Origin of the sequence: Aeromonas sp. SG16, from assembly GCF_024436135.1 — a bacterium.
In the GTDB taxonomy this organism is placed as follows: domain Bacteria; phylum Pseudomonadota; class Gammaproteobacteria; order Enterobacterales; family Aeromonadaceae; genus Aeromonas; species Aeromonas jandaei.
In genome coordinates, this window is sequence record NZ_JANFNW010000001.1 from 341,061 (window position 1) to 398,731 (window position 57,671).

General features: G+C 59.6%; 44 protein-coding genes, 3 tRNA genes, 1 pseudogene and 1 riboswitch (2 of these 49 cut by a window edge). Of the genes and pseudogenes, 32 read left to right on the forward strand and 16 right to left on the reverse strand.

Features of this window, described 5'->3' with window-relative positions; genetic code table 11:
• Positions 1–83: the beginning of an LTA synthase family protein gene (locus NOM67_RS01620; RefSeq protein WP_255933309.1), read on the reverse strand. Its footprint begins 2,173 nt before the window's first position; 83 of the gene's 2,256 nt are visible here — the first part of the coding sequence; its start codon is at positions 81–83; its stop codon lies beyond the left edge, outside the window.
• Between the two features lie 255 nt (positions 84–338).
• Here NOM67_RS01620 and NOM67_RS01625 point away from each other — a divergent pair, with 255 nt between their 5' ends.
• The gene (locus NOM67_RS01625) at positions 339–1,424 is read left to right on the forward strand and encodes a hypothetical protein (protein ID WP_255933311.1); all 1,086 of its coding nucleotides are present in this window, start codon (positions 339–341) and stop codon (positions 1,422–1,424) included.
• Positions 1,425–1,504: 80 nt separating this feature from the next.
• Here the strand turns inward: NOM67_RS01625 and lysC are convergent, their stop codons facing one another.
• Both lysC and argA read right to left on the reverse strand, forming a co-directional pair.
• A complete protein-coding gene (gene lysC / locus NOM67_RS01630) occupies positions 1,505–2,857 on the reverse strand; it encodes a lysine-sensitive aspartokinase 3 (protein WP_255933313.1) in 1,353 nt (450 codons plus the stop codon).
• A gap of 90 nt (positions 2,858–2,947) precedes the next feature.
• Positions 2,948–3,171, reverse strand: a riboswitch (Lysine riboswitch).
• Positions 3,172–3,278: 107 nt separating this feature from the next.
• Positions 3,279–4,607: an amino-acid N-acetyltransferase gene (argA, locus tag NOM67_RS01635; protein ID WP_033115951.1), complete on the reverse strand. Its 1,329-nt coding sequence runs from the start codon at positions 4,605–4,607 to the stop codon at positions 3,279–3,281.
• A gap of 276 nt (positions 4,608–4,883) precedes the next feature.
• On the opposite strand from argA, the gene msrA reads away from it, so the two are divergent.
• Positions 4,884–5,516, forward strand: coding sequence for a peptide-methionine (S)-S-oxide reductase MsrA (gene msrA / locus NOM67_RS01640; RefSeq protein ID WP_041209411.1), 633 nt, complete (start codon positions 4,884–4,886; stop codon positions 5,514–5,516).
• 245 nt (positions 5,517–5,761) lie between these two features.
• On the opposite strand, the gene NOM67_RS01645 is transcribed toward msrA, so the two are convergent.
• Genes NOM67_RS01645 through NOM67_RS01655 form a run of 3 tightly spaced genes read right to left on the reverse strand, consistent with a single transcriptional unit; the run spans position 5,762 to position 7,014 of the window.
• Positions 5,762–6,100, reverse strand: a complete 339-nt coding sequence (locus tag NOM67_RS01645) for a DUF3802 family protein (RefSeq protein WP_033115949.1) — start codon at positions 6,098–6,100, stop codon at positions 5,762–5,764.
• A 57-nt stretch (positions 6,101–6,157) separates the two neighbouring features.
• On the reverse strand, positions 6,158–6,634 hold the full coding sequence (locus tag NOM67_RS01650; protein ID WP_255933321.1) for a GNAT family N-acetyltransferase: 477 nt from the start codon (positions 6,632–6,634) through the stop codon (positions 6,158–6,160).
• The gene (locus NOM67_RS01655; protein ID WP_255933323.1) at positions 6,631–7,014 is read right to left on the reverse strand and encodes an MmcQ/YjbR family DNA-binding protein; all 384 of its coding nucleotides are present in this window, start codon (positions 7,012–7,014) and stop codon (positions 6,631–6,633) included. Before NOM67_RS01655 ends, NOM67_RS01650 begins: the two co-directional genes overlap by 4 nt.
• 112 nt (positions 7,015–7,126) lie before the next feature.
• Here NOM67_RS01655 and NOM67_RS01660 point away from each other — a divergent pair, with 112 nt between their 5' ends.
• From NOM67_RS01660 to NOM67_RS01680, 4 genes are all read left to right on the forward strand, one after another.
• Positions 7,127–7,918, forward strand: a complete 792-nt coding sequence (locus NOM67_RS01660) for an alpha/beta fold hydrolase (RefSeq protein ID WP_201959572.1) — start codon at positions 7,127–7,129, stop codon at positions 7,916–7,918.
• 273 nt (positions 7,919–8,191) lie between these two features.
• Positions 8,192–8,716, forward strand: a complete 525-nt coding sequence (locus tag NOM67_RS01665; RefSeq protein ID WP_071911397.1) for a PAS domain-containing protein — start codon at positions 8,192–8,194, stop codon at positions 8,714–8,716.
• An 11-nt stretch (positions 8,717–8,727) separates the two neighbouring features.
• Complete coding sequence (locus tag NOM67_RS21720; protein ID WP_156851994.1) at positions 8,728–10,203, forward strand: methyl-accepting chemotaxis protein; 1,476 nt, start codon at positions 8,728–8,730, stop codon at positions 10,201–10,203.
• A gap of 215 nt (positions 10,204–10,418) precedes the next feature.
• Positions 10,419–10,886: a DUF4357 domain-containing protein gene (locus tag NOM67_RS01680; RefSeq protein ID WP_033115146.1), complete on the forward strand. Its 468-nt coding sequence runs from the start codon at positions 10,419–10,421 to the stop codon at positions 10,884–10,886.
• A gap of 107 nt (positions 10,887–10,993) precedes the next feature.
• Here the strand turns inward: NOM67_RS01680 and NOM67_RS01685 are convergent, their stop codons facing one another.
• From NOM67_RS01685 to NOM67_RS01730, 10 genes are all read right to left on the reverse strand, one after another.
• Positions 10,994–12,205 (reverse strand): Bcr/CflA family multidrug efflux MFS transporter, encoded by a 1,212-nt coding sequence (locus NOM67_RS01685; protein ID WP_255933331.1) that lies wholly within the window; start codon positions 12,203–12,205, stop codon positions 10,994–10,996.
• Positions 12,206–12,275: 70 nt separating this feature from the next.
• Positions 12,276–13,541 (reverse strand): hypothetical protein, encoded by a 1,266-nt coding sequence (locus tag NOM67_RS01690; protein ID WP_255935097.1) that lies wholly within the window; start codon positions 13,539–13,541, stop codon positions 12,276–12,278.
• A gap of 200 nt (positions 13,542–13,741) precedes the next feature.
• Positions 13,742–14,302, reverse strand: a complete 561-nt coding sequence (locus NOM67_RS01695) for a hypothetical protein (protein ID WP_127006612.1) — start codon at positions 14,300–14,302, stop codon at positions 13,742–13,744.
• 34 nt (positions 14,303–14,336) lie between these two features.
• Positions 14,337–15,761 (reverse strand): NAD(P)/FAD-dependent oxidoreductase, encoded by a 1,425-nt coding sequence (locus NOM67_RS01700; RefSeq protein WP_255933337.1) that lies wholly within the window; start codon positions 15,759–15,761, stop codon positions 14,337–14,339.
• Between the two features lie 102 nt (positions 15,762–15,863).
• Positions 15,864–16,703, reverse strand: coding sequence for an FTR1 family protein (locus tag NOM67_RS01705; protein WP_156851990.1), 840 nt, complete (start codon positions 16,701–16,703; stop codon positions 15,864–15,866).
• Entirely contained in the window at positions 16,703–19,693 is a 2,991-nt protein-coding gene (locus NOM67_RS01710; RefSeq protein WP_198037912.1) for a YncE family protein, read from the reverse strand. Before NOM67_RS01710 ends, NOM67_RS01705 begins: the two co-directional genes overlap by 1 nt.
• 4 nt (positions 19,694–19,697) lie before the next feature.
• Positions 19,698–20,147 carry a hypothetical protein gene (locus tag NOM67_RS01715; protein ID WP_156851989.1) on the reverse strand — a complete coding sequence of 150 codons (450 nt, stop codon included), beginning with the start codon at positions 20,145–20,147 and terminating at the stop codon, positions 19,698–19,700.
• Between the two features lie 127 nt (positions 20,148–20,274).
• Positions 20,275–20,760, reverse strand: a complete 486-nt coding sequence (locus NOM67_RS01720; RefSeq protein WP_033115154.1) for a YqhA family protein — start codon at positions 20,758–20,760, stop codon at positions 20,275–20,277.
• Between the two features lie 274 nt (positions 20,761–21,034).
• Positions 21,035–21,110, reverse strand: a tRNA-Asn gene (locus NOM67_RS01725).
• Between the two features lie 2 nt (positions 21,111–21,112).
• Positions 21,113–21,188: transfer RNA gene (locus tag NOM67_RS01730), tRNA-Asn, on the reverse strand.
• Positions 21,189–21,673: 485 nt separating this feature from the next.
• Here NOM67_RS01730 and dauA point away from each other — a divergent pair.
• The 26 genes and pseudogenes from dauA to recR form a co-directional block, all read left to right on the forward strand.
• Positions 21,674–23,410, forward strand: a complete 1,737-nt coding sequence (gene dauA, locus NOM67_RS01735; RefSeq protein WP_255933342.1) for a C4-dicarboxylic acid transporter DauA — start codon at positions 21,674–21,676, stop codon at positions 23,408–23,410.
• Positions 23,411–23,593: 183 nt separating this feature from the next.
• Positions 23,594–23,681: transfer RNA gene (locus tag NOM67_RS01740), tRNA-Ser, on the forward strand.
• Between the two features lie 591 nt (positions 23,682–24,272).
• Positions 24,273–24,791 carry a type VI secretion system effector Hcp1 gene (hcp1, locus tag NOM67_RS01745; RefSeq protein ID WP_010634242.1) on the forward strand — a complete coding sequence of 173 codons (519 nt, stop codon included), beginning with the start codon at positions 24,273–24,275 and terminating at the stop codon, positions 24,789–24,791.
• 333 nt (positions 24,792–25,124) lie between these two features.
• Positions 25,125–27,065: pseudogene (locus NOM67_RS01750) on the forward strand (type VI secretion system tip protein VgrG); the annotation flags it as partial.
• Between the two features lie 126 nt (positions 27,066–27,191).
• On the forward strand, positions 27,192–28,565 hold the full coding sequence (locus NOM67_RS01755; RefSeq protein ID WP_041210863.1) for a tetratricopeptide repeat protein: 1,374 nt from the start codon (positions 27,192–27,194) through the stop codon (positions 28,563–28,565).
• 690 nt (positions 28,566–29,255) lie between these two features.
• Positions 29,256–29,759, forward strand: a complete 504-nt coding sequence (gene tssB / locus NOM67_RS01760) for a type VI secretion system contractile sheath small subunit (protein ID WP_033114640.1) — start codon at positions 29,256–29,258, stop codon at positions 29,757–29,759.
• Between the two features lie 38 nt (positions 29,760–29,797).
• A complete protein-coding gene (gene tssC, locus NOM67_RS01765; protein ID WP_033114641.1) occupies positions 29,798–31,279 on the forward strand; it encodes a type VI secretion system contractile sheath large subunit in 1,482 nt (493 codons plus the stop codon).
• Positions 31,280–31,285: 6 nt separating this feature from the next.
• On the forward strand, positions 31,286–31,717 hold the full coding sequence (gene tssE / locus NOM67_RS01770; protein WP_041210862.1) for a type VI secretion system baseplate subunit TssE: 432 nt from the start codon (positions 31,286–31,288) through the stop codon (positions 31,715–31,717).
• 3 nt (positions 31,718–31,720) lie between these two features.
• Positions 31,721–33,487 carry a type VI secretion system baseplate subunit TssF gene (tssF, locus tag NOM67_RS01775; RefSeq protein ID WP_255933401.1) on the forward strand — a complete coding sequence of 589 codons (1,767 nt, stop codon included), beginning with the start codon at positions 31,721–31,723 and terminating at the stop codon, positions 33,485–33,487.
• Complete coding sequence (gene tssG / locus NOM67_RS01780) at positions 33,451–34,449, forward strand: type VI secretion system baseplate subunit TssG (protein WP_033114704.1); 999 nt, start codon at positions 33,451–33,453, stop codon at positions 34,447–34,449. Before tssF ends, tssG begins: the two co-directional genes overlap by 37 nt.
• 2 nt (positions 34,450–34,451) lie before the next feature.
• On the forward strand, positions 34,452–35,681 hold the full coding sequence (gene tagH / locus NOM67_RS01785; RefSeq protein WP_216994264.1) for a type VI secretion system-associated FHA domain protein TagH: 1,230 nt from the start codon (positions 34,452–34,454) through the stop codon (positions 35,679–35,681).
• Positions 35,681–36,196 carry a type VI secretion system lipoprotein TssJ gene (gene tssJ / locus NOM67_RS01790; protein ID WP_041210858.1) on the forward strand — a complete coding sequence of 172 codons (516 nt, stop codon included), beginning with the start codon at positions 35,681–35,683 and terminating at the stop codon, positions 36,194–36,196. The genes tagH and tssJ overlap by 1 nt, the downstream gene beginning before the upstream one ends.
• A gap of 2 nt (positions 36,197–36,198) precedes the next feature.
• Positions 36,199–37,533, forward strand: a complete 1,335-nt coding sequence (gene tssK, locus NOM67_RS01795; RefSeq protein WP_041210857.1) for a type VI secretion system baseplate subunit TssK — start codon at positions 36,199–36,201, stop codon at positions 37,531–37,533.
• A 23-nt stretch (positions 37,534–37,556) separates the two neighbouring features.
• Complete coding sequence (gene icmH, locus NOM67_RS01800) at positions 37,557–38,336, forward strand: type IVB secretion system protein IcmH/DotU (protein WP_033114647.1); 780 nt, start codon at positions 37,557–37,559, stop codon at positions 38,334–38,336.
• Positions 38,337–38,355: 19 nt separating this feature from the next.
• Positions 38,356–40,998: a type VI secretion system ATPase TssH gene (gene tssH / locus NOM67_RS01805; RefSeq protein ID WP_255933408.1), complete on the forward strand. Its 2,643-nt coding sequence runs from the start codon at positions 38,356–38,358 to the stop codon at positions 40,996–40,998.
• Positions 40,999–41,000: 2 nt separating this feature from the next.
• Complete coding sequence (locus tag NOM67_RS01810) at positions 41,001–42,539, forward strand: sigma-54-dependent Fis family transcriptional regulator (RefSeq protein WP_255933410.1); 1,539 nt, start codon at positions 41,001–41,003, stop codon at positions 42,537–42,539.
• Entirely contained in the window at positions 42,539–43,144 is a 606-nt protein-coding gene (gene vasI, locus NOM67_RS01815; RefSeq protein ID WP_042032013.1) for a type VI secretion system-associated protein VasI, read from the forward strand. Before NOM67_RS01810 ends, vasI begins: the two co-directional genes overlap by 1 nt.
• Positions 43,145–43,153: 9 nt before the next feature.
• On the forward strand, positions 43,154–44,596 hold the full coding sequence (gene tssA, locus NOM67_RS01820) for a type VI secretion system protein TssA (RefSeq protein ID WP_156852985.1): 1,443 nt from the start codon (positions 43,154–43,156) through the stop codon (positions 44,594–44,596).
• Between the two features lie 42 nt (positions 44,597–44,638).
• Entirely contained in the window at positions 44,639–48,136 is a 3,498-nt protein-coding gene (tssM, locus tag NOM67_RS01825; RefSeq protein ID WP_370689154.1) for a type VI secretion system membrane subunit TssM, read from the forward strand.
• 46 nt (positions 48,137–48,182) lie between these two features.
• On the forward strand, positions 48,183–49,613 hold the full coding sequence (locus NOM67_RS01830; protein ID WP_255933428.1) for a VasL domain-containing protein: 1,431 nt from the start codon (positions 48,183–48,185) through the stop codon (positions 49,611–49,613).
• A 302-nt stretch (positions 49,614–49,915) separates the two neighbouring features.
• On the forward strand, positions 49,916–50,203 hold the full coding sequence (locus NOM67_RS01835; protein ID WP_033114654.1) for a type VI secretion system PAAR protein: 288 nt from the start codon (positions 49,916–49,918) through the stop codon (positions 50,201–50,203).
• A gap of 10 nt (positions 50,204–50,213) precedes the next feature.
• Positions 50,214–52,301, forward strand: a complete 2,088-nt coding sequence (locus NOM67_RS01840; RefSeq protein ID WP_255933432.1) for a type VI secretion system tip protein VgrG — start codon at positions 50,214–50,216, stop codon at positions 52,299–52,301.
• On the forward strand, positions 52,277–53,107 hold the full coding sequence (locus NOM67_RS01845) for a DUF4123 domain-containing protein (protein WP_156852982.1): 831 nt from the start codon (positions 52,277–52,279) through the stop codon (positions 53,105–53,107). The genes NOM67_RS01840 and NOM67_RS01845 overlap by 25 nt, the downstream gene beginning before the upstream one ends.
• The gene (locus NOM67_RS01850) at positions 53,108–56,185 is read left to right on the forward strand and encodes a hypothetical protein (RefSeq protein ID WP_156852981.1); all 3,078 of its coding nucleotides are present in this window, start codon (positions 53,108–53,110) and stop codon (positions 56,183–56,185) included.
• Positions 56,172–57,191, forward strand: coding sequence for a tetratricopeptide repeat protein (locus NOM67_RS01855; protein ID WP_156852980.1), 1,020 nt, complete (start codon positions 56,172–56,174; stop codon positions 57,189–57,191). Before NOM67_RS01850 ends, NOM67_RS01855 begins: the two co-directional genes overlap by 14 nt.
• A gap of 306 nt (positions 57,192–57,497) precedes the next feature.
• Positions 57,498–57,671 carry the 5' end (the start) of a recombination mediator RecR gene (gene recR, locus NOM67_RS01860; RefSeq protein WP_041210366.1) on the forward strand. Its footprint extends 429 nt past the window's final position, so 174 of the gene's 603 nt are visible here — the first part of the coding sequence; it begins with the start codon at positions 57,498–57,500; the stop codon falls past the right edge of the window.

Here is a 57,671-nt window from a genome sequence, read left to right on the forward strand (position 1 = left end):
ACGATGAGCAGGCCACCGAGCAGGGTCAGCAGCAGGCGGGAGAGGCTCAGGGCGCGGCGACGGCCTGAGAAGGGATGATTCATATCAGCTCATCCTTTGAGCAAGTGAGAGAGATGCAGATCATCTGCATACTATTTGACCCGATGGTGCGTGGCCGGTTCATGGATGTCAATTTAATGACCACCTGATGAATTTTTGGTTGCACTTCGGCCCTGCATATTGTGATCCCGATCGAGAGGTTGTCCGGAATATGTGATGAAAGCGTCATCATGAACGTTTGCTGCTGGTCTGCGAGAGAGGTGCTGTTTAGTCTCTCAGTAGCGACAGGAGGTACATGTATGAATCCCAAGGTGATGGCACGGCAAGCCAGATTGCTGCGTATGCTCGAGAGCAAGGAGGAGATCCGGGTCGGGCGCGAACGTGACTGTCCGCTTCCCGTGGCGCAGCTGGTCAAACTCAAGGATTCCCATCCGTCGGTGATCAAGGTCTATCGTCACGGTCTTACCGCCGAGGTGTTTCATCTCAAGATCGATGGCCATCACTGGTGCCTGAAGCGGCGCCGCAACGATTCGCTGGTCGCCAACCTAGATGGCAAGACCGCTTTCCTCACCGAACTGGAGCGGCGTCGCGAAATCGAAGCGCTGCGCGAGTTGCATCCCACCGTGCTCTCCCATGTGGTCTGTACCAGCTTTGGTTCGGCCCGCGCCGGCATTCTGGTCTCGCCCTGGCTGCGGGGTGTGCCGGTGCATCAGCTCAACGAGCGCAATCTGGCGCAGATGCTGGAGGTGCAGGGGGAGCTGGCCCGCTGGGGCTGGTTCGACTGGGATCCGAGCCCGGGCAACCTGCTCGATGACGGCGAACATATCAGCGTGTTCGACTTTGGTTACATGTGGCCCTTTGATCCCCGTTTCGAATACAACTCCAATGGGCTGGTCGACCCGCAATTTCATGTGCCGGAGCGGCTGGAGACCCGCACCCTATCAGGGCTCTGGCTCGATGAGGCCGATCCCTTGCCGCAGTTCCGCTACTGGCGCGAGCTCTGTCTGAAATGGGTGAAACGGGAGATCCACCACCTGATACGGGAAGGCGCCAGCGCACCCGTGCTGGCCCGGTTGCAGAGCCTGCAAGGGGAGTGGAGTGCCGCGCTGGCAAGCGACAAGGCGCTCGCCGCCAACTGGTGGCGAGATATGTATCGCAGCCACCGACTCGATGTGGCCGACGATCTCAGTGGCCGCAGCTGCAGCCCGCTCACCTTGCGTCGTCTCGACTGGCTGGAGCTGGCGGTGACCGACCACTACGAGCAGCTGGTCGACAATCTCTCCAGCGAAGAGCTGGGGCTGGGCCAGAGCGAGCTGCTGGCCAGATTGCAGCGCCAGCGGCGCGAAGTGATGGCGTGCCAGTTGCCGGTGACTACCTGCGCCTGAGCCAACGCCTCAGCGAAACAGAAATGAAAAGGGCGCCTCACAGGTGCCCTTTACATGGTCGTATTTGTCCGCTGTGAGGGTTAGTCCAGCAGCTCCTGATGGAGGCGGTTGACGATCTGGCCCGCTTCGCCCTCTTTGACCAGGAAGCAGAGGTTGTGGGCGCTGGCGCCGTAGCAGATCATCCGGATGTTATGGTCGCGCAGGGCATCGAATACCCGGCTGCCCACCCCGTTGACCTCGCTCATCCGGTTGCCGATGAGCGCCACCAGAGCCAGCTCGTTCTCCACCTCGACTTTGCAGAGCTGACTGAGCTCGGCCAGCACCTTGTCGCTGAGCACAGGTTCGCCATTGCTCTGGCTGCCGGTGTGATCCAGCGTCAATGACACGCTCACCTCCGAGGTGGTGATGAGATCGACCGAGATGCGGTGGCGGGCCAGAATGCCGAACACCTCGGCCAGAAAGCCGTAGGCGTGGAACATGTTGAGGCTGTGCAGGGTGACCAGCACCTGCTGGCGACGCAGGGCCACGGCGCGAAACAGCGGGCTGGTGTCCGTGGTGGAGCGGATCCAGGTTCCCCCTGCCTGCGGCTCCCTGCTTGAGCCGACAAAGACCGGAATATTCTGGCGCACCGCCGGTTGCAAGGTGGCCGGGTGGAGCACCTTGGCGCCGAAGGTGGCCATCTCTGCCGCCTCGACAAAGCTGATTTCGGGAATGGGGCGGGCCCGGGTGACGAGGCGCGGATCCGTGGTGTAGATGCCGGGTACATCGGTCCAGATCTCGATACTGGTGGCATCGAGCGCCTCGGCGAGCAGGGCCGCGCTGTAGTCGGAGCCGCCACGGCCAAGCGTGGTGGTGCGGTCATCGCCATCGGCACCGATAAAGCCCTGGGTGATGACGAGGGTGTCGCCGAGCACCGGGCCCAGCGTCTGCTGGCAGAGATCGCGAGTCGCGTTCAGGTCGACGGTGGCCTTGCCAAAGCGGCTGTCGGTGCGCATCAGCTGGCGTACATCCTGCCAGTGGGCATTGACGCCGCGCTGGCGCAGCAACTCGGTAAAGAGGCGGGTCGACATCAGTTCGCCGCAGGCGATGAGGCGATCAGCCAGTTCGGCATCGGTCTGCTGGCTGGCCTGCTGCGCCATGGTGCGGATCTCGCCGAGCTGATCGTGGATCAGGGCTGTCACCTCGGCGGGGTGGCCAAGGTCGGCCAGAATGGCCTGCTGAATGTCGGCCAACTTGGCCAGCTGGGCTTCGCGGCCCGCGTCGTCCAGCTCGCCCTGAGCCAGTGCCACCAGCAGATTGGTGACGCCGGCGCTGGCGCTCAGCACCACGATGCGGGTGGCGGGATTGGCCAGCACGATATCGGCGCAGTTGTTCATGGCCGCGGCGTTGGCGACACTGGTTCCGCCAAACTTGGCGACATTGATCGGGCTCATTGCTTACTCCTGTCTTAATTTAAAAATCCGGATCCATCGGGCAAAAAAGAGAGGAGGAGGCTGAAAATGGCAGGAATGTGCGAAGCGATCCCGGCCAGAAGCACTCCACCCGCAGAGCCCATCCCGTACCCGCCCTGACAGGGCGCGGTGGGGGATGACCACTACCGATGACAACCCGGGGGATTCAGCCCCCGCAGCCGGCACTGAGGTTTCCAGTCTCCTCAGATGTCTCGGCGCTGCTCCCCCTGACCCAAGTTCACCGGACTCTGGCGTCCTCTCTCGGGCTGCCTGGGCAGCGCTCCTCTTCTGGCTCCACCATGGCGGTGGAGTGCATTTAGAAATACCTTGCGTTGGATTGGACTGTCAATCGAGTTTGTAAAAAAGTTCAAAATGTCAGCTAACTCAACGCAGAATCAATAGGTTACACAATGGTTTTTGACAAAACCTTGGAACGACGCTGCCAGTTGTAGAGGCGCTGGCGCTCAACCGGCAGATCCTCCACCTCCAGCGGTTCAAACCCCCGCTCCCGGAACCAGTGGATGGAGCGGGTGGTGAGCACGAACAGGCGGCGGATCCCGAGCCGTTTGGCCCGCTCGGCCACCTTGGCCACCAGCTGATCCCCCCGGTTGGAGTTGCGATAGTCGGGATGGATGGCGACGCAGGCCATCTCCGCCATCGCCTCTTCCATAAAGCAGTAGAGCGCCGCGCAGCCGATGATGAGGCCATCGCGCTCGATGATGGTGAACTTGTCGATCTCCATCTCCAGCTGCTCGCGGGAGCGGCGTACCAGAATGCCTTCCTCCTCCAGCGGACGAATGAGATCGAGAATGCCGCCGATATCCTCGATGGTAGCGGCGCGGGCCTGCTCGGCGCTTTCCCGCACGATCTGGGTGCCAAGGCCGTCGCGGCTGAACAGCTCCTGCAGCATGGCGCCATCATCCTGATAGCTCACCAGATGGGAGCGGGGCACTCCGCCACGGCAGGAGGCAATCGCCGCGCGCAGATAGCGGGCGGTGCCGGACATCTCTTCTCCCGCCTGCTCCAGCTCCACCAGCAGCTCTTCGGCCTGCTCGGGGAAGAGCTCGGAGATGGCTTCGCCGTGTCTGTCCATCACCCCTTGGGTGCTGCTGAAACAGATAAGCTTGTCCGCCTTGAGGTCGACCGCCACCCGGCGAGCCACCTCTTCCGAGCTCAGGTTAAAGCTCTCGCCGGTGACCGAGCAGCCGATGGGGGAGATGAGCACCAGACTCTTCTGATCGAGCTGGCGGGTGATACCCTCCACGTCGATACGGCGCACCCGACCGCTGTGGCAAAAGTCGATGCCATCATCCACCCCCAGCGGCTGGGCGGTGACGAAGTTGCCGCTCACCACGCTGATCCGTGCCCCCTGCATCGGAGTGTTGGCGAGCCCCATGGAGAGCTGGGCAGTGATGTCGTACTGCAGGCCACCACACACCTGCTTGATGATGGCGAAGCTCTCGTCATCGGTGACCCGGATCCGCTTGTGGTACTGGGCCTCGATGCCGGCGCGGGCCAGCGCTTCATCGTTTTGCGGACGTGAACCAAACACCAGCACCAGCCGTATGCCCAGAGTCTGCAGCAGGGCGATATCGCTGACGATATTGGCAAAGTTGGGGTGGCAGACGGCTTCCCCCCCCATCATCAGCACAAAGGTGGCGCCCCGATGGACATTGACATAGGGAGTAGATTGCCGAAAGGCATTGACCAGACTGGGCTCACGTTCACGCACTTGATATTTCTTCCATAAAAAAACAGCGATTGGCTCAATATATGAAAATAAATTCACAAATCAAGACTAAATATTGATTTGGTTGGGTTTGTTGGCCAACCGGATGCCTTGCCCGGGCGTAACTGGGCAAAGTGGCAGGAGAGGCGCAGGGGAGTGAAGAGGAGAAGAGGAGGAAAGGGACGGGAGGCGCCGGTTGATCCGGTGCCACAAACTGTTATCTTCGATGCTCCTTTTCGTCATCGTGCATTGGCACCGGTTTTTACAAGGAGTGGCTTGATGGAACAGATTATTTCGCCGGCAGAGGCGTTGCCGGGGCGCAGCGAGGCCATGGTGATTGGCCAGCAGCATGCAGTAAATGGCCATCCGACTCAGGGGCCTTGGCCCGAGAACATGGCGATTGCCTGGTTTGGCATGGGCTGCTTCTGGGGTGTGGAGCGCCTGTTCTGGCAGCAGCCCGGGGTTTACTCTACCGCCGCCGGTTATCAGGGGGGCGTCACCCCCAATCCCACCTACAAGGAGGTGTGCAGCGGGCTGACCGGTCATGCCGAGACGGTGCAGGTGGTGTTTGATCCGGCGGTCATCAGCTATGGTGATCTGCTCAAATTGTTCTGGGAACAGCACGATCCGGCGCAGGGGATGCGGCAGGGCGGGGACATTGGTACCCAGTACCGCTCGGTCATCTTCTATGGCGACGAGAGCCAGCAGGTCATCGCCCAGCAGAGTCTGGCTGCCTATCAGCAGGCCATGGCGGCGAGCGGTGACAGCCGGGCCATCACCACCCGCATCCTGCCGCTGGCGCCTTTCTACTATGCCGAGGATTATCACCAGCAATATCTGGAGAAAAACCCGGATGGCTACTGCGGATTGGGTGGCATTGGAGTCTGTTTGCCGCCCAGCCTGAACCGCTGAACAGGTTTGTAGTTGATTCCGTAAAAAAAGTGAAAATAAATGGTCGGAGGAGGGAACTTATTGCGACCAGTCGGGACTAACTAGGTAGCGTCCAGGGATCGGATGCGAAGTCCAGACACATTTCTTGCCTTGATAACCGCCTGATGAATGAACGCACTGGCGGGTTGAAAATGATAGCAAGCAGGGCTGCCCACCAAGGCGGCCCTTTTCATATCTGCTTGTTTTAGCTCGGGAGGGGCGATCGGTCAGGCGATCGCGCTGTCGAAGAGGTTCTTGATAAGATCGATAAACTCGATGAGGAAGGCTTTCTGCTCCGGGGTCGGCTCGCGCAGCCAGACGGCGGAGAGCACCTCTTCCAGATCGGCGACCACGGCGTCCGCCTCCTGCATGATGGTAAAGCGCACCTTGGGTGCCAGCTGGGGGTTCTGCTCGCAGATGGCCATCAGGTTGCTGGCCACCCGGCTACTGACGAGATCCTCGATGGTCTGCTCGCCACCCGCGTTCTGTTGCTGGGCCTCAAACAGTCCCAAACTCTCCACCAGATACTCGATCAGCGAGATATAGCCTTCACTCTCTACCACCATGGTTGCTGCCTCAATACAGTAACAATACGAAAATTAAGCGTATTTTAGTGGCTTGATCTAGCTTGGCAAGCAGCAGTGCAGGCGGTGGCGGGTAAAACTGACTCCGCCGCGCTCCACGCTTTCCACGCCGGTCAAGGTAAAGCCATGCCGTAAAAATAGCTCATAACTGAAGGCGCTGGCCTCGGTTGTGATGGCGCAGATGCCAAGGGCGCGGGCACCTGCCAGCGCCGTGGTGAGCAGCAGATTGCCCAGCCCCTGCCGCTGGTGGGCCGCACCGACGTAGAGCAGGCTGAGGTGGCCATCGGCGCTCAGGGTGACAAAACCGGCAGGCGCGTCACCCAGCATGGCAACCCAGCCATGATGCTCGCGCAGCTGGCTGACAAAGCCGGGATGCCGGGCGCCGAGCGCCCACTTCTCCACCTGCTCCGGGCTGTAGTGCTGGGGGCCGGTATGGCGGATTGCCTGCTCGAACAGGGTGCCCAGCGCTGGAATATGCTGCTCGCCAAGGGGGGCGATCAAGAGGAGAGGCTTCATGCCGAAGCATCCTGATCAGCTGTATTGCGTGTGGGGGCCATGGGCCGTCTGGATTTCGGCAAACCGGCAATGACCCGCTCATAGGAGTGGTGTACCCAGCCTTGCCAGAGATCATCGGGCAAGGTGCTGTTCAGGGTCACAGTGTTCCAGTGTTGCTTGTTCATATGCCAGCCCGGTTTCACCTCGGGGTGAAGCTCGCGCAGCAGCAGCGCCCGCTCGGGTTCGCACTTGAGGTTGATGGTGAGCGGGTCAGCTTGCCAATCCACCAGCGCAAACATCTTGCCGGCGATGCGGTAGACCAGGATCTCCGGGCCAAACGGGGTATCTTCCTGACTGCCCGGCAACGAGAGCAGAAAGTGGCGTAAAGGGGTTAACTCCATGGTCTGGTCTCGCTGTGGGTGATCCGATCAGTGCGGTTGCATATCAATCAGGGGAAGGCATCTGTTACTATGCGCTGCCGAGTATACCCCCCATCACCGAGGGAGCCTATTGATGTTGTATCACAAGACTTTCGAACTGGGTCCCGAGCGGGATTGGGTGGTGTTTGTCCACGGCGCAGGTGGCAGCTCCTCCATCTGGTTCAAGCAGTTGCGCGCCTATCGCGAGCACTTCAATGTGTTGCTGCTGGATTTGCGCGGCCATGGCCAGTCCAACAAGCTGCAACAGGTGATCCAGGGCCACTACAGCTTTCGGGCCGTGACCGAGGATATCGTTCGGCTGCTCGATCATCTCGATATCCGCCGCGCCCACTTTGTCGGCATCTCCCTTGGCACCATCCTTATTCGCCATCTGGCCGAGCTCTGCCCGGAGCGGGTCAAGAGCATGGTGCTGGGGGGCGCCATCCTGCGGCTCGATATCCGCTCGCGGGTGCTGGTGCAGCTGGGCCGACTCGGCCAGCACTTCCTGCCCTATATGTGGCTCTACCGGCTGTTTGCCTTCATCATCATGCCGCGCCAGCACCATCAGGAGTCGCGCAACCTCTTTGTGCGCGAGGCCCGCAAGCTCTGCCAGAAAGAGTTCAAACGCTGGTTCCGCCTCGCCACCGAGGTTAACCCGCTGATGCGTTATTTTCGCGAACGCTCCCTGCCCATTCCGACCCTCTATGTGATGGGGGAGGAGGATCATATGTTTCTGGCACCGGTACGCGAACAGGTGGCCCGCGATGCCAGCTCCTCGCTGGCGGTCATTGAGCAGTGCGGCCATGTCTGCAATGTGGAGCAGCCGGAGCAGTTTAATCGCCGTACGCTGGCGTTTATAAACTCCCTCACCTGCAATCGTCTTTAGGCCGGATCACGGGCTGGCGTGCCAGCCTGTGCAAAATGCTTGTTCCTCCCTGCTTTTATCTTTCCTGATTTGCTCACAATGTGTTGATACTGCACGCGTTCAGCCAACTATCTCTCATGTTGTTGCCCTGTTTGCCGCTATCCATATGGAGATAGCTTATGGCTGCATTGGCAACGGGGTTGCGACCAAGGATTAACCCCACCTTTTATGGTGCATTGCTACCTTCTTGAGAGATATAGTGCTTATCAATAACCAAGGATGGGAATCTGTAACATGGCCCAAAACATCACCCCCACCCAACGCGAGATCACCTTCCATCAGGATGAGTTGATCGTCTCCAAGACCGATCTGGCAGGCCGGATCACCTACTCCAACAAAGTATTCATGCGACTCTGTGATTATTCGGAGGAGGATCTGCTGGGAACGCCTCACAACATCGTGCGCCATCCCGATATGCCCCGCGGTGTTTTTTGGGGGTTGTGGCACACCCTCAAGGAGAATCGCGAGTTCTTTGGCTTTGTCAAAAACATGACCGCCAACGGTGATTTTTACTGGGTGTTGGCCAATGTTCGCCCCGATTTTCGTGACGGCAAGGCGATCGGCTACTTCTCGGTTCGCCGTTGTCCATCCCGCCATGCCATTGCGACCATTGCCCCCGTATATCAGAAAATGTGCGAGCTGGAGCGGGGAATGTCCGGAGATGCTCCCAAGCAATCCTGGGCCTGGCTGGAGCAACACCTAGCATCGCAGGGGACTGATTACGAACGTTTTGTTCTCAATCTGGTGCAGCAGGATTAAGGAGTCGCCCTATGTTGACTGTGCTAACCAAGACCAGCAGTGCCAGTAAAAAACACCTCTTCATCAGTCAGAAATTTTTGCTGATCTGTGCTGTGTTCGGCCTCTCTGTACTGATGTTGGCCATCTTTTCTCTTAGTTCGGTCGGGCCGACCTGGTTCAATCTGGGGATCCCCGGGTTGGCATTGCTCTTTATTGTGCTTGCACTGCGTGAACAACGCAGGCTGGTGGCGATCATGGATCAGATCAACGAAGTGCTGGTGCAGGCCAGTGCCGGTGAGACCCATGTCCGGGTGACCAGAACCAAGGGGCTTGGCGAGCTGGGCAAGATTGCCTGGAACCTCAACAGTTTTCTCGACATCGTCGAAGCAAACATCAAGGATATGGTCTCCTGCTTTGAACATGCCGGTCAGGGACGCTACTACCGCCATGCGTTCAAACAGGGTCTGCCCGGCGAGTTTTCCAAGACAGCCGATAACATCAATCTCTCCCTGCACGCCATTCAGGAGGCGACCGAGCTCTCCCGGCAGGGTAATCTGCTCAACAAACTCCACCAGACCAACAACCAGAACCTGCGCAGCAGTCTGGCTGGGAATCAGGAAGATCTGCTGACCCTCAGCAACAAGATCGAGGACGTACTTGGCAATGCCCAGAGCGGGCTGGATGCATCGCTGCACAGCATGACGGTGGTCGAAGATCTCAGCCAGGAGCTGCTAGGTATCAACCGCGAGATGCAGGATACCGGACGGGCAGCGACCACGCTGGCCGGGGAGAGTGCCCGCATCACCGCTACGGTCAATCTCATCACGGAGATCACCGCCCAGACCAATCTGCTGGCGCTGAACGCTGCCATCGAGGCGGCCAGAGCGGGCGAAGTCGGGCGCGGGTTTGCGGTGGTCGCCGACGAAGTACGGGCTCTTGCCGAACGTACCCGTCAGTCAACCAACGAAATCCGCGATGTGGTCAAGGGGCTGACAACCAGCATCGAACAGATAGTGGGGAGCGTGCTCTCGCTTGGGGAGCGCAGCCAGCGCATCAGTGACAATGTGGACGGTTTTCGTCAAAGCTTCGAGGCAGTGGCTGAGGGAGCAAAATCCAATATCGGTCATCTCCACTTCGCCAGAGGGCTGGCGTTTGCCTCGCTGGTCAAGCTGGATCACATCATCTTTATGCAGCGTGGTTACCACGGGCTGGAGGTTAGGGATAGCGAGAGCGTGGCCAGCCATACCGATTGCCGTTTGGGCCGTTGGTACTATCAGGGTGAAGGCGGCGAGTCGTTTGGCAAGTTGCCGAGTTTCAAACATATCGAGGAGCCCCATAAACAGGTGCACGAGGCTGTCAGCAGAGCGTTGACTGCCGCACGGGGGGACTGGCTCCATGATGACAGGTTGCTGCACACCATTCTGGCCGAGATGGAGAGTGCCGAGCAGGCGAGCAAACAGGTGATGCAGTTGCTCAACCGGATGGTCGAGGAGCAGCTTCAGGCTTGAGCAATGTCGTGCCATTAGCTGCAACTGGCAGTGGGAAAATGGCCAACAGAGAGGAAGCACACTCTGGTAACCGGTTGATGGTCAATGGCTTTCAGCAGAGCGGCGAGAGCGCCAGTTAGTGATCGGTGCAGCAAAAGAGATAAGGATCCTCGCTGGATCCGGCTCGCCTGTGGTGGTTAGAATAGGGGCTTCCATGGGTCACAGGATGAGCAAGGATGTTACACAAGCAAGTCAGTTTTATCATCGATAGCAAGGGGAACAAGCAGGCGGCCGTCGTCCCCATCGAGATCTACAACGAGCTGATGACCCTGCAAAAGGCGCTCTCCGACAATCGTCCCGGGGAGCGTGAGCTCTACCACTTCAACGGCAAGGGTGCCGAGGCCCACGGTTATCCGGTGGGCAAGCGGCAAAATCCGGGCTTTATGGTGCTGGCCGGTTCCACTGCTAATGGCGAGGATGCCGCCTCTTTGCGCGAGGCGGTGATTGAACTGCGGCTGGAGCTGCTGGAGAAGGGCATTCTGGTGCCCCGCAGCGAAGGGGGCTTTCTCTTTACTGCCGATCAGCTGTTCAACAGCCCGAGTCTGGCCGCGAGCCTGGTAGCCGGCAACAACCGAAGCGGTCTGGATGCCTGGCAAAACAGCGCCGGCTATACCCTGAAACAGTCCGGTTTTGGCAAGAAGTGACACATACCGGAGGGGATTGAGGCGAGCCTGATGCGGCATCTCTCCCAAAAAAAGAGCGCCCCCTGTCGCAAGAGAGGGGGCGCTCTTTTTTATATCCAGCAGAGGGATCAGTGTGCCTTGTGGCCGGTGAGCAGCCAGTAGCTGAGGGCTGAACCGACCCCGCAGCAGGCGATGGCGATGGCCATGGGCAGCGGCGAGTGGGGCGGATTGAGGTTGACCAGAATGCCGACCAGGGCGCCGATGCCAAAGCGCAGGGTGCCCGCCAGTGCCGATGCGGTGCCCGCAGATTGCGGGAAGTGGCCCATCAGGCCGGTCATGGCGTTGGCGCCCACCAGACTGATATGGCCGACAAACAGTACCACCGGAATGACGATGCCCCACAGACCGCCGGTCTGGCTCCAGGCGTTGTAGACCAGCAGGGCGCCCGCGCAGGGCAGCACCAGCAGGCCGTATTGCAGCATCCGCTCGGCACCCACCCCTTTCACCAGTCGGCTATTGACGAAGGTGACCACCATCATCAGCAGGATATTGAGGCCAAACAGCCAGCCGTAGTGCTCGGTCGGCACCTTGAAATACTCGATATAGACGTAAGGGGAGCCGCTTAAGAAGGCGAACATGCCGGAGCTGGAGAGGGAGCCGCACAGCACATAGCCCATGGCGCCGCGATGGGAGAGCACCCCCCAGTAGTTCTTGAGGATCTGGCCGATCTTGAGCGGCTGACGGTGCTCCGGTTTCAGGGTCTCCTGAATTTTCCACTGCATCACCAGACAGATCAGCAGGCTGATCCCCACCAGCAGCCAGAAGATCACCCGCCAGTCGGCGTGGGCACTGATATAGCCCCCCACCACAGGGGCCACCAGCGGCGCCAGGGTCATCACCAGAATGACGAATGACATGGCGCGGGAAAACGCATCCTTCTCGAACAGATCGCGCAGCAGGGCATTGACCACCACAGAGCCGGCCGCGCCGCCCGCCGCCTGCAACATCCGATAGGCCAGCAATTCAGGCAGGGAGTCCGCCATGGCACAGCCCACCGAGGCGATGGCAAACATCACCAGCCCCGCCAGGATCACCGGCTTGCGGCCATAGCTGTCGGCCAGCGGGCCGTAGAAGAGCTGGCCGATGGCAAAGCCGCCCAAAAAGGCGCTGATGGTGAGCTGGGCACCGTCGATGCTGGTGGCCAGATCCCGGGCGATGGCCGGAATGGCCGGCAGATACATATCCACCGCCAGCGGGGTCAGACCCGCCAGGGCACCCAGCAGGATAAACAGGAAACGGGGGGAGAGGGCGGCAGCCTGAGCTGTTGGCGATTGGGGCATAGGGTGTCCAGTTGATGCGAAACGTCGGGTTGAAAAGCGCGAAAAAAGCAGTCTATCAGTTTTGTCGCGGCTATGGATCCGGTATGGCGAGCCAGAGTCCGGGCTCGGCGGCAAAGCGTGGGGCAAACCAGTGCTGGCGCACCGCAGTGGGCATTTCGCTCGCGGCGATGGGGCGGCGACTGAGGCGGCAGGCTCCCTGAGAGAGCGCCAGCGCCGCATCCCCCTTGTACCAGCCATCGGTGACGGCCAAGGCTGTGGTTTCCCGCAGCAGTCTCACTCCCCACTGGGTCACCAGCGCCGGGCACGCTGTTTCTGCCAGTTTTGCCGCCTGCACCATGGCGGGCGGACGGGGCAGGGTAAAGGTCACGCCGAGCAGCAGCAATCCGGCCACCGCGACCGGCCACTCGCCACGGCGCGGCAGCCAGCCTGCCAGCAGCACGAGGCCGAGCAGGGTGATAGGGGCCAGATGGCGGGGATTGTCCGGGTTCTGGCCAAACAGGGTCCAGAGCAGCAGGGCGAGCCAGTAGAGTGTCCAGAGTGGGGAGAGGGCGGCAGGGTGGTTTTTTGCTCTTTGCCAAAGCGGCAGTACCAGCAGCGCCCCAACAGCCAAGGGCCAAAGCGGGGTGAGCTGATCGTTGAAGGTGCGCGCCCAGCTCAGCAGCCGATCGCCATGGGCTGCTGCCGTGTTGCCCCACAGGGTAAAGTGGCCGTCGGTAAAGCGGCGCCCCTCGCTGAAGTAGGCCCAGCCATCGGCCTGCCAGACAAACAGCAGGCTGATAAGCCCCACCAGCACGATGGGGAGCACAAATCTGATGCGTGTTCCCTTTTGTGCCATCCCCAGCCAAAGCGGCAGTAACGCCAGCACAAAATAGGAGGGACGCAGCGCCAGCATAAGGCCCAGCAGCATACCCGCCAGTGCAATTCTGCGCTGCTGCAAGGCCAGCAGCGTCCCGAGCCAGGCGGCGAGCGCGGACCCGTCAGAAAGGCCGGAGAGCGCCAGCGTCGGGGTGAGCGGCAGGGCCAGCACCAGCAGCCAGACTGGGGCGAGCAGGCTTGGCCGTTGCCACAATCTCACCGCCAGCAAGGCGGCGAACGGCGCCAGCAAACTGCTACCGAGCAGACTTGCCCACTGCACCGCACGGGCGGGATCGTCCACCAGCAGATTGATGAGCCGCGCCAGCCAGATAAAGGCGGGGTAGCCCGGAAAGTGGGGGGAGAACTCCAGCACGCTAAAGCGCGTCACCCCGTGGGCAAAATTGAGGGCATCGTCGGAATCGAGGGCCACCGGGAAGGCCAGCAGCCAGCCGAGCCAGGCCAGTTGCAGCAGAATGAGCAGCCAAATGGTGGTGGAGCAGGGGGAAGGCCAACGCCGGGCCGTTACCTTACCCCTCATCCCCAGCCCTTCTCCCGCCAGGGGAGAAGGGGGCAAGCCGGCGTCCGGGTGCATTTATCGGCAGGCCGTGCGTAGGGTGGGTAGAGCGCAGCGAAACCCACCGTTTGTCACAGCGAGGTGGCGCAATGATTGGCAGGTTGCCATCAAAGCGGCGCCAGCACTGCCATCAGCGCTTTTTCCGCTGCGGCAAAGGCGGCGGCGTCGGCGGGCTTGGCACCTACCCCGAATACCCCCGGGTTGCCGATGGCATCCAGCACCTTGGCCAGCGCCAGCTCGGCGGCCTTGCGATCCCCTTCATTGAGTGATGGGAGGATCAAGTCGAGGAAGCGCTTGCTCTTGACCACCAGCACCTTGGCGGTCTGGTAGTCGCCAAGATTCTGGTTGGCCCCTTCGAGGCGGCGCTCGATCTCCGCCTTGTAGGCACGATTGAGCAGGGCGGCGGTGGCTGCGGCATCTTGGGCCTTGATGGCGGCGGCCAGCGGCCCTTGCAGCTCCACCTTGTGGTGCTGTTCCAGATAGCTCAGCTCATCGGCAATCTCGCTCAAGGTGGTGCTGGCATCCTTGCCGTCAGTGGCGGCGCCCAGCAGCGCTTCGCGGGCGTCGATCAGTGGCTCCTTGCCGGCGGCGGCGTAGGAGTAAGCCTGCGCCTGCCCGCTCAGGGCCAGCAGCAGGGTGAGGGCGAGTAAACCCGGGCGGATGGTCATCCTGTTCTCCTTACTTATGCCAATGGCGCGGCACTCAGGCCACGCTCTGGGTTTCAATCACGGTATTTTCGTTGCGATGGTTAAAGATGGCATGACGTCTGTCCACCCCGTCGATCACCATGTCGGCAGCCATCATGCCCATCTCCATGGCAGTGTCGGTGAAGATGTAGCGGAATGTCCCCTGACGGCCGGTCATGATGAGGTTTGTGATGGGCATCAGCGCCTTGATCGCTTCGTTGCGACGGGCCTGATATCCCAAATCCATCAGCGGATAGGCGTACTCGCTGCGGGCCTCGAAGGTCTCATCGCCAAGCTTGGTGGTATCGACACCGAGGCTCGCGAGATCGGCGGTAACCCGACCGCGCAGATCAGAGAGCGGCGCCTGCCAGGTGGCATCCCCCGGATTGCAGGGGATCTCCAGCATCACCGAGGTCTGGCCCTGAGGCGCCATAAAGGGGCTGCGGCGGCGCGGCTCCTGCAGACGGGTGGCCAGAATATGGGGGTCGGAGAGGTACTGCCAGGTGTTGTCCGACAGGTTCTCCTGCTTGAGCGGCATATTGACGAAGCGAAGCGACCGGTAGTGCAGATCGCACGGCAAGCCAAGATGCTGGCAGGTGAGCGGCAGCGGCAGGGTGGAGATCACCTGATCAAAGCGTTCGCTCAGCTCAACGTCATCTTGTTTCCAATAAACCCGTTCGATACGGCCATCAGCCTGCTCAAGGCGGGTGATGGTAGCGCCAGTTTTCAGCTCCACCCCTTCGGCTACCAGCCGCTCCCCCAGAGTGGTGAAGATCTGGCCGAAGCCATATTTGGGGTAGCGGTATTTGCGGGCATAGGTGCGCACCGAGATACTGCCGTTGCGTCTTGGCAACAGGCGGCGCGCCACGTCTTTGAGATCGATGAGGCTGATGCGCTGACCGGCCCAGTCGGCGGAGAGCTTGTCCGGATTTATGCCCCACAGCTTGCCGGTGTAGCCCTCGAAGAACTGGCGATAGAGGGTGCGGCCAAAGTGACTCTGGATCCACTCGGCAAAGCTCGCCTTGGCAAAATCATCCGGCTTCTTGCTAAAGGGCAACAGCAGCAAATCTTTTACCGCTCCGGCCATCAGGGCCAGCGGCGCTGTTTTTAGCAGGTTGGGCAGGTTCAGGGGGTAGTCATAGGTGCGCCCGCCAAAGCGGATCACGCTCTTGCGCTCGGCGTGGAGCAGATCGTCCCCCATCAGCTCGTCGATAAAGGCGAGCAGCTCGGGGTTCTTGGTGATAAAGCGGTGGCCGCCGTAGTCAAAGCGATACTCTCCATCGCGCCCCTTGAAGGTCTGGGTGGCGCACATGCCGCCGACCACCGGCTCCTGCTCGAACAGGGTGACTGCAAAACCGGCGCAGCGCAGGCGCCAGGCCGCCATCAAACCGGCGGGGCCGGCACCCAGCACTGCAATGTGTTTCTTGTTGTTATCGCTCATGACGTTTTCCGAAACTGCTTGATAGATAAGGGAACCGCACCAGGGCGCGGCTCCCGAATAGTGTTGTTACCCCGTGGCCTTGTTGCCACAGGGCGTGCGTGCTCAGCCCTTGCTGGATGCGGCGCTCATCTGCGGGCGATAGCTGCGCTGCCAGAGGGTAACGAAGATCGCCAGATAGAGGGCCCAGGTCAGCAGCTGCAAGCCAGCGGGTGAAGCATTGTAGCCAAACAGGGCGCGCAGGAAGGTACCAAATACCCCCTGATCGTCGAGAATGTGGCTGATGTCGAACACCGGCGTGGTCCAGAAGGTGATGATGTCTGCCGCTTGCAACATGTTGACGGCGGACGAGAGCAAGCCTGCGGCGATGATGATGATAAGCAGGCCGGTCCAGCGGAAGAAGGGAGCCAGCGCCACCTTGCGGGTGGAGCGCAGCAGCCCCCACACCAGCGCGATGGCGACCAGCAGCCCCGCCAGCGCGCCCATCAGGCCGGATTGCAGATCCACCCCTTGGCCCGAATAGAGCAGGGCAGAGAAGAAGAGCACGGTTTCAAACCCTTCGCGCATCACCGCCAGGAAGGCGAGCAGCACCAGACCAAACAGGTTGCCGCCATCGATGGCCGCATCGATGCGTGCCGTCATGGCCCCCACCTGGGATTTAGCCTGCTTCTGCATCCAAATCGCCATATAGGTGAGCACCAAGGTGGCGAAGATGAGGATCCCCGCCATCAAGAGGTGGTTGTAGCGCTCGCTCTCGAACTGGCTCACCACCACCTGGAACAGGAAGGCGATGATAAGAGAAGCGATAAGGCCAAGCCCCACCCCCAGATAGATGAACTTGTTGTAGCGGCTCGCCCCCAGCTTGGCGAGGTAGGAGAGGCAGATGCCGACCAGCAGGAAGGCTTCCAGCCCCTCGCGCAGGGTAATCAGAAAACTTGCAAACATCAGGATTGAGGCTCCGTAGCAGGCGTGACGGGGAGAGGCTGCAGGGTAAGTTGCAACCGATTTAGCTGCACTATGGGTGGCTCCGGCAAGCTGGGCTCGGCGGCGCGCACCGCATCATTGACCCACTTGGGGTAGGTGCGGAAATTGAGTTTGATATCGGCCTTGAAGGGCCCCTGGGCTTCTGCGGGTAGCTGCCAGACTTCATCGCGCCAGCCATCGGCCGGAATGCGGGTATCTTCCAGCAATTTGGCGTAGCTCCAGAACTTGAGCCCCACCGGCTTGCCCTCGGCATCACCGAACACTTTTCTGAACAGCCGCGCATCTTCTGGGACAGCGCCATCCACCGGCTGGCCGCTGGCAAGCACTACCTTGCCACTGGCGTCGGTGACGGTCAGCTCCAGCCAGAGTTCACGAAAATCGGCCACTCCGGTGGGCAGGGCATGGCCCGCGCCGGTATTGGCGACCTGCACCACCAGCTGCTGACTATCGGCAGCCTGTTCGATACGGGCGGAGAGGGTAGCGCTGGAGCGCAAGAGCGCCAGACTCTCCTGTTCAAGGTCGGGGTTGCGCAGCCCCACCAGCTGGTGCTGGGCACCGGTAAAGTTGTGGCGATAGAGCCGCGCTTTCATGGTGCCGTTTTCGGTGGACTGGCCAGCCACCGGCGCGCCGCCGTTGCCCGGCTCCGGGTTCATATGGCAGTCGATGCAGGTGCGCCGTTTGGCAAGATCCTCGGCCTTGGCGAAGCTGGATTTTTCCCACTCGTCCCAGGTGTTGACGATATTGGCGCCGGTGCCCGGGGCAAACTCGTTGTGGCACGACTTGCACAGGGCCGCGTCGCGGTAGAAATCCTTTTGATAGGAGGCTTTGTGGGCCGCCGGACGGGCGTTGATCTGCCGCTCGGCCAGCCAGTGCTGGAGGCTGCCGCCCGAGGCATCCTCGAACACATAGCTCTCGCGGTCTTTCAAATTCACGGTAAAGGCGCTGTTGCCGCCCGCATCTTCTACCTTGGTGATGCGATGACAAAGCACGCAGCCGGTCCCTTCCTCAACCACAGGTTCGCCCGCCTTGTGGGCGGCAATCAGCGAGGCGCCACCCTGCTCGAACATGTGGGAACCCTTGGGCAGATCCAGCTGGCCTGTCATCACCTGCTGGGGCATGTGGCAGCCCTGACACCACTGGCCAAACGCTTCGCCCTCGGTTTCACGAGCCAGCGCCTGCACCACCTTGTAGTAGGGATGGGAGTTGCCCATCAACCGGTGGTTGCTCTCGCTCCAATCCCGGAACGCCTGTTGGTGGCAGTTCTGGCAGGAGGCGGAGTTGAGCCACTCTTTCGGGTGAGTGGTCGGTGCCTTGGCGGGATCCGTGCGCGGGGCATCGAGTCGCAGCCAGTTGGCAAGATAGGGGAGGTTGCCATCGGCGGTGACGAAGGCGTGCAGATCTTCCATCATCGCCTTCACTTCCGGTTGGGGCCTCGCGGGGTCAACCGCCTCGGCCCCATCGCGGGTGTCATGGCCCATACCACCCTGGGTCTGCTGGGTCATGCGCAGGTATTCGCCGACAAAATCCCCCGCCACCATGTTGGTGAGGTTGGCGTGGCCGTTGATGGCGTTGTCACCGCTCTGCTGGCGATGGGCCGCCATCAGATAGCGGTTGGTGAAGTTGAACCCGTCCAGATGGCAGGAGTTGCAGCTCATCCAGTTGTCCCCTGCCATGGGGAAGCGGCTATTAGCCGCAGTGTTGCCAAGGTTGAACAGCCGCTCGCCGCGCTGAAGCTGCTCGGGGCGGGGATCTGTCTCTACCAGCTTGGCGAAGTGGGGCGCATCAACCGTGACCCGGGCAAACGGGCCGCTGCCGCCGCTATTGAGGCGGGTGAGATCCTGCCCCATGGCGTTGTGCACCAGAATATGGTCACCGTCGATCAGCAGGTCCCGCGGATTCTGGCCCGGCAGGTGACGCAAGAGCTGGGTCGCCTTGGCGCCCCCCTGAAACTTCTTGCGGCGGTGGCGGTTGTTGTTGGATTTGCCGCTGCGGGAGAGATCAAACACCAGCAGATCTTCCGAGCCCGCCAGGGTCAGATAGACCCGCTTGCCATCGGCGGCGAAGCGCGCAGCGAACGGGTTGGAGACAATCTGGCTGCGGTTGCCGACGCTTGGCAGGTTGATTTGCAAAAAGAGCTGTTTTCTTTCATCGACCCGCTCTTTCTCCTCATCGAGATCGATGATGGAGACGGCCGGAAAGACGGTGCTCTGAAACTGGAAGGGGTGATCAAAGCTCCACAGTACATGAGGCAGCCAGGCCTCGCTGCCATCGGGGGAGAGGGTGATGCCATCGAGCAGGCGCGGCAGGCCCTGGGAGTCGCTCGGCGTGTCGCTGTGGGTCTCGGACAGGGTAATGAGCTTGGGCTTGGGAAGCGAAGCTCCCTTGGCGCCATGGCCAAGCTTGGCGAGATCATAGATGGCGAGCTGGCCGGTCATGGCGTGGGTGAGCAGCAGGCGATCGTCGTTGGTCAATGCCAGCCCGCGGGGCGTCTCGGCGGTTTCTGCATCCAGCTGGAGGTTGCCCGCGGTGTCGTAGGCCTGCAGGCGAGCGGATTCGAACAGCGTTACCCAGAACCACTGCCGTTTGGCATCGAAGATGACCCCGTAGGGGCGATGGCCGGTTGGGATCGCCTTTTCCAGCTCGAGATCATCATCCAGCAGCAGCAGGCGATCACCGCGGTAGTCGGTGATCAGCAGGGTGCCGTCATCGGCGCGGGCCAGCTGGCGCAGATCGCCCCCCAGCTGCACCTCTTTCAGGCGCTTGCCGCTATCGCGCTCAAGCAGGGTGACCGAGCCAGCGCTCAGGTTGGCGGTGACGAGGTGCGGGTTTTGCCCCTCCTCATAAGCGATCATCCCGGCGCCCATCTGCTGGGCCAACGCAAAGGGGCTGGCCAGCAGCAAGATGAGGGCCAGCAGGGGTGACAAAAATGCAGAGAACGATGACTTCAACATGGGATCAGGATCGCCATTTCAAGATGGTCCAGCGCCAGGCGTGGCGCAGCACCAGAGGAGTGAGCAGCAGTGCGCTCAGCCAGTGGGCCCAGCTGGCGAGGTTGCCCATGGCATCGCCCGGAGTGCCGTGCAGCACCAGCAGCAGGCCGCTGGCCAGACAGACCAGCAGCAGGGCTTCGATAATCCGTCCCGTGGTGCGCAAAAAAGGTTTGTTGCTGCGGTTCAACAAGCTGCGATGGGAGAGCCAGAAGGCGCCAAACAGCAGCGGAAACAGGGTGAGCGAGAGCATCAAATGCAAAAACAGATTCCAGCGCGCCAGCGACCAGAGCGGGGTCAGCGGCTCCCACAGCAGCAGGCCGGAGAAGAACATCAGGTAGAGGGAGCCCTCGGCAGCCTGATGGTGATAGGCCAGCCACTGCCAGAATTGTCGGGGGGCGAGGGAAAGGGTTGTCATAACTGCTCCAACACCCGGGCAATCGGCCCGAGGGGAGCAAGTCTATAACGCAGTAAGGGTAATGAAAAGAGTTATCAATTGTATTGCTGATGAATAAAAGCTGAATCTCGCCAGTGAAGATCCACCTCTATTTGTGTTCGGCCATGCGCTCGGTGATCGCATAAATCAGTGCCGCCATCGAGAAGGCGAGAAACACCACTACAGACCACTTCATCTCCACTTCGTTGGTGATGCCATCTTCGAGGAAGGCTTTGAGCACCTCCACCCCGGCAATGGTGACCAGCGAGTTGATGACGATGAGCTTGAGGGAGGCAAAGTTGATCTTGCTGAGCCAGTTGTTGCCAAGCGCTTCGCGCTGCTCCTGGGTCTGGATGAACTGCACGTAGCCGCACACCGCCACCAGGATCAGCATCTGGGCCACCAGCACAAAGTCCACCAGCGTCAGCACGCCGGTGATGAGGTCCATGTAGGGGATCTCGATGATATTGACGCAGAGCGCATAGAGCTGCATGAAGAACTTGACCATCAGCAGGGCGACGCAGAGCAGGATGCAGACGTAGAAGGGGTACATCATCATCTTGCTGCCATTGAGCATGAGATTGAACTGGCGCATAAAAACTCCAAGATAAGGAAACAGGGTGATTATGACGTGAACTGTATCCGAAGACAGCGCTCTGTGTTGATGACGACTGCTTTTATCTGCTTGGTTCGATAATGACAGGGCAGTGTTGAGGGCAGAGCAGCTGTCATGCTCTTTATAGGGATGTAGAGAGTGTTTCCGAGTTCCGCGCATACAGCCAGGAACAAAGCGGCTCTGCTGATAATTAATGCTAAAACCTGCAAGAGAGATACGAAAAAGCCCAGCCAAAAGGCTGGGCTTTGGAATGTGGCTCCCTCGACAGGACTTGAACCTGTGACATACGGATTAACAGTCCGCCGTTCTACCGACTGAACTACGAGGGAATTGGCTCCTCCTACTGGACTTGAACCAGTGACATACGGATTAACAGTCCGCCGTTCTACCGACTGAACTAAGGAGGAATTGCCTGTCTCGTTGAGACGGGGCGAATATTAATGACCAGAAAGACGGGTGTCAACCCGCGAACCGGACGAAAAACAGATTTTCAGACCGTTTGCCCAAAAGTTGCGCTTTGTGGTTTATTTTCAGCACAATCAGTCCCTTGCCCATAACCGTTGATGCCATTCATCGACATGCTACCTTGGGCTCTGTGGCAATCATGCGGCGAACATGTCGGCAACGTGCAAGGGGGCGAAAAGCCATTGTGGTGGCAAACGTGGTGCCTAAAAGGGTTGTCGAGTCGATAAAGTTCGGGGATTTGGCTGGAAATGAGTCAAATGATGCCGGATTGTGGTATTCATTGATCCTGCCCATCGAAATAGTGGCGCTGCTGGAGTAAGGTTACGCAGGATACCATCGCCGCGTCGACAGCTCTGCCGGCCCTTGATGATGATCGGGCGCCGGATCCCTCCGGCCTTTATCTCCCTCTTCTTGGTATTACGTATACATGCACAAGCAAGCCTCTTTAAATAGCGTGAAGCTCGCCATAGCCTTGCGCCAATCCTGTATTGATGAGCCCTATAGCATGGCCCGTTTTGGCCGTGACCTGATCGCCGGTGTGACGGTGGGCATCATCGCCATTCCACTGGCCATGGCGCTCGCCATTGCCAGTGGTGTTCCTCCGCAGCATGGCCTCTATACCGCCATCATCGCCGGTATCGTTATTGCAGTGACCGGCGGTTCCCGCTACTCCATTTCGGGCCCGACCGCTGCCTTCGTGGTGATCCTCTACCCGGTTGCCCAGCAGTTCGGGGTTGGTGGCCTGTTGATGGCGACTCTCATCTCCGGCCTCTTTCTGGTGGCGATGGGGCTGGCCCGTCTCGGCCGCCTTATTGAATACATCCCCCCCTCAGTAACGCTGGGGTTTACCGGTGGTATTGCCATTGTGATCGCCACCTTGCAGATCAAGGATTTCTTCGGCCTGAGCGTTCCTCATATGCCGGAAACCTATCTGGGCAAGGTCGAAGCACTGGCCAGCGCCATGCCCAGCTGGCAGTGGGGGGATACCCTGGTGGGGGTCGCAACGCTGGCCGTGCTGCTGCTGTGGCCGCGCCTCCGGCTGCCGGTTCCGGGTCATCTGCCTGCCGTGCTGGTGGGGGTTGGTCTGGGCTTTGGTCTGCATCAGTTCGGGATTGATGTGGCCACCATCGGCAGCAAATTCAGCTACACACTGGCAGATGGCACGCAAGGGATGGGGATCCCGCCGATTGCGCCGACCCTGGTGATGCCATGGGCACTGCCCGGGCCGGATGGTGCCCCGGTGACCTGGGATCTTGCTGCTATCGAACGTCTGCTGCCCGCCGCTTTCTCCATGGCGATGCTGGGAGCCATCGAGTCGCTGCTCTGCGCCGTGGTGCTGGACGGCATGACAGGCCGCAAGCACAGCTCCAATGCCGAACTGCTGGGGCAGGGGCTTGGCAACATTTTTGCTCCCTTCTTTGGCGGCATCACCGCGACTGCAGCCATCGCCCGCTCGGCGGCCAACGTGCGTGCCGGCGCGACCTCGCCCCTCTCTGGCGTGATCCATGCGCTGGTGGTACTCGCCGCCATTCTGGTGCTGGCACCCTGGCTCTCCTGGCTGCCACTGTCGGCCATGGCTGCGCTGCTGCTCATCGTCGCCTGGAACATGAGTGAGGCGCACAAGGTGGTTGAACTGATCCGTCGTGCTCCCAAAGCCGACGTGCTGGTGCTGCTGGTCTGCCTGTCGCTGACCGTTATCTTCGACATGGTTATCGCTATCACCTTCGGGGTGATCCTCGCCTCCCTGCTCTTTATGCGCGAGATCGCCAAGATGACCAGGCTGCACAATCTGGCCGAGCACAAACGCTATGCCCACGAAGTGCCGGCCGATGCGCTGGTTTACAAGATCAATGGGCCGCTCTTCTTTGCTGCTGCGGAGCGGGTGTTTGCCGAACTGGCCGCCGAGGTGAAAGGGCACCGCATGCTGGTACTGCAAATGGAGGCTGTCTCGATTCTGGATGCTGGTGGCCTCTCCGCTTTCTTGCAGTTTGGCAAGCAGATGGCCGCGGCCGGTATCGAACTGCGCGTCGCCGAGCTGCAGTTCCAGCCGCTCAAGACGCTGGCGCGCGCCAAGGTTCGCCCGCAACCCGGCAAGCTGGAGTTTTACGGCTCGCTGGAAGAGGCGCTCAAAGGAGAACATTTGCACGAAGCGGCGGTAAATTGAATAAAAGGGATACGAAATGGCATGTTTTTGGTCAGTTGGTTCGGATATTGAGCAAACGAACGCAAAAAGTAAAAAATTGCATTGACCACATGCCCTCGTATCCCGTACATTACGCCCCGTTCCAGCGCAACGGCGCAGCGAACGCGGTGTTGGCTGAACACGTTAAACAACATACCAAAATTTGGTGAGGTGTCCGAGTGGCTGAAGGAGCACGCCTGGAAAGTGTGTATACGGCAACGTATCGAGGGTTCGAATCCCTCCCTCACCGCCAAATTGCAAAGCCCTGACGGAAACGTCAGGGCTTTTTGCTTTTCACTGCGCCTGTGATTGGTTTTTACAGTTCTGCTTTGCTTCATTTTCATGCCTATTCAGTTGTGTGCCGTGTTGGTCATTTCTATCCGCTCAGACCATATGGACTGACATGAGACGCTCCCGTCATTTTTCCCTGTTTATTGTTCTTCCCGCCGACAAGATCTCATACATCTAAATCCTGATAGGGGCGGGCAGTACAGTGGCTCGCTGCGAGTCGCCAGCCTGAGACCGTAGTTGAAATAGCCATAAGGCCCACACTGATGGACATCACATCAAGGGATGACGGATATGCGCTGTATCTGGTGCGGCTTGGTAGATATAAGTTCTGCCGTGGGCAAAATGTTGCCTTGTGTGCAGTTTAAAATCTCTTTCATGCAAGTTTGTGTGGTGTGATCTGTTGTCTGAGCAACTAGTTGCGTTGGTGGAGAGGCGTGTAACGAGAGGGTGGTTATAAGTTATTGTTTTTTATGTGAAAAATAAGTGGCATGGTCGCTGCTAATAGTCTGGTCGAGTGCTATCTCATTTAACCAATCTATTTAGGAGCATACACATGCCAACTCCATGTTATATCAGCATCGAAGGTAAAACCCAGGGCAATATCACCGCCGGTGCCTTCACCTCCGATTCCGTCGGCAACATCTTCGTACAAGGTCACGAAGACGAGATGCTGGTACAAGAGTTCCAGCACGTTGTGACTGTCCCGACCGACCCGCAATCCGGTCAGCCGGCTGGTCAGCGTGTCCACAAGCCGTTCAAGTTCACCGTTGCCCTGAACAAAGCCGTACCTCTGATGTACAACGCGCTGGCTTCCGGTGAAATGCTGCCGAAAGTGACCCTGAAGTGGTACCGCACCTCCGTTGAAGGCAAGCAGGAGCACTTCTTCTCCACCGTGCTGACCGATGCCACCATCGTTGACATCGACTGCCAGATGCCGCACTGCCAGGACCCGGCGAAGTCTGACTTCACCCAGCTTATCCAGGTCTCCATGGCTTACCGCAAAATTGACTGGGAACACACCGTTGCCGGTACTTCCGGTGCGGACGACTGGCGTGCGCCCATCGAGGCCTAATCCTCGTTTTGTTACTTTGGTATTCCTTGCAAGTAGTTATGTGTCTTATGGGCCGGTTGCCAAACCGGCCCTCTTAGCCCGTATTTCTCCGGCCCGCTCAGGTAGCCGGAGCTTTTCTGTTTTGCCATCCCTCTGCCTTGGGGTCGATTGATGCGGGGGGATGGCAAAGCACTAAAGGGTGTCCTGTGATGCAGACCCAATCCGCCCGTAACCCGTGTTCGCCGCTATCTTGGTTGCCTGTTGTGGCACCGGAGAGGGCGGTAGCGTGGTTTGGCGGTTGGGGTCTTGAAGAGGGGCGCAGACATCGCGTGGCCGTGACAAGAGGGGAGAGCCATGGCTAATCAAACCGGATTGCAATTTACCGTCAAGGTGGGGGCGTTGCCCGAGAGCACCTTCGTGGTGGCGAGTTTCCAGCTGGATGAGGGGCTGAACCGGCCGTTCAACCTGCGCCTTGAGCTGGCCAGCAGCCAGCCCGATGTCGACTTTGGCGCCGTGCTGGACCAGCCGTGCGAGCTGATGGTGTGGTACAACGGCGAGCTGCAACGCAGAGTGTGCGGGGTAGTGAGCGAGTTTGCCCAAGGGGACAGCGGCTTTCGCCGTACCCGTTACCGCATTGAGGTGAAACCTGCCCTGTGGCGGCTGGGGCTGCGCCAGAACTCCCGCATCTTCCAGGCGCAGAAGCCCGATGAAATCCTCAGTATCCTGCTGCAAGAGCACGGCATCACCGACTACGCCTTTGCGCTCAAGAATGAACATGCCCAGCGGGAATACTGCGTTCAGTATCGGGAGACCGACCTCGATTTCCTCAACCGCCTCGCAGCCGAAGAGGGCTTGTTCTACTTCCACGAATTTGAAGCAGGCAAACACCGCATTGTGTTTGCCGACGACGCCGCGGCCCTGACTGCCGGCCCCGAGCTCTTCTTCAACCTCGGCAACCGCAGCCTCGAGCAGGGCGCCTATGTCCGCCAGTTCCACTACCGCGAGGCAGTGCGCCCCTCGGATGTGGAGCTCAAGGACTACAGCTTCAAGACGCCAGCCTATGGCCTCTCCCATAAAAAGCAGGGGGCAGAGCTGGAGCATCAGCGCGATACCTACCAGCACTTCGACTACCCGGGCCGTTACAAGCAGGACCCGAGTGGCAAGGCCTTTGCCCTGCACCGGCTCGATGCCCTGCGCAACGATGCGGTGGCGGGTAGCGGCAAATCCAACAGCGCAGCTCTGCTGCCGGGCCAGCACTTTTCATTGACCGAACATCCGAACGGCAGCCTCAACACCGACTGGCAAATCGTCCATATCCGCCACACCGGTGAGCAACCGCAAGCGCTGGAGGAAGAGGGTGGCAGCGGCCCGACCGTCTACCACAACGAATTTGGCGTGGTGAAGGCGAGCACTACCTGGCGGGCCCGCATCGGCAGCCCGGAAGCACCCCACAAACCCATGGTGGATGGCCCGCAAATCGCCATCGTGGTGGGGCCTGATGGGGAAGAGATTTACTGCGACGAACATGGCCGGGTGAAACTGCAATTCCCGTGGGACAGATATGGCAGCTCCAACGACCAGAGCTCCTGCTGGGTGCGAGTGAGCCAAGGCTGGGCCGGTGGCCAGTACGGCATGATGGCCATCCCGCGTATCGGCCACGAGGTCATCGTCTCGTTTCTGGAAGGAGACCCCGACCAGCCTATCGTGACGGGGCGCACCTTCCACGCCACCAACCGGCCACCGTATGAGCTGCCTGCCAACAAGACCCGCACCGTGCTGCGTACCGAAACCCACCAGGGCGAGGGCTTTAACGAGCTGCGTTTTGAAGACCAGGCGGGACAGGAGGAGATTTACCTCCACGGTCAGAAAGACCTGAACGTGCTTATCGAAAACGATACGGCATGGCACATCAAACATGACCAGCACACCGACATCGACAACGAGCGGGTGACCCGCATCAAGGCCAACGACCACCTGACGGTGGAGGGTGAGAAGCGTGACCAGATCAAGGCGGATTACTCGCTGACGGTGGATGCCTCCATGCATCAGAAGCTGGGGCAAAGCTGGCTTGCTCAGACGGGGCAGGAGATGCACGTCAAGGCCGGTGCCAAGGTGGTGCTGGAGGCTGGGTCAGAGATCAGCGTCAAGGTCGGAGGCTGCTTTATCAAGGTCGATGGGGGAGGGGTCACCCTGGTTGGTCCTACCATCAAGATGAACTCGGGCGGTGCTGCCGGCTCTGGCTCCGGGTGTTCGACCCAGGCACCTCTGTTACCCAAAGCCGTCGTGCCGGAACCTCGTTAGAGGTGCTGATGCTGCGCGGCATCCATCTTCTCATTTACGGGTGTTTCGGGTGGTGATGATTTCATATCGTCATTGCCCGGCGCCCTTCGTTCGTTATTTTTACTTATGCAAAAAAGCAAAATGAATAAAAAAAATTTATGGTGCGTGCTGGCGGTCGCTCTGCTCGCCGGTTGTGCCACGACAAACTCGTCTGTGAGTGATGCCGAGCTTGCTAAAGAGGCAAAACAGGGCAATGGCAAGGCGCAGTATGAACTCGCCAAACGGCTGGCGGCACAGCCCGACTATCCGCAAGCCATGCACTGGATGCAGCAGGCGGCAGGTCAGAGTGGCCCTCTGGCTGCCGATAACAAGGTTCGCGGAGCTGCCGCTCTGCAGGTTGGCCACTGGTATCAGCTGGGATTGGGCGAGCCGAAAAGCCCGCAACTGGCAGAACAGTGGTGGCAACGGGCATCCCGACTGGGCAATCGTGAAGCCAGCTATCAGTTGGGTCTTGCCTGTCGCAGCGAACATCAGGGCAAGCTGGCAAGTGACTGTCTCGACTGGTTTGAACGGGCGGCCAGGCAGGATCACGCTGGTGCCCAGTTGATCCTGGGGGAATGGTATGCCAGCCAGCCGGGTGCCGATCAGGATGCCATCGAGTGGTTGGAAAAATCAGCCGAGCAAGGCAACCGCGATGCCCAGTATCAGCTTGCACTGCGTTATCAACACGGAAAGGGGGTGGTCAAACGTCCCGATATTGCCATGCGCTGGTTCGAGAAGGCGGCAGCCCAGCAGCACCCTGATGCTCTCTATGTCCTTGCCACCGAGGCAAGCCCCAGAACGGCATTCGAGGCCTATCAACGCGCCGCCAATGCCGGTTCCGCACCAGCCCAGCTCTGGCTTGGCATGGCCTATCTGGCGGGGGAACAGGTCGCAGCCGATCCGGCACTGGGACGCTACTGGCTGGAGTTGGCGGCAGGTAACGGTGCTCATGAAGCCGAGTACCAGCTTAGCCTGCAGCAGAGCGATGCATCGTCGCGGGAGCACTGGTTGTCGTTGGCGGCGCAAGGGGGGATCAGCAAGGCACAGGTCGAGCTGGCCACTTTGCAGCAAGAGCGGGGGGAGCTGGAGTTGGCTCGTGAGGGGTTCGCGCTGGCCAGCAAACAGGGTGAGCTCGATGCTCAATACGCCTATGGCGAGATGCTGCGTCTCGGTCAGGGGGGTAAGGAGGATTATGGTCTCGCCCTGAAACAGTACCGGCTTGCGGCCAATGCCGGACATCGGGAGGCGCAATATCGGATGGGGATGATGCGGGATCAGGGACTGGGTGCCCCACGCAACAGACTGCATGCTTATGCATGGTATTTGCTGGCTGCCACCGACGGTAACAAGGAGGCAACCCAGGCGAGAAATGAACTGGAAAAGGAGATGACCGAAAAGGAGAAAAGCGCTGGTCAAAAATTGGCGCAGCACTGGTTTGATCGTCTTGCCAAAGGTAAACAACTGGACAGTTGATAAGCAATATGTTGATGGGGGAGTTGGCGTATCCCACTCTTCCTGATAATGGTGTTTATGAATTTAATTATCAGTGAGCAGCCTTGGTGTGCTCTCATTGATTGTCTTAACGCTGATTTCTGCTCATTGATTGTGCGGGATGATGTGAGCAAGATACGCTGATTTTCTTGAAGAGGTGGACGACAGAATGTGTCGCTCACCTCTTTTTTTTTGCCATTTTTTTGAAATTTATGATTGCAAGCCAGGCTATTGCGATGGGTCGTTTTTGGTGATGATTTTTATTTTCTTATCGTAATAAATGCGTGCAATGAACATACAAGCGGTTGAGTATAAGATGTTGATTTTGCTTGTTTATATTTTCATTGCAATTTGTTTTTTTCTTGGCTGTTAGAAATGAATCATTGACTTGACAATATATGGACATATACCATGCGGCGCAAATGGCTCTTAAGCCAAAATGACCTCAAACAAAGAGTTGAGGCGTATCGGGTTGTATAGATAACAAGATGGATATTGTGTTTTTGATTATTAGAGCAATTGCTTGAGATATATCGAAAACGCATCCTTGGTCGATGCTATTGCCACCGAAAATAGCGATGGCACCGTCAACTGTCATTTTTTACAGTTGCCGGATAAAGCGTTGACTATAAGCTTTGTGGCCTTGTTGGCCCTTAACTTGGTATTTAGAGCATGGGAAAAGGAATTGACGGCGCCACTGTTGCGCCCAAAGAGCGTATCAATATCAAATATGTACCGGCAACCGGTGGTCAGCAGGCGGAAATAGAACTTCCGCTGACCATGATGGTGGTCGGTAATATGAAAGGGCGTACCGAAGAAACCCCTATCGAGGAGCGCCAGACCGTCTCCATCGACAAGAATAATTTCTCTTCAGTCATGAAAGAATCCGCGCTGGAACTGAAGTTTTCCGTTCCCAATCGCCTGGAAGAGAACAGCCAGGACGAGATGCCGGTTTCGATCAAGATCCAGTCTCTGGAGGATTTCACCCCGGACAGCGTTGCCCAGCAGGTTCCCGAGCTGCGCAAACTGCTGGAACTGCGTGAAGCACTGGTTGCCCTGAAAGGGCCGCTGGGGAATATCCCTGCCTTCCGCAACCGCCTGCAGGATCTGCTGTCCAGTGATGAAGCCCGTGAGCAGCTGCTCAAGGAGCTGGATTTGATTAAGCCTGCCGAGTGATCGCCGGGTTGGATTGACTGAACGAGAAAGGAAAAAACATGTCTTTGGTCGAAGAACAGGTTCAAGCGGGGGCAGCCGTCGCCTCCTCGTCCTCCCTGCTGGACGAAATCATGGCGCAGGCTCGCATCACGCCGGTGGATGAGGGTTACAGCGTCGCCAAGCAGGGCGTTGCAGCCCTGATCGCCAATATTCTGGATAGCGGTTCAACCGCCGAGCCGGTCAACAAGGCGCTGGTTGACAGCATGATTGTCGAGCTCGACAAGAAGCTGAGCAAGCAGATGGACGTCATCCTGCACGCCAAAGAGCTGCAGGAGATGGAGTCCTCCTGGCGCTCCCTGAAGCTCTTGGTGGATCGCACCGATTTTCGCGAGAACATCAAGATCCAGGTGCTGCACGCCACCAAGGAAGAGCTGCTGGAAGATTTCGAGTTCTCGCCCGAGATCACCCAGTCCGGCCTCTACAAGCATGTCTATTCAACCGGCTACGGTCAGTTCGGCGGTCAGCCGATCGGTGCTGTGATCGGTGACTACGCCTTTACCCACAGCTCCCCTGACATCAAGCTGATGCAGTATGTCAGTGCCGTCGGTGCCATGGCCCACGCCCCCTTCATCTCCTCTGTCGCCCCCGCTTTCTTCGGCGTTGACAGCTTCACCGATCTGCCCTCCATCAAGGATCTGAAATCGGTGTTCGAAGGACCGGCCTACACCAAATGGCGTTCCCTGCGTGAATCGGAAGATTCCCGCTATCTGGGTCTGACTGCGCCGCGTTTCCTGGCCCGTCTGCCCTACGATCCGACCGAGAACCCCATCAAGGGCTTCAACTACAAGGAAGATATCAGCTCGGATCACGACCACTACCTGTGGGGCAACACTGCCTATCTGATGGGTACTTCCCTGACCGACAGCTTCGCCAAGTACCGCTGGTGCCCGAACATCATCGGCCCGCAGAGCGGTGGTGCCATCCACGATCTGCCGGTGCACGTCTATGAGGCGATGGGTCAGCTGCAGGCGAAGATCCCGACCGAGGTGCTCATCACCGACCGTCGCGAGTATGAGCTTTCCGAAGAGGGTTTCATCACCCTGACCATGCGCAAGGACAGCGACAACGCCGCCTTCTTCTCTGCCAACTCGGTACAAAAGCCCAAGGTGTTCCCCAACACCAAAGAGGGCAAAGAGGCGGAGACCAACTACAAGCTGGGTACCCAGCTGCCCTACATGTTCATCATCAACCGTCTGGCGCACTACATCAAAGTGCTGCAGCGCGAGCAGATCGGCTCCTGGAAAGAGCGTCAGGATCTGGAGCGCGAGCTGAACGGCTGGATCAAGCAGTACGTTGCCGATCAGGAGAACCCGCCGGCAGACGTGCGCAGCCGTCGTCCCCTGCGTGCAGCCCAGATCAAGGTGCTGGATGTGGAAGGCGAGCCGGGCTGGTATCAGGTGGCCATGGCCGTGCGCCCGCACTTCAAGTACATGGGGGCGAGCTTCGAGCTCTCTCTGGTAGGTCGACTGGACAAGGAATAATGACCGATGCCGTATCTCTCTTCTTGGGATAGAGGAAATACGGCCAGTCTGTTTGATCGCATCAGGGGGGAGGGGCATGGCTCCTCCCCCCGTTCGGAAGTGGAGGTGCTGGTCGATTCCGTAAAACGGCAACTCGATCAGATCCTCAACACCCGTCCCGGCAACTGCCGCAGCGCGCCCGATCTGGGGGTCATCGATCTCAACGATGCCACCCAGGGGAGCGCCGATATCAAGGGACGGATCCGGGAGGCGATCCGGCAATGCATCCGCCGGTATGAACCGCGGATCGTGCATGTGGATGTACGTTCACCCGACTATCAGTCGAGCCCGCTCGAGATGTCGTTTATGGTGACCGCCCACGTCAGGCTGGAACATATCGATCACGTTACCTCGTTCAACGTCCATATGGACAGTCACCGTCACTACCGCATGGTCTGATCAATGTCGCTGGAACATTACTTCAGGGATGAACTGGCTTTTTTGCGCCTGCAAGGGCGCGAATTTGCCACTGCCTATCCCGAACTCACCCGCTTTCTGTCGGAGCAAAATAGCGATCCGGACGTGGAGCGCCTGCTGGAAGGGTTCGCCTTTCTCACGGGCAACCTGCGCGCCAAGATTGAGGATGAGTTTCCCGAGCTGACCCACGGTCTGCTCAATATGCTCTGGCCCAACTACCTGCGTCCCGTGCCCAGCATGACCATCATGCAGTTCTCGGTCATTCCGGGGGCGATCGCCCAGCCGGCGCTGGTGAGTCAGGGATGCCAGCTCGACAGCCTGCCGCAAGATGGCGTGACCTGCCACTTCCAGACCTGTCACGATGCCTGGGTCTATCCCGCAGACATCCAGCATATCTCGGCGCAAAGCGGCAACGATCTCTCCACCATCTCGCTGGATATCGCCCTGCATGCACCGCTTCCCCTGAGCGAGCTGCAACTCGACAAGCTGCGTCTCTTTCTTGGCGGCGATAGCTACACCGCCTATGAACTCTATTTCTGGCTCTCCAACCAGCTCTCCCATATCGAGCTGGAGGTCAACGGCAAGCGGTTCCGTCAGGAGGCCAAGGCACTGAAACCGGTCGGCTTCGAGCGTGATGATGCGCTGTTGCCCTATCCGAACAATGTCTATTCCGGTTACCGGATCCTGCAGGAGTATTTCTGCTTTCCGGAAAGTTTCCTCTTCTTCGAGCTCTCGGGCGGCGAGTGGCCAAAGCAGCCGTTGCCGGTCAGCGAGTTCAGGATCCATTTCTGCTTTGACCGGCCTCTGCCGGCGGAGCTCAAGATCCGTCCCGACTCTTTCATGCTCAACTGCGTGCCGGCCATCAACCTGTTCCAGCACGACAGCGAGCCGGTCAATCTCAATGGCCGTCAGGCGGAATACCCCCTCAAGGCGAGCTATCGCCATGCCGACAGCTTCGAAATCTTCTCGGTCGACAAGGTCGAGGGGTGGGTCGAGGGCAATCTTGGCCGCTCCCGCGGCACCCCGCGCATCTATCAGCCGTTTGAAAGTTTCCAGCATCAGATTGAGCGGGCCAAACAGCGGCTGGCACTCTACTACCGGGTGCGGGTCAAGGAGTCGGTGAGCGGCGATGGCTTTGAGCACAGCCTCTCGTTTGTGCGCGGTGACGAGACCATCGCCCACGATCTGGATGAATCTATCTCGGTGACGCTCACCTGTACCAACCGCTCCCGCGCTGCCCGCCTCAAGGTTGGCAGCGTCTGTGTGCCGACCGGTAGCTCCCCCTCGTTTGCCACTTTCCGCAATTTGATCCGGCCGACCCGGCCGTTGCGTCCGGCTCTCGATGGCAGCCTGCACTGGACCCTGATTTCCAACCTGTCGCTCAACTATGTCTCTCTGCTGCGGCGCGATGCGCTGGTCCAGGTGCTGCGCACCTACGACTTTCCGGCGCTGCATGACAAGCAGGCGGAACAGGCATCGCGCAAACGGCTGGCGGGGATTGAGGAGATCGAAACCACGCCAGTGGATCGGCTGGTACGCGGCATGCCGGTGCGGGGGCTCAAGTCGGTGCTCTCCATTCGCCAGTCCGCCTTTGGCAGCGAAGGGGAGCTCTATCTCTTCAGTACCGTGCTGGCCCACTTCTTCTCGCTCTATGCCAGCGTCAACGCCTTCCACCTGCTTGAGGTGGTCAATCTCGATAACAAGGAGCGCTATCAATGGCCAGTCCAGATCGGTCAGCACTCCCTGATGTGACCTGCGCAGGGGAGGCGCCGCGCTTCAACTTCTTCCAGCTGGTCGAGCTGCTCAACCGGCTGGAGGGGGCGGATCAGGAGCGTGGTCTCGACCACCTGCCGGGTGACGAGAAGATCCGTTTCAAGGCGACAGCCTCCCTAGGCTTTCCAACCAGCGATGTGCTGCAGTTTGGTCGCGATGAGCGGGGCCGCCACGAGCTTGAGGTCGCGTTTCTCGGCCTGCATGGCAGCCAGTCGCCGATGCCCGGCTACTACCTCGACTCGCTGGCGTGGGAGTACGCCCAGGGGGAGCAGAAGCTCGGCCTCTTTCTCGACTTCTTTCATCACCGTCTGCTGACCCTGCTGCACCGGATCTGGCGCAAGTATCGCTACCACGTCCGTTTTCAGGACAACGGTGAGGATGGCTTCTCCCGCCTGATGTTTGCACTGGTGGGGCTTGGCAACGAGGCAGTCTGCCAGAGCCTGCCGGTCAACCGGGCCAAGATGCTCTCCTATGCGGGCATGCTGGCGAGCCCCAGTCGTTCGCCCGAGGTGGTAGCTGGTCTGGTGGCCCACTGTTTCGATCTGGCAGAGGTAGAGGTGAGTGCCTGGCAGTGGCGCAAGGTGCCGATCCATCCGGATCAGCAAAACCGTCTGGGGGGCGCTTGCGCGACTCTGGGCGGGGATTTTGTCATCGGCGACAAGGTTAATGATTGCGCCGGCAAGTTCTTGTTGAAGATCAACAACCTGAGTTTCAGCCAGTTTCTCGGATTTCTTCCGAACGGGGAGCACTTCCAGTCGCTGGTGACCTTTGTCTCCTTCATCTTGCGCGATCAGCTGGCCTGGGATCTGCGTCTTGGCTTCGGCCAGGAGCAGGCGAAGGGGCTGCGACTCGGTGAAGAGCAGAGCGCCCGTCTGGGGTGGAGTACCTTTCTCGGCCAGCCACCGAGCGAGCCGTTTGTGACCATATGTGTGCAGGAGTGAATGTGGACGAGTTTAATCAGCAACTTTCCCTGGTGGTGCTCAACAGCGAGCAGCTCGATGGTCGCCAGCAGGTGCAGTACCGCTTCGACGAGATGGGCGGCACCCTGGGTGCTTCCGAGCAGGATGACTGGCAACTGAAGGATCGGCTGGGGGCCGTGCTGCCCGCCCACGCCCGGGTCGAGCTCAACGACGGTCGTTTCTGCCTGTGCGATCTGAGCGGCCAGACCTATATCAACGGTGCCACCTCGCCCATCGGACGGGCCCGCAAGGTGCATCTGGAGCAGGGGGATGAGCTCATCGTCGGCCCGTTCCGCCTACGCGCCTATCTGGGGGCCATTACGCCGGAGCAGAGTCTGCATCAGGTGCTGGGAACCCATCCGGCCGAGCAGCTTGACGAGTGGCTGGCGGGCGAGGAGCCAACAGCCGCTGTGGCGGATCCGCGCCATCTCGCCGTCGACCCCTTGCTGGCCCTGCAACAGGAGCGCGCCATCAATCCGCTGGCCGAGAGCCGCATGCAGGCTGAGCTGCATCCTCAACCGGAGATGGACACCCTCTCCCTTGCCCCTTTTTCTGCTGTCGAGAACACCATGAACCAAGAATTTCTGGATATGCCCACCATCGAGAACCATCCCGATTTCATGCCGCAGGAGGGAGTTGATCACGTTGCCCTGACGCCGCTGATGCGCGGCCTGGGTCAGAACCTGCAACTGGAAGATACCCGTCAGGCGCACGACATGCTTGAAGAGATGGGCAAGACCATGCGGGCCATGGTGGAGGGGCTGCTCCAGCTGCAAAACGATCAGGCGGCGCTGGCCGACAAGCACTTGCGCCCGATTGAGGATAACCCGCTGCGCCTTGGCCTTGGTTATGACGAGACCCTGGCGGTGCTGTTTGCCGAGCAGAAGAGCCCGGTGCACCTGAGCGCGCCGGCTGCAGTGGCCGAGAGCCTGCAAAACGTGCGCATTCACCACGTGGCAAACCAGCAGGCCATCAGTGCGGCGCTTGACAGTATCCTGCAGGCCTTCTCGCCGGAAGCCCTGCTCGGCCGGTTCGAGCAATACCGCCGCAGCGGCGCGCCGGGCATGGCTGATGAAGGGTGGGCCTGGAACATGTACCAGCACTACTACCGCGAGCTCACCTCTGCCCGCCAGCAGGGGTTCGACAAGCTGTTCCATCAGGTTTACGCCCAGGCGTATGACCAGGCCGTGCGTCAGCAACAGGGACTGATTTGATGATACGTGCGCTGATGCTGGGGGCGGCTCTGCTGACCCTCGCCGGTTGTACCACCATGGGCAAGATGGCCGATGTCGCCATGAACCCGGATATCCAGGTGGGGAGCAACAATGATCAGCCCTCCACTTTGGGGCTGAGTCTGGTCGCCGAGCCTGACGTCAACCCCAACGAGAGCGGGGAGGCAGCACCTATCGAGTTTCAGGTAGTGCTGCTGGCGGAAGATTCCAAGCTGCTCGCCACCGACTACGACCAGGTGACGGCAGATGTGGAGAAAGCCCTTGGCAAGAACTACCTCGATCATCAGGAGTACACCCTGCTGCCCGGCCAGTTCAAATACCTGCCCCCCGTCAAGCTCGACGAGAAGACCCGTTACATCGGCGTGATTGCACGTTACGCCGACCCGGACAGCGCCGAGTGGCGCAAGGTCATCAAGATCAAGAGCAAGGGAATGGCCTATCAAATCCTGGTGCACCTGCGCCTGGATGAAGTGGAACTACAAAAAGAAGAAGAATAACCATGTCGAGTCGAAATCGGGTTATCTGGCGTGAAGGGCTCTTTATCAAGCCCCAGCACTTCCAGCAACAACAGAGACATTCGGATTACGCGCTGCACGCTCGCCTGAGCGCACTCAGCGACTACTTCTATGGCTTGCAGTCGCTCGCCATCAATGAGGATTATCTCGGCTTTGGCCGCATCGCGCTGGTGGGGGCCACCGGCATCCTGCCGGACGGTACCGTGTTCAACATCCCGAACGACGATATGCTGCCGACCCCGCTGGAGATCACCGACGCTTCGGTCGCCAACCAGAAGGTCTATCTGGCGCTGCCGCTCTCGGTGAGCGGGGTCAACGAGGTGGGGCAGGGTGGTCAGGTAGCTACCCGACTGCAGGCCCATCGCCACGATGTGCGCGACCTGCACAGCGAAGGGGGAGACGTGGTCTCCCTCGAAGTGGGGCGGGTCAGCCTGCGCCTGATGCTGGAGCGGGAGGATCGCAGTGCCTACGCCTCCCTGGCTATCGCCCGCATTCTGGACAAACGTCCGGACGGCGGTCTGGTGCTGGATCCCAACTTCATGCCCTGCAGCATCAGCGTCTCTGCCATCCCGACTCTCAAGCGCTTCCTCGGCGAGTCGGCTGGCCTTGTGGCCGAGCGGGCTCGCAGCCTCTCCCAGCGCATCGCGGCGCCGGGTCAGCAGGGGGTTGCCGATGTGGCCGAGTTTATGATGCTGCAGCTGCTCAACCGCGCCCAGCCCCAGCTCTCCCATCTGGCGCGCCTTGGCACCCTGCACCCCGAACGGCTGCATGAGGCGCTGGTGCAGCTGTGCGGCGAGCTGATGACCTTTACCGACGAGTCCCGTCTGCCGCCCGAGTTCCCCGCCTATCGTCATGACGATCAGCAGGTGAGCTTCGAACCGGTGATGCTGGCCCTGCGTCAGGCACTCAGTACCGTGCTGTCGCCGCGTGCCGTCTCCATCCAGCTGCGCAAACACCAGTACGGCATCATGGTGGCCATGGTAAGCGAGAGCGAGCTGATGCAGAGCGCCGACTTCGTGCTGGCAGTGCGTGCCCGCATGCCTCAGGAGCAGCTGCGCAAACAGCTGCTGCAGCAGACCAAGGTGGCCTCCAGCGACAAGATCCGCGAGCTCATCAGCCTGCAGCTGCCGGGTATTCCGCTGCTGCCGCTGCCGGTGGCGCCGCGCCAGCTGCCCTACCACGCCGGTTACAGCTACTTCCAGCTCGACCGTCAGAGCCCGGCCTGGCAGATGCTGGCTGTGGGCAACACGCTCGCCTTCCATATCGCCGGCGATTTCCCCGAGCTCGACATGCAGCTCTGGGCCATTCGTAGCCAGTGATCGCACCAAGGAAATATGCAGAGATGACCACGGACATTATCAAGAACGAGCAACTCAGCGACCTGCTGTTCGATCATGCCGAGCAGCTGGACATGGATTCCGACTACTGGTTCCGCCTGCGTGGCCAGAGCATCAACCCGATGATCGATGCGGTGACCCCCCTGCTGGGGCTGGTGCAGCGGGTGCGCCTGCTGTCCCGTTACGATCGGGTGCCCGAGCTCTATCAGCAGGTGGTGACCGAGATCCAGGCCATCGAGCAGGAGTTGATGGCTCAGGGTTACGAGAACGGGGTCGTCCTCTCGTTTCGCTACATCCTCTGCACCTTCATCGATGAGGCCGTGATGGGCCGTGACTGGGGTAGCCAGAGCGAGTGGTCGGAACATTCGCTGTTGACCCGTTTCCACAACGAGACCTGGGGCGGCGAGAAGGTGTTCGTCCTGCTGGCCCGCCTGCAGGAGGATCCGGAGCGCTACCGCGACATTCTTGAGTTCATCTATCTCTGCCTCTGTCTCGGTTTCGAGGGGCGCTACAAGGTGATGAGCCAGGGGCGCGAAGAGTTCGAGCGTATCGTCCGCCAGCTGCACAAACAGCTCGCCCCCGAGAGCAGCGGCGAGGCGCCCAGCGTGTTTCACCTCGACCTCGGTCGGCAGGCGGCCCGCTACCAGCTGCGCAAGCAGGTCTCCCTGCGCACCCTGTTCATGGGAGGAGCGCTGATCCTGGCCATCATCTTTGGCCTCTATCACCACCAACTCAATAACCAGACCCAGGACGTACTGCGTCAACTGGGCGAATTATTAAAATAAGTACTAAGGAGAGCACGCCTTGATCCGTATAGAACTGCCAGTACTGGTGGAAAGACTCAACCCTATCTGCCGTCACATGCTGGAGGAGGCCGCGGCCCTCTGTGTCAACCATCAGGGAGCCGAGATCCGCATCGAGCATCTGCTGCTCAAGATGCTGGATACGCCGCTCAGCGATGTCCGTCTCATCTTCAAACGCGCCGACGTGGAAGTGGAAGAGCTCAAAACCCTGCTGCAACCGGCAGCTGCCGACAACGGCTATGGCCAGGGTTATCCCTCCTTCTCGCCGCTGCTGGTCGAGTGGCTGCAAGACAGCTGGCTGCTCGCCTCCGCCGAGATGCAACACGCCCAGCTGCGCAGCGGCGTCATGCTGTTGGTGCTGTTGATGACCCCGCAGCGCTATTTGCCGGGCTCGGTGACCCGTTTGCTGGCCAACGTCAATCGCGAGCTGCTGCGCCAGCAGTTCGACGAGTGGGTTAAGGAGTCCGCCGAGACGCCGGTAACCAATCCGGCCAATGGCAACACGGCACCGGCAGCACTGCCGACCGACGCTACCCTGCTGGCCCGCTTTACCGTCAATGTGACCGAGCAGGCCCGTCAGGGTTCGCTTGATCCCGTACTCTGCCGGGATCACGAGATCGATCTGATGATCGACATCCTCTCCCGTCGCCGCAAAAACAACCCCATCGTGGTGGGCGAGGCGGGCGTCGGTAAAAGCGCCCTGATCGAGGGGCTGGCCCTGCGCATAGTGGCGGGTCAGGTGCCCGAAAAACTGCGCGGGGTTGAGCTGATGACGCTGGATCTCGGTGCCATGCAGGCGGGCGCCTCGGTCAAGGGGGAGTTCGAGAAGCGCTTCAAGGGGGTGATGCAGGAGGTCAAGGAGTCGGTGCGTCCGGTCATCCTCTTTATCGACGAGGCACACACCCTGATCGGGGCCGGCAACCAGGCTGGTGGCATGGATGTCTCCAACCTGATCAAGCCGGCGCTGGCCCGTGGCGAGCTGCGCACCATCGCCGCCACCACCTGGAGCGAGTACAAGAAGTATGTCGAGAAGGATGCGGCGCTCTCCCGTCGCTTCCAGCTGGTCAAGGTGAGCGAACCCAATGCCGATGAGGCGACGGTGATCCTGCGCGGTCTGCGCAGCATCTACGAGAAGGCCCACGGGGTACTGATCGACGAGGAGGCACTGCAAGCTGCGGCCCAGCTCTCTGCCCGCTACATCTCCGGCCGTCAGTTGCCGGACAAGGCGATCGACGTGCTCGATACCGCCTGTGCCCGGGTTGCCATCAACCTCACCACGCCGCCGCGCGCCGTCAGCCATCTGCAAAACGAACTGCGCCAGCGCGAGCTGGAGATCCGCCAGCTGGAGCGCCAGCGCCTGATCGGGTTGGGTGACAACGAAGAACGCCTCGCCGAGTTGCAGGAAGAGCAGCTGCGTTGCCGCGAATCGCTGGCGGAGCAGGAGTCCCGCTGGCAGCAGCAGCAGGGGCTGGTTCACCGGATTATCGAGCTGCGCGCCGCTCTCCTCGCTGATCAGCAGGATGAAGTGCTGGCCAGAGAGGCGCTGGATCTCGCCGATGCGCCGCTCGATCCGCAAGCGGCTGCCGAGCAGCTGGCCACCCTCGAGAGCGAGCTAGCCGACCTGCAGCAGGGAGAGGTGCTGGTCTCCGCTCATGTCGACAAAACCCAGATTGCCGCCGTCATCGCCGAGTGGACCGGAGTGCCCCTCAATCGCATCTCCCAAGGGGAGCTCGATGTGGTGACCCGTTTGCCGGAGTACCTTGGCGATCTCATCAAGGGGCAGGATGTGGCGGTGACCCACCTGCACAAGCACCTGCTGACCGCGCGCGCGGATCTGCGTCGTCCCGGCCGTCCGCTGGGGGCCTTCCTGCTGGTGGGCCCGAGCGGGGTCGGCAAGACCGAAACCGTGCTGCAGATTGCCGAGTTGATGTTCGGCGGCCGCCAGTATCTGACCACCATCAACATGTCCGAGTATCAGGAGAAACACACGGTTTCCCGTCTGATCGGCTCGCCTCCCGGCTATGTCGGCTTTGGCGAGGGTGGCGTGCTGACCGAAGCCATTCGCCAGAAACCCTACTCGGTGGTGCTGCTGGATGAGGTGGAAAAAGCGCACCCGGATGTGCTCAACCTCTTCTATCAGGCGTTCGACAAGGGCGAGCTGGCGGATGGGGAAGGGCGGATCATCGACTGCAAGAACGTAGTCTTCTTCCTCACCTCCAACCTCGGTTTCCAGACCATCGTCGAGCATGCCGAGCAGCCCGATGTGCTGCTGGATGCCCTCTATCCGGAGCTCGCCGCCTTCTTCAAACCGGCCCTGCTGGCGCGGATGGAGGTGATCCCCTATCTGCCGCTGGGTCACGACACCCTAGTGCAGATCGTGGGTGGCAAGCTCAACCGGCTGGTCAAGCTGCTCAAGGAGCGTTTCGGCGCCGAGGTGGAGCTCGATGGCGAGGTGGCCGAAGAGATCCTGCTGCGGGCCAACCGCAGCGAGAACGGTGCGCGCATGCTCGAATCGGTTATCGATGGCGCCCTGTTGCCGCCGGTCTCCCTGCAACTGCTGCAGCGTCTCTCGGCCGGTGAGCCCATCAACCGGGTTCGCTTCTCTGTGGTCGATCACCAGTTCGTGGCCGAGGTGGAGGGCTGACCATGGAACAAGCCCTCGCATTCGCCCTCGCGCTCACCGAGCAGCGCGACGAAGCCCACCTTTGCCACTGGTGGAGCTCGACCCTCCATGCCAGCTTTCAGCCAAAAGGGATCCTGCTTGGCATGCTGGATGTGAGCGGTCGCCAGCTCGAATGCAAAGGCTGGGTCAAGGGGCAGGAGGTGGCGCTGGGGCTGGCGGTGGATGATTTTTCCCATCCGCTCGCCTATGTGCTGCACAAGGCGCAGTCCCGCACCTGGGACTCCCTCTATGGCGGTGCTCGCATCGAGCACGCCGGTTTTCGCGCACTGCTGGCCAATCTGGGCCAGCAGTGCGGGCTGCATGCGTTTCCGCTGATGGATGGCAAGGGCAAGCCGTTTGCCGTGCTGGCCCTGCTCGATCGGGGCGAGGTATTGCAGGAGTGGGCCGAGGGGCCCGAGCTTGCCAGTCTGGCGCAGGTCTTTTGCAACCAGCTCACCCTTATTCGCGATCTGGGGCGCAGTCGCCGGGATCAGAGCGTGCTGCGCGACTCCCTGCGCCAGATAAAAGGTGAAGAGGATCGTCTGCGTCAGCACGAGAAGCTGCTGGGCGAGCAGTTGATCGGCCAGTCGGCGGTGATCTGCGGTCTGCGCGAGCAGATCGCTCAGGCGGGGCGCCACAAGCTGACCGTCCTCATTCAGGGGGAGACTGGCAGTGGCAAGGAGGTGGTCGCGCGGCTGGTACACCAGTGCTCCGACCGGGCTCACAAGCCCTTTGTGGCCATCAACTGTGCCGCCATTCCGGAGAACCTCATCGAGAGCGAGCTGTTTGGTTATCAGAAGGGGGCCTTCTCCGGCGCGCTCAGCAACAAGAGCGGGCTGGTCGAACAGGCCAATGGCGGCACCCTCTTTCTGGATGAAGTGGGTGACATGCCAGCCGCCATGCAGGCCAAGCTGCTCAGGGTACTGGAAACCCGCAGCTTCCGGCCACTTGGTGCCGAGCAGGAGCGTCAGTCTGACTTTCGTCTCATCGCCGCCACCCATCAGCCGCTCACTCGCCATGTGGAGGAGGGGCAGTTCCGCGCCGACCTCTACCACCGCCTTTGCCAGTGCCTGCTGCTGATCGCCCCGTTGCGCGAACATATGGAAGATGTGCCGCTGCTCTGCCAGCACTTCATGGCCCAGTTTGCCGCTCAGGATGGCAAGGCGCTGGCAGGGTTGCAGCGCAAGTTTTTGAAGCAGCTGCAGACCTATGATTTCCCGGGCAATGTGCGCGAGCTGCGCAACCTGCTGGAGGTCGCCTGTGCCCATACCAGCCATGGTGATGAGGTGGGGCTGGAGGCTCTGCCGCCAGAGCTGCGCGAGCGGGTCTGCGTCGAGCTGCCCGGCGCACTGGATGACTACAACCACATCCGCGATCTGCGCCGCGCCATGCAGCAGTACGAGGCCTCGGTGATCGAGGCGCGCCTGCGCTACTTCCAGGGCAACCGGATGCTGGTGGCAGAAAGCCTCAATATTCCCAAGCGCACCCTGGATCACAAGTGCCAGAAACTGGAGGTGAGCTGATGAGTCTGCTCGCATTGGTGCCGCTGCTGCTGGCCAGCAGTGCGGCGCAGCCATCCCCGGAGTTGGCCCAATTGCAGGCGTGCCGGCGCGAACCGTCGCCCTTGGTGCGTCTGGCCTGCTATGACGCCATTGGAAAAGGGGCGGCCGGGAGTGAAGAGGGGGCGGTCTCCCGCTCCCCTGCCTGGCAGGCGATCCTGACCCAGGAGCAGGGGCGTCAGCCTGACAGCCCCCCTTTTCTGCCTCTGCTGGATGAAGCGGGTGGCAGCGTCACCCTGACCCGTCCTGCCCTGCGCGGTGCCACCCTGGCCATCGGTTGCGTCAACAGCATCACCCATATCCGGCTGCGGCTTGATAACCCCTGGGTGGGGGAGCGGGTGCAGATAGCGCTGGATGGTGAGCCAAGTCGCCAGTCGCAGAGCTGGTTTGTCCGGGATCAGGGGCTGCTGCTCGAGTATGGTCGCGGTTTGCCCGCCATCGAGGAGCTCAAGCGCTGGATCGGGGCTCGTGAACTGCAGGTACAGGCCGACAATGGCGCCATCCTGCGGGTGGATCTCAGCGGTCTCAAGGAGGCACTGCAGCCCGTGCGCCAGCAGTGTCGCTGGTAAGGGGGCGCAATGAGTTATCAACATCCCTGGTGTGGCCGCCTGCTGACCCCTCTCTCTACCGAACTGGTGAAGGGGGCCGTGCCTGCTGACGAGCCGCGCTGGGATTATGTCGAGACCGAGCTGGTCAAGCTGGGCTCGCTGGCCCACAGCCAGGTCGATCTCAATGCGGTTGCCGAGGCGTGCCTCGTGCTGCTGGAGAGCAAAACCAAGGATATGCGGGTGCTGGCCCAGTTGCTGCGCTGCCTGCAGCATCCGGCCAAGGCGACCCCCATGGGAACGGCAATCCTGCTGCTGGAGTGCTGGATCCGCGACTACTGGTCGCTCGCCTGGCCCGGCAACGCCACCCAGAAACAGCGATTGATGGTGCAGATCGTCAAGCGTTTTGAAGGGGTATTGGCACGGGTATCGGAGAGCGCCTCGGCGGCGGAGCTGGCCGGTTTGCTGGCTCGCGCCGAACAGCTGGAGGCGGCGTGGCTGGCGCTTTGCCCGGACAAGGGCGAGTTGCTCGACCCGCTGGTGATGGGTCTGAAACGGGCCCAGCGCCAGCAGGTGGCACAGGCGCAGGCCGATGAGGCTGGCGCGCCGCAAAGCAGCGCGACCGTGGCGCCAGGTGCCGCTGTGTCCGGCATTCCCGTCACTACCTCGAGTGCTGCGCAGGGGAGTGCGAGCCAGCGTCCGGCGGTGGAGATCGACAGCTCCAACGATCGGGCATGGCGCCAGACCCAGCTCAAGGTGGCGGAGCTCCTCATTGAGCGTCAGCCGGAGGCCGCAGTGGGCTATCGCCTGCGTCGCCACGCTATCTGGGCCGGTATCACGACACCTCCCATGACGGCGCAGGGCAACAAGACCCAGCTTGCGCCCATGTCGGTTGACATGGTGGATGAGTATCGCGCAGCGATGAATGCCGCCGATCAGGGGCTCTGGCAGCGGATCGAACAGAGTCTGACGCTGGCGCCCTACTGGTTTGAGGGGCACATGCTCTCGGCCATGGTGGCGCAGAAGCTCGGCTTTGCCACGGTGGCGCAGGCCATCATGCAGGAGCTGGAGACCTTCTTGCAGCGTCTGCCGACGCTGCGGGAGCTCACCTTCAGCGACGGCACCCCCTTTCTGTCGGCCGAGTGCAGCCGCTGGTTGCAACCAGCCAAGGGGGGGAGCAGTGACGGACAAGGGGGTTGCTCTCTGGCCGAAGAGGTGGCTCTGCGCCATGGCGAGCAGGGGGTGGCTGCGGCGCTCGCCTTGCTCGATGAGCGGATGGCGCAACTGAAAGAGCCCAGAGCCCGCTTCCATGCACAACTGGTGCAGGCGGAGTTATTGGAACAGGAAGGCATGAATTCGCTGGCTCGCCAGCACTACCAGCACTTGTGGCAAGAAGCCACCCGTCTGGGACTGTCGCAATGGGAACCGGGGCTGGTGAGCCGTCTGGAACGTCATGCGACCGCCTTGGCGCAATGAGTGTCGAAATGAGTCATTGAGTCGGAGTTGAATCACAATCTTATGTTCAAAACCATCTTTACCTTTCTGCAGCAACAGCTGCCGAAACTGAAACCCTCCTGGCCTCTGCTCGGTGCGGTGCTCTGGGTTGTCGCCCTGATCCTGGTGTGGTGGCTGGGCCCCCGCATCGAGATCCGCGACGCTCGTCCCTTCGAGCCGCTGTGGGGGCGGGTGGTGTTCACCCTGCTCTGGCTCTGGCTGCTGCTGGGGGTTGTCTCCTGGCGCGTATGGCGCAAGATGCAGCAACTCAAGGCCGAGCGGAACCATGAGCTGGTACTGGAGCAGGATCCTGTCAAGGGGATCCTCGATCGCCAGGCGCTCTTTCTCGACCGCTGGCTGGCAACCCTTGGCGAGCATCTGGGCAAGGGGGCGCTCTATGCCATGCCCTGGTATCTGGTATTGGGTCTGCCCGGCAGCGGCAAGAGCAGCCTGATCCACCGCGCCAACCCGGCCAACAAGCTCAACCCGAGACTCGACACCGAGCTACGTGAAGTGGCGCAGGATCAGCTGGTTGATTGTTGGCTGGGAGAGCAGGCGGTGATGCTGGATCCCGCTGGCGAGCTCCTGTCCCAACCCGATGGCGAGCAGGAGCCGCTGGCGCGTAAGCACGAGCGGCTCTGGCTGCACCTGCTCGGCTGGCTCAATGAACATCGCCGTCGCCAGCCCCTAAACGGACTGGTGCTGACGGTGGATCTGGCCTGGCTATCCCATGCCAGCGTGGCCGAACGCAAGGCCTATGCCCAGCTGATGCGCTCCCGTCTGCAGGAGCTGTCGGCTACCATGAATACCCGTTTGCCGCTCTATGTCACTTTTACCAAGCTCGACCTGCTGCGCGGGTTTGACGTGGTTTATGAGCAGCTCGACAAAGAGGCCCGCGAGGCGGTGCTGGGGGTGACCTTCAAGCCGGACGAGCGTCAGGGCAAGGGGTGGCAGGATGATCTCTCCCTCTTCTGGGACGAGTGGGTCGACAACCTCAACCGCAACCTGCCGGCACTGATGCTGGCCGGGCTGGATGCCAGCCGCCGCAGTGCGCTTTTCTCCTTTGTTCGCCAGTTGGCGGGCCTCAAGGAGTATGTGACCGAGCTGCTTGCCGAGACCCTGGCCATCGAGGAGAGCAAGCCGCTGCTGGTGCGCGGTGTCTATGTCAGCTCCGTCTATCAGCAGGGGGTGCCGTTCGATGCGTTTGCCCAGGCGGCCTCTCGCCGTTACAACCTGCCAGAGCCCATTTACTCTGCGCTGCGCGGGGAGTCCAACACCTATTTCGTGCGCAAGCTCTTCTCCTCCATCATCTTCCCCGAGGCCCATCTGGCGGGCGAGAACCGGCTGCATACCCTCTATCGCCGCCGTCGCATGGCCGTCGGCCTCAGCTGCTTGTCGCTCTTCTCGGCAGCCCTCATCGGTGGCTGGCACTACTTCTACCGGGTCAACGAGGAGGCCGGTCGCAATGTGCTGACCAAGGCACAGGCCTTTATGGCCACCAACGAGGTGGCCGATGAAGAGGCGTTTGGCGTGAGCCAGCTGCCGCGTCTCAACCTTATTCGCGAGGCGACCTTCTCCTTTGGCAACTACCGTGAGCGGATGCCGGTGGTGGCCGATCTTGGCCTCTATCAGGGGGACGAGATCGGCCCCTATGTGGAAGGCTCTTACCTGCAACTGCTGAGCCAGCGTTTCCTGCCGGCCCAGATGCAGGGGCTGCTGGAAGATCTCGACCGGGCGCCGGCGGGTAGCGAGGAGAAGCTCGCCATCCTGCGGGTGATGCGGATGCTGGATGACGCCTCCGGTCGCAACAAGGAGCTGGTGGCCCAGTACATGGCGAGCCGCTGGCAGAAGGCGTTCCCGGGGCAGGGGGCGTTGCAGGAGCAGTTGATGGGTCACCTCAACTATGCCCTCGATCATACCGACTGGCACGCTGCTCGCGCTGCCCGTGATCAGGCCGCCATTACCGCCTTTGCGCCCTTCAAGGAGCCGGTCTACGGCGCCCAGCGCGAACTGGGCAAACTGCCCATGTATCAGCGGGTCTACCAGAATCTGGTGGTGAAGGCGGGCGATGTGCTGCCGCCGGATCTCAACGTGCGTGACGAGGTGGGCCCCACCTTCGACACAGTGTTTACCCTGCGCAACGAGAGCGCCGGTCAGGTGCCGCGCCTGCTAACCTGGCCCGGTTTCAGCGACTTCTTCCTCAAGCAGGACAAGGCGCTGCTCGACCTGACCGCCATGGATGCCTGGGTTCTTGGCCAGCGCAAGCTGAGCCAGTTGAGCGAGGCCGATCGCAAGGAGATCACCCGTCAGGTCAACGATCGTTATGTCACCGACTACGTCAACCAGTGGCAGAAACTGCTGACCAATCTGGATGTGCAGCCCCTGGAGAGCCCTGAGCAGGCACTCGATGTGCTCTCGGCCATCACCGGCAACGATCAGCCGTTCCAGCGGGTACTCGCCTCGCTGGATGACAACACCCGTATTCGCAAGATCTCCGATGTGGAGGGGGATCCGGGTCAGGCCATTACGGCACGGATCGGACGTCCCTTCATGGCGACCAACGCGGCGCTCAGCGGCCGTGGCGAACAGGGGCCGCTCATCTCCGAGGTGAACCAGAAGCTGGTTGATCTGCAGCACTATCTGGAGCTCATCGTCAACGCGACCGAGCCGGGTCAATCGGCTCTGAAGGCGGTGCAACTGCGCCTGACCAACAAGTACGCCGACCCCGTATTTGCCCTCGAGCAGTATGCTCGTGGTCTGCCCGAGCCGCTCAACCGCTGGGTTGGCCAGCTCTCCGAGCAGACTTCCCGTCTGGTGATCGACTTGGCCATGTCCTCCCTCAATCAGGAGTGGCAGGAGAAGGTGCTGACCCCGTTCAACAGCCAGTTGGCGGATCGTTATCCGTTCAACCCGAGCTCAGCCAAGGATGTGCCGCTCTCCGAGATGGAGCGCTTCTTTGCCCCGGGCGGCACGCTGGACAGCTTCTATCAGGTCAACCTCAAGCCGATGGTCGAGGGCGGGCTGATGGAGGGGGAACTGAGCTCACCCATTCAGGCCGAGCTGGTCAAGCAGCTGGATCGCGCGGCGCGCATCCGCCAGATCTTCTTCAGCCCGCAAGGCAATCTCGAGGTGCAGTTTGCCCTCGAGCCCATCGAGCTGACCGCCAACAAGCGGCGCAGCGTGCTGAATCTGGATGGCCAGTTGCTGGAGTATGCCCACGGTCGTCGCACCAAGGTGCCGCTGGTGTGGCCCAATACCATGCGTGACGGAGCCGAGAGCAAGATCACGCTGGTGCCGGCAGCTCGCGAGCGCTCGCCGCGCAGTGAAGGCTTCGTCGGGCCTTGGGCCATGTTCCGCCTGATGGACAAGGGCGAGCTGACCCAGGTGAGTGACGCCACCTTCGATGTGCGCTTCCCGGTGGATCAGGGAGCCATGACCTATCGGGTCTATACCGACAGCGCTCAGAACCCCTTCACCGGCGGTCTGTTCAGCCAGTTCAGATTGCCCGAATCCCTCTATTGATTAGGTCGGGGGCACCCTGTGCCCCCTTCATCCGTTGGAAGCCGATATGTCACAGAATCAACAAGGCCAGCAGGCGCTCAAAGTGGGGCGTGACCCCAGAATGTTGCCTGAGTACGAAGCGCTGCGCGCCGAGATCAACAAGCTCAGTCACGCCTCACGTCCCGAAGTGGACTGGGCGCTGATCCACCATCTTGCCAGCCAGATCTTCGAAAAGCATGGTGTCGATCTGCAGACCGCCATCTACTTCACCCTGGCCCGTTCCCGCATTCAGGGGCTGAGCGGTTTTACCGAAGGGTGCGAGTTTCTTGCCAACCTCATCGTCACCCAGTGGGATAGCTTCTGGCCGCCGGTGCATCAGGAGCGGGCTCGTATCGAGATGCTGGACTGGTTTATCGCCCGCATCAGCGACGTCATTCGCCAGTACCAGATCAGCCATGAGGACAAGCGACTGATCTACCGCTGCGAGCGGGCGCTGCAACTTATCAGCGAAAAGCTGCACAACGCGGGTCTGAGCCGCATTCCCCGGGTTGAAAACCTTATCCACTTTATCGAGGGCTATACCCACCTCTTTGACGAGACCGAGATCGTCATCGTCTCCGATGAGCCGGGTTTCAAGGAGGATATGCAGATCCCGCCGATGGTCTTCTTCAAATCGGATATGGATCACGAGCACGGAACGCCGATGGCATCGGTTGCCCCCGCTCTGCCGCAGGGCAGCATTCTGGTGGGGCGCGAGAAGGGGCAGGTCAAGCCGACTGTGCTCAAGATCGAGCAGCATCGCAAACAGCGTCCGGCCTGGTTCTGGTTTGGCTGTGGCCTGCTCAGCTGCGCTCTGCCGGTCATGGCATGGCTGGGCTGGCAGCACCAGCAGCAGGAGAAGGTGATTGCGATGCAGCGCCTGCAACAGCCGGCCGCCGAGTTGCCGCGCGTGCTCAGCTATGACGATATCCGTCAGGCCCGCATCGTGCTGGGGGAGCAGGCGGTGCAAGGGATGGAGAGCGAGCTGGTGGCGCGCTATCAGGCCCAGCTGGATCGGCTGGAACAGACTTCGCCGCTCTACTGGTATCGCTATGGCGAAGGGTTGCGCAACTCGTTGCAGATGCTCTATCCCGACTCGCTGGCGGTCAAGGCGCTGGACAAGCAGTGGCAAAACGCGCTGGTGGGGCAGGGGAGCAATAACAACACCATTCCCACCTACCTTGATGCCCGTGCCGGTGTCGATGCGCTGATCGACCAGCTGCAGGAGCTGGAGCGTCAACGCAAGACGGTGACTATCTCCTATCTCAAGTCCCAGCTTTATGAGGTGCAGAAAAACCTGATGCAGGAGACGCCGTTCAGTCTGCGTCTGAGCGAGCTGGAGGCGAAGAAGGCTTCGCAGGAGCCCATCACCGCCGCCGAATTGAAGGGGCTGGAGAGCGATCTGAAAGCGCTCAACATCCGCCTTTATCAGCTGCAGCAGGGCGATCTTGGTAGTTGATAGTGTTGTTGCGCGCAATATATTGCGCATAAAAAAGTGAGATATACCAGAAAGGCAACCTTTTGTAGTCAGGTTGCCATTTCTGCGCAATACCTTGCAGCCCAATCGCTTGCCGTATCGGCTGTTGGCGTGTAATGCACTGATTTTATTTAAAAAATATTGAATGTTTGGAGTGGCACACTCTGTGCTGCCACGACGCAGCCTGTTTTGCCCCGTGCTTGCCGCTGCAGCCTGTTGCTGTTGTGTGAGGGGCGTGGGGATAGGGCGCAGACCCGTTATCCCCGCTCATATGGAGAATCACTATGTGCCCGACTATCGCTCTGCTCGGTGACATTGGCACCGACCACGACGGTTTTCACCCCTCACCGGTCAGCGCGGCCAGTCCCGATGTGTTCCTCGATGGCAAACCGGTAGCCCGTCAGGGCGATCCGCTGGAGCCTCATGACAAGCCCAACAACCCGCCTCATCCCCGCGCTATTGCAGGTGGGGTCGGCTCGGTGCTGGTCAACGGCAAACCCATCGCCGTCACCGGTACTGCGGTTGATTGCGGTGGCGTCGTAATTGGATCCGGCAGCGGACAGGCAGGATAAGGAGCAGATCATGGCACAAAGCACCGGATTGCAATTTACCGTCAAGGTGGGGGCGCTGCCCGAGAGCATCTTCGTGGTGGCGAGTTTCCAGCTGGATGAGGGGCTGAACCGGCCGTTCAACCTGCGCCTTGAGCTGGCCAGCAGCCAGCCCGATGTCGACTTTGGCGCCGTGCTGGACCAGCCGTGCGAGCTGATGGTGTGGTACAACGGCGAGCTGCAACGTCGGGTGTGCGGGGTAGTGAGCGAGTTTGCCCAAGGGGACAGCGGCTTTCGCCGTACCCGTTACCGCATTGAGGTGAAACCTGCCCTGTGGCGGCTGGGGTTGCGCCAAAACTCCCGTATCTTCCAGGCGCAGAAGCCCGATGAAATTCTCTCTATTTTGTTGCAAGAGCACGGCATTACCGATTACGCCTTTGCCCTGAAAAACGAGCATGCCCAGCGGGAATATTGCGTCCAGTATCGGGAGACCGACCTCGATTTTGTGAATCGCCTGGCCGCCGAAGAGGGCTTGTTCTACTTCCACGAGTTTGAAGCAGGCAAGCACCGCATTGTGTTTGCCGACGACGCGGCGGCCCTGACTGCCGGCCCCGAGCTCTTCTTCAACCTCGGCAACCGTTCGCTGGAGCAGGGCCCCTATGTGCGCCAGTTCCACTACCGCGAGGCGGTGCGCCCCTCTGATGTGGAGCTCAAGGACTACAGCTTCAAGACGCCGGCTTATGGTCTCTCCCACAAGAAGCAGGGGGCAGAGCTTGAGCATCAGCGCGATACCTACCAGCACTTCGACTACCCGGGCCGCTACAAGCAGGACCCGAGCGGCAAGGCCTTTGCCCAGCACCGGCTCGATGCGCTGCGCAACGATGCAGTCAGCGGCAGTGGCAAATCCAACTGTGCCGCCTTGTTGCCGGGCCAGCACTTTTCATTGACCGAACACCCCAACGGCAGCCTCAACACCGACTGGCAAATCGTCCATATCCGCCACACCGGTGAGCAGCCCCAAGCGCTGGAAGAGGAGGGCGGCAGCGGCCCGACCGTTTACCACAACGAATTTGGTGTAGTGAAAGCGAGTACCACCTGGCGCGCCCGCATTGGCAGCCCCGAGGCGCCCTACAAGCCGATGGTGGATGGCCCGCAAATCGCCATCGTAGTCGGCCCCGAGGGGGAAGAGATTTACTGCGACGAACATGGCCGGGTGAAGCTGCAATTCCCGTGGGACAGATATGGCAGCTCCAACGACCAGAGCTCCTGCTGGGTGCGAGTGAGCCAAGGCTGGGCCGGTGGCCAGTACGGCATGATGGCCATCCCGCGTATCGGCCACGAGGTCATTGTTAGCTTCCTAGAGGGAGACCCCGACCAGCCTATCGTGACCGGTCGCACCTACCACGCCACCAACCGGCCACCGTATGAGCTGCCTGCCAACAAGACCCGCACCGTGCTGCGCACCGAAACCCACAAGGGCGAGGGTTTTAACGAGCTGCGTTTTGAAGACCAGGCGGGACAGGAAGAGATTTATATCCACGGTCAGAAAGACCTGAACGTGCTTATCGAGAACGATGTGGCCTGGCATATCAAGCATGACCAACACACCGACATCGACAACGAACGGGTGACCCGTATCAAGGCCAATGACCACCTGACGGTGGAGGGTGAGAAGCGTGACCAGATCAAGGCGGATTACTCGCTGACGGTGGATGCCTCCATGCATCAGAAGTTGGGTCAATCCCTGCTGGTTGATGCAGGTCAGGAGGTGCATCACAAGGCTGGCATGAAGATCGTCATGGAGGCCGGCGCCGAGCTGACCCTCAAGGTGGGCGGCAGCTTTGTGAAGCTCGACTCCGGTGGCGTCACGCTAAGCGGTGGCTCCATCAAGATGAACTCCGGTGGTAGCCCGGGCTCTGGCTCAGGGTGGGCGGGTCAGATGCCCGGCCTGCCGATGGGGGTAGCATTAGCGCCTTATGTTGTACCGCCAACACCAGAGATGATCCCGGCCATGTTGGTCGCGGCAAAAGCAGGTGTGGTAGCAATGCCCATGTGTGGCAAGCGCTCTAATGGCACATGTGAACGGGGGGACTGCACATGCAAACTCGATGGGAACAGTTAACGTGTCTACATCGGTTATCTCCTGATAGCTTACCAATCAACTATTTGCTGATTGATGTGGCACGTTGGGAAGAGGCGCAAGAGGTGATCCATCAGCTCATTGAGCAGCCCGAATTAACTCTGCTGTTTGCAGGTACGCACCACCAAGCCTTATTGGAGGTGAGTCCCCTTTTGCTTAGCCTCCCTTCCGAGCGCACTGTCAGGGAAACATTGCTTACGGAAGTGCGAGAGAGGCGCGCAGGCGTTGCGCTGCGCGCATCACTCTCTTGCGAAGAGCTAGCCAACCATTTCAGACAGTTCCTGACGGTGCCTGATGGGCAGGGGCAAAGCTATCTGCGCTTTTACGATCCGGCCATTTGGCTGGCTATCTATGCCTGCCAGTATGATGCCCCCTTGGTGAGCTCAGCGTTGGAGGCGGTGTACTTGCCTGACTGGTGCTCTGCAGCGTGGTGTGAAATTGTCAGCGCTGAGCACGAAGTGGCCTTTGAGCAACCGGTGTATTTGAGTTCGAAATTGCTGACGATGGCTCAGAAAACCCGTCTGCTTTATAGCTTGCAAGCCGCTCGGATTGACCCTGTTTTGTGTTATGGTCTTGCATCTTCGCTTGCATACCTGATTGAGAAAGGCTTGACAGAGCAGTGGGAGCTTATGCCTTGGCTCACACTGCTTAATGATTATCCTGCTCCCGTGTTGGATGGTCGCATGGCCCAGTGGTTGGCCACCTTCGATATTGAGTGCCATGAGCCGCTGGCTGTGGCAAACCGTTTTTGGCAGCATCAGACCCATCAGCCAGTGGAGGCGTTATAGATGTCCGCACCAACCACGACTACGTCACCTGTAGTTAACAATGTCATTGATGAAGGGCTCTGTCAGTCGCCGACCATGTTGCCTTTTGTTCCGTTGCCTGCTGCTGCATCAAATGAGTCGTTTGCAGCGGTTAAATCCCCCTGCTCGTCAAAAGAGTTTGAAGACATCTTCTATGTCAGCGGCTCCAACTGTTTTTGGCTGGTCGAGAAAAAAGCCTTCAAGAAGATAAAAATGGTGGTCAGTGAGTTTGAAGCCAAGGTGCTTGGCTCATCCAGCAAGCTGCAAGCACTGGCGGCACAGGGTATTCAACTCGATAGCCTGATGATTAGCCCGACACCATACAGCTTCTTGACCCCGGCTCAACAGCAAGAATGGAGCAACATTCAGGCGAGTAGGCCAGCCAGCCCTACCTTTTCGCCCTACGGAGATAACAGCCAGGCTGCGGTTCAAAAGCAATTTATCAATCGTGCCGCTGAAGATGCCAAATGTATCGAGCAACTGGAAAAGCTCAAACGCCAAGGGATTGAGCAAGCCAAGGCGCAAGGGTATGAAGTCGATAAAAATGGCCACTACTATGACCCGCGTCAGGTCAAAATTGGCAAATTGCTGGCGCAATACAACAAGGCCCGTGCCACGTTTGTAGCAGAAAAGCCTCCGGCAGAGCAGATTGAATCGCTACGACAGGCGGTGCTGAAAACCCAGACCCTGATGCAGGAGCACAGCCACGATTTGATGTGGCCGAGTGACGATTGGTTTAGCCATCGTCAGGAAACCCTGGCCAAGATGACTACGGCCCAGCAGACCCTCAATCGCTGCATCAGCGAGCTTGGCGCGCTTGGGGTCGCCGTGCCAGAGTTTGCTCTGAGCGGCATAGAGGGGTGCGTGGCCGGTGATAAGTGCTACGCCAGTTGGTACGCCTATCTGGCGCAGAAAAAGCAGGCCGAAGAGGAGCTGGAGAAGACCACCAAGGCCTTTTTGACCGCGCTCGATAGCGGTTATGCCGCCAGCAGCGACAAAGAGAATCCCTTGTTGCCACCCCAGCAGATGTTTCAGCGTCAGCTCGATGCCATTAATGCTGCTCACAAGCAAGCGAACGAGCTGTACGAAAAGGCACTGCTGGCCTGCTCCCGCCAAGTCCCGCCTCGGGTATTGGCATGGGAGGGGGAATATCAGCGCCAACCCATGGACGTATTGACCAAGGGAGATTATCCGCTGCGCGAGATCTGCTCGGCGGCGTTATCGGCAGAGCCGCTTAGCTACTTCAGCCTCTGGCAGTTGCCGGTAGACAAGGTCAAGGAGCGGGCGGGTGACCTGCTCAAACTGGAGCAGGATCCGGTGCTGCTCGCCCTGCTGGCACAAGATGGCATTACCCCTCTCCCCCTACAAAAGGGCTGGTTCTACAAAGAGAGCGGCGCCCTCAATTTTGACAAGGTGGCCGACTACCTGGAGCAGAAGAACATCAAGGTGAAGGCGCTGGATTCATGGCGTAGCCGCTTTGCTGGACACCTTGGCACACTGCTCTATCGCTCTGACAAGCAGGTGGAGTTTGGTCCCTTTGATGAGTCACCCCAAGCGCAGCTGATGCGGATGATGAGTTACAGCGACTGGAAGGGCAAACTCAGCAGTTCCGGCAAGATAGACCCCCCGCCAATGAAGCTGACCTATCAGGATGGCACCGTCTCCATGCCAGGGCCGAGCGCCAGCTTGTCGGTCACGGCGGAGTTTTATCCTCTGCGCGGGGAGATCGACCTGTTCAGGATCACCTTGCCACGAGGCGCGAAACCCACGATAGCAACCCTGATCGCCCCCAAGAGTGGCAACAAGTACCAGATCAATCTGGGTACCTGGGCCGTAGATGTCCACGCCAAGGCGTGGGGCAAAGCGGGCGCCATGCTCAAAGCGGGCCGTGAGGCATCGCTCAATGCCAGCGTCGGGGGCATTAGCCTCAGCGGGCTCGATGTGGCGGTCAAGGCTGAAGAGAAGGGTGAATTTACTGCCGAGGTTGGGGCTGAGGTGGGCTGCAGTCTGTCAGGACGCCTGCTTTGGACGCCGGATAACAGCATGATCCAGCGTCTGAGGATAGATGGTCAAGCCGCCAAGCTGCCGCTGCAACTGTGCAAGGCCACCACCGAGCTGAAGGCCGAAATCAAGAACACGCTGAGCGAGTTTCCCTTTATCCTGAGCTGGCGCAATAACCGGATGCGGTTGGGGGTCAAGGCCGGGGTGCTGGGGGGCAGCGCCAAGGCAAAGGGCTATTTTGAATTTGAGGTGGACTGGCAATCTACCGGTTATGTGGTGGCCATGTTTCAGGATCTGCTGCGCCGCTGCAACTACGAGCGGGTCGAAGTCTTCGCCGATGAGGAGAGCTATCAGCGGCTCTCCAGGGCTAGTCAGTTGGCACTGCTGCTGGGGGTCAATATTGGCCAGATAGTGGCGGCAGAGAAAGACTTTGTCGACAGGCTTTATGGCAAGCTGAATCGCAGCCAGAATGCGGGTCTGGTGGCGTGGACGTTGTCTCATCACCTGCAGCCGAAACAGGCTAATCCAAACCCGGCTTTACGCCCGGATACGGCTGGCGACGCCAAGGCCAATGCAGCAACAGAGGCCAAGTTAAAAGAGTGGGCCAATGGTCTACTGCCAGAGGCATTGGGCTCGTTATTGGGGACCTTGGTTGTAAGTGCAAGGGCGCTAGAAATGAAAAGTAATCGAATTGCATTGGATGCAAAGCAAGTTCATGTGTTACAGCAATTGACTATTGCTCGCTTGGTTGATTGGCTCTATAGCGGTAAAGCCACTCCTGATAATCGCCATAAATTCCAAGAGGCGATAAGCCGCATGGCCGATATCAATGTGCAAGATCAGATTGGTGCTTATAAGCGCAACCTTAGCACATTAGATAAATATATGACTTTGCCAGCTGACAATAGAAATGATGACCTTAAGTCAACTTTAATAAAGTATCGGCGAGCTCGCAATGCATTATCAAATATACGCTGGGAGAATGCACAACCTAACTACAAGATCTCTAATATGTATGGTCGTTCTCAGATTCAGGATGGGTGGAATGTTAAGAGTTAAGCAGTTTTCAATACTTGTGTTGAACTCACTATTCGCTGTCTCATTTGTAAACGCTGCAGCTGATAAGACAGCGATGGCCGATGATCTTTATCAGCAAGCAGTGATCCCGTGGGAGCAGGGACGTAGTTCTGGCTGGGAACTGATGTTGAAAGCTGCTGACGCAGGAAACACCGAAGCCATGTGCCTGATAGCTAATAGCTATATGACATCTGCTTTAGTGTCATCCAAAGAATCTGACATGTATTTCGAAAGGGCTGCAAAGGCAGGAGGACTATGTGGTATGTTAGCCCTCTCCGATATTGGATCTGGCCCAATACTATCATCTTCATTGACAGAGACTAATGGTAGTGAAAATTGGTCAGATAAGGTCGTTGCCAAATCAAAACACTTGGCAGAAAAGGATGATTTAGAAGGTATAAAAACCTATGCATTCATCTATGCAGCAAGAAAAGATTATAACACCTACTGTAAATGGCTGGAGAGAGCGGCAAAGTTAGGTGATGCTGACTCTATGAACAAATTATCTGCTGCGATCCGTGATGGCTGTGGCTGGTATATTGTTCCTGGCTCACGTGATAAGGCTGTACGCCATTGGATAGAACAAGCCGCCAATCATGGTAATCCAAGAGCTATGGAGGTTATGTCTAGCTATGCTGAGAAAGACAAAGATATTGTTGGAATGCTTGGTTGGCTCGAACGTGCAGCAAATACAGGAAATATTAACTCGATAAGGATCTATAGCACTTATCTGATGGGAGGCGATGAGTTTACCATTCCAATTCCTGCTGATATGCAAAACAATAAAAAAGCTTACGCTTGGTTATATGTATTAACCCATCAACTACCGCCAGAAACTGAGGAGTCAGCCTATTCTCGTTCTGTTAAAGAACTCAGTATTCTTGAAAAAAAACTCTCAGCGAGCGAAATTGAAGATGCTAAATCCTGGGCTAACGAATGGATGAAAAAGCATCAAGTTAGAAGTTACTTCCTAGAATTCGGAATGTAACAGAGCTTGTTGTTACTGCAAAAAAGACCTGATAGGTGTACAGATATAGTGTGTAAAAATCTGGTTATCACAAGACACCGGCCTTAAACCGGTGTATTTTTTACGCTACTTTCATGCGCTCCTCCTTCGGCATCAATTTCAGACCCTTTTTGAACATGTGGGCTGACCACTACAAAGGGTTTTCAGTCTCATCGGATAGCGCGCTGGCGCGGGCTCGGGTATAGTCCTGCGCCAGTTGCGTTATCCAGTTCAGCTTACCCGCGGTTATCCAGATAGTGGTGCGGGTTGGCCAGTGTGAGGTGTGTTATGAAATTCAGTCCCCTGCTCGACGAGATGATGAAAGCCCTGCAGGTGCTGCCGGGGGTGGGGCCCAAGTCTGCCCAGCGGATGGCCTTTACCCTGCTCGAGCGTGAGCGCAGCGGCGGTTTGCGGCTGGCCCAGTTGCTCTCCCGCGCCCTGACCGAGATTGGTCATTGCAGC

Excerpts from the sequence above, each read along its gene's own strand:
- tssG (WP_033114704.1), top strand. The coding sequence starts at position 33,451 with ATGGCCAGTCCAGATCGGTCAGCACTCCCTGATGTGACCTGCGCAGGG.
- NOM67_RS01685 (WP_255933331.1), bottom strand. The coding sequence starts at position 12,205 with ATGCCCCAATCGCCAACAGCTCAGGCTGCCGCCCTCTCCCCCCGTTTC.
- tssE (WP_041210862.1), top strand. The coding sequence starts at position 31,286 with ATGCCGTATCTCTCTTCTTGGGATAGAGGAAATACGGCCAGTCTGTTT.
- vasI (WP_042032013.1), top strand. The coding sequence starts at position 42,539 with ATGAGTCTGCTCGCATTGGTGCCGCTGCTGCTGGCCAGCAGTGCGGCG.
- NOM67_RS01700 (WP_255933337.1), bottom strand. The coding sequence starts at position 15,761 with ATGAGCGATAACAACAAGAAACACATTGCAGTGCTGGGTGCCGGCCCC.
- NOM67_RS01840 (WP_255933432.1), top strand. The coding sequence starts at position 50,214 with ATGGCACAAAGCACCGGATTGCAATTTACCGTCAAGGTGGGGGCGCTG.
- NOM67_RS01705 (WP_156851990.1), bottom strand. The coding sequence starts at position 16,703 with ATGTTTGCAAGTTTTCTGATTACCCTGCGCGAGGGGCTGGAAGCCTTC.
- NOM67_RS01625 (WP_255933311.1), top strand. The coding sequence starts at position 339 with ATGAATCCCAAGGTGATGGCACGGCAAGCCAGATTGCTGCGTATGCTC.
- tssM (WP_370689154.1), top strand. The coding sequence starts at position 44,639 with ATGTTCAAAACCATCTTTACCTTTCTGCAGCAACAGCTGCCGAAACTG.
- NOM67_RS01715 (WP_156851989.1), bottom strand. The coding sequence starts at position 20,147 with ATGACAACCCTTTCCCTCGCCCCCCGACAATTCTGGCAGTGGCTGGCC.
- NOM67_RS01660 (WP_201959572.1), top strand. The coding sequence starts at position 7,127 with ATGTTGTATCACAAGACTTTCGAACTGGGTCCCGAGCGGGATTGGGTG.
- msrA (WP_041209411.1), top strand. The coding sequence starts at position 4,884 with ATGGAACAGATTATTTCGCCGGCAGAGGCGTTGCCGGGGCGCAGCGAG.
- tssJ (WP_041210858.1), top strand. The coding sequence starts at position 35,681 with ATGATACGTGCGCTGATGCTGGGGGCGGCTCTGCTGACCCTCGCCGGT.
- tssK (WP_041210857.1), top strand. The coding sequence starts at position 36,199 with ATGTCGAGTCGAAATCGGGTTATCTGGCGTGAAGGGCTCTTTATCAAG.
- NOM67_RS01645 (WP_033115949.1), bottom strand. The coding sequence starts at position 6,100 with ATGGTGGTAGAGAGTGAAGGCTATATCTCGCTGATCGAGTATCTGGTG.
- NOM67_RS21720 (WP_156851994.1), top strand. The coding sequence starts at position 8,728 with ATGTTGACTGTGCTAACCAAGACCAGCAGTGCCAGTAAAAAACACCTC.
- NOM67_RS01845 (WP_156852982.1), top strand. The coding sequence starts at position 52,277 with ATGCAAACTCGATGGGAACAGTTAACGTGTCTACATCGGTTATCTCCT.
- NOM67_RS01810 (WP_255933410.1), top strand. The coding sequence starts at position 41,001 with ATGGAACAAGCCCTCGCATTCGCCCTCGCGCTCACCGAGCAGCGCGAC.
- NOM67_RS01650 (WP_255933321.1), bottom strand. The coding sequence starts at position 6,634 with ATGAAGCCTCTCCTCTTGATCGCCCCCCTTGGCGAGCAGCATATTCCA.
- NOM67_RS01855 (WP_156852980.1), top strand. The coding sequence starts at position 56,172 with ATGTTAAGAGTTAAGCAGTTTTCAATACTTGTGTTGAACTCACTATTC.
- NOM67_RS01830 (WP_255933428.1), top strand. The coding sequence starts at position 48,183 with ATGTCACAGAATCAACAAGGCCAGCAGGCGCTCAAAGTGGGGCGTGAC.
- tssC (WP_033114641.1), top strand. The coding sequence starts at position 29,798 with ATGTCTTTGGTCGAAGAACAGGTTCAAGCGGGGGCAGCCGTCGCCTCC.
- dauA (WP_255933342.1), top strand. The coding sequence starts at position 21,674 with ATGCACAAGCAAGCCTCTTTAAATAGCGTGAAGCTCGCCATAGCCTTG.
- hcp1 (WP_010634242.1), top strand. The coding sequence starts at position 24,273 with ATGCCAACTCCATGTTATATCAGCATCGAAGGTAAAACCCAGGGCAAT.
- lysC (WP_255933313.1), bottom strand. The coding sequence starts at position 2,857 with ATGAGCCCGATCAATGTCGCCAAGTTTGGCGGAACCAGTGTCGCCAAC.
- NOM67_RS01710 (WP_198037912.1), bottom strand. The coding sequence starts at position 19,693 with ATGTTGAAGTCATCGTTCTCTGCATTTTTGTCACCCCTGCTGGCCCTC.
- tssB (WP_033114640.1), top strand. The coding sequence starts at position 29,256 with ATGGGAAAAGGAATTGACGGCGCCACTGTTGCGCCCAAAGAGCGTATC.
- NOM67_RS01835 (WP_033114654.1), top strand. The coding sequence starts at position 49,916 with ATGTGCCCGACTATCGCTCTGCTCGGTGACATTGGCACCGACCACGAC.
- NOM67_RS01720 (WP_033115154.1), bottom strand. The coding sequence starts at position 20,760 with ATGCGCCAGTTCAATCTCATGCTCAATGGCAGCAAGATGATGATGTAC.
- icmH (WP_033114647.1), top strand. The coding sequence starts at position 37,557 with ATGACCACGGACATTATCAAGAACGAGCAACTCAGCGACCTGCTGTTC.
- tssF (WP_255933401.1), top strand. The coding sequence starts at position 31,721 with ATGTCGCTGGAACATTACTTCAGGGATGAACTGGCTTTTTTGCGCCTG.
- NOM67_RS01665 (WP_071911397.1), top strand. The coding sequence starts at position 8,192 with ATGGCCCAAAACATCACCCCCACCCAACGCGAGATCACCTTCCATCAG.
- NOM67_RS01695 (WP_127006612.1), bottom strand. The coding sequence starts at position 14,302 with ATGACCATCCGCCCGGGTTTACTCGCCCTCACCCTGCTGCTGGCCCTG.
- NOM67_RS01680 (WP_033115146.1), top strand. The coding sequence starts at position 10,419 with ATGTTACACAAGCAAGTCAGTTTTATCATCGATAGCAAGGGGAACAAG.
- tssA (WP_156852985.1), top strand. The coding sequence starts at position 43,154 with ATGAGTTATCAACATCCCTGGTGTGGCCGCCTGCTGACCCCTCTCTCT.
- NOM67_RS01850 (WP_156852981.1), top strand. The coding sequence starts at position 53,108 with ATGTCCGCACCAACCACGACTACGTCACCTGTAGTTAACAATGTCATT.
- NOM67_RS01755 (WP_041210863.1), top strand. The coding sequence starts at position 27,192 with ATGAATAAAAAAAATTTATGGTGCGTGCTGGCGGTCGCTCTGCTCGCC.
- NOM67_RS01655 (WP_255933323.1), bottom strand. The coding sequence starts at position 7,014 with ATGGAGTTAACCCCTTTACGCCACTTTCTGCTCTCGTTGCCGGGCAGT.